This window comes from Arthrobacter sp. Soil761 (assembly GCF_001428325.1).
Classification (GTDB): Bacteria; Actinomycetota; Actinomycetes; order Actinomycetales; family Micrococcaceae; genus Arthrobacter.
This window is the reverse complement of sequence record NZ_LMSF01000028.1, coordinates 110,936-166,035: the sequence shown is the minus strand read 5'-3', so window position 1 is coordinate 166,035 and position 55,100 is coordinate 110,936. Positions and strand designations below refer to the sequence as shown.

Annotated in this window: 54 protein-coding genes and 3 tRNA genes (2 of these 57 running past the window's edge); 34 read left to right on the top strand and 23 right to left on the bottom strand. The window is 66.9% G+C overall.

Going from position 1 to position 55,100, the window contains the following annotated elements; translation table 11 throughout:
- Nucleotides 1–747: the 3' portion of an SDR family oxidoreductase gene (locus tag ASG79_RS15290; RefSeq protein ID WP_018772207.1), read on the top strand. It extends 117 nt beyond the left edge of the window; the window shows 747 of its 864 coding nt (coding positions 118–864); the start codon falls outside the window, past its left edge; its stop codon occupies nt 745–747.
- A 145-nt stretch (nt 748–892) separates the two neighbouring features.
- Here the strand turns inward: ASG79_RS15290 and ASG79_RS15285 are convergent, their stop codons facing one another.
- Entirely contained in the window at nt 893–1,528 is a 636-nt protein-coding gene (locus ASG79_RS15285) for a LysE family translocator (RefSeq protein ID WP_026266143.1), read from the bottom strand.
- 48 nt (nt 1,529–1,576) lie between these two features.
- The gene (locus ASG79_RS15280; RefSeq protein WP_056392288.1) at nt 1,577–3,064 is read right to left on the bottom strand and encodes an amino acid permease; all 1,488 of its coding nucleotides are present in this window, start codon (nt 3,062–3,064) and stop codon (nt 1,577–1,579) included.
- A 334-nt stretch (nt 3,065–3,398) separates the two neighbouring features.
- Here ASG79_RS15280 and ASG79_RS15275 point away from each other — a divergent pair, with 334 nt between their 5' ends.
- From ASG79_RS15275 to ASG79_RS15260, 4 genes are all read left to right on the top strand, one after another.
- Entirely contained in the window at nt 3,399–4,241 is an 843-nt protein-coding gene (locus ASG79_RS15275) for an IclR family transcriptional regulator (RefSeq protein WP_018771733.1), read from the top strand.
- A gap of 139 nt (nt 4,242–4,380) precedes the next feature.
- Entirely contained in the window at nt 4,381–6,078 is a 1,698-nt protein-coding gene (gene hutU, locus ASG79_RS15270) for a urocanate hydratase (protein ID WP_018771732.1), read from the top strand.
- Nucleotides 6,079–6,081: 3 nt separating this feature from the next.
- On the top strand, nt 6,082–7,674 hold the full coding sequence (gene hutH, locus ASG79_RS15265; protein WP_056392285.1) for a histidine ammonia-lyase: 1,593 nt from the start codon (nt 6,082–6,084) through the stop codon (nt 7,672–7,674).
- 162 nt (nt 7,675–7,836) lie between these two features.
- The gene (locus ASG79_RS15260; protein WP_018771730.1) at nt 7,837–8,082 is read left to right on the top strand and encodes a hypothetical protein; all 246 of its coding nucleotides are present in this window, start codon (nt 7,837–7,839) and stop codon (nt 8,080–8,082) included.
- A gap of 71 nt (nt 8,083–8,153) precedes the next feature.
- On the opposite strand, the gene ASG79_RS15255 is transcribed toward ASG79_RS15260, so the two are convergent.
- Complete coding sequence (locus tag ASG79_RS15255; RefSeq protein WP_056392283.1) at nt 8,154–8,414, bottom strand: hypothetical protein; 261 nt, start codon at nt 8,412–8,414, stop codon at nt 8,154–8,156.
- A gap of 207 nt (nt 8,415–8,621) precedes the next feature.
- Between ASG79_RS15255 and ASG79_RS15250 the strand changes: the two genes are divergently transcribed.
- Nucleotides 8,622–9,503 (top strand): fumarylacetoacetate hydrolase family protein, encoded by an 882-nt coding sequence (locus ASG79_RS15250; protein WP_056392281.1) that lies wholly within the window; start codon nt 8,622–8,624, stop codon nt 9,501–9,503.
- Between the two features lie 2 nt (nt 9,504–9,505).
- On the opposite strand, the gene ASG79_RS15245 is transcribed toward ASG79_RS15250, so the two are convergent.
- The 4 genes from ASG79_RS15245 to ASG79_RS15230 are packed head-to-tail and all read right to left on the bottom strand — an operon-like array spanning nt 9,506 to nt 13,008.
- On the bottom strand, nt 9,506–9,901 hold the full coding sequence (locus ASG79_RS15245; RefSeq protein ID WP_018771727.1) for a universal stress protein: 396 nt from the start codon (nt 9,899–9,901) through the stop codon (nt 9,506–9,508).
- A gap of 57 nt (nt 9,902–9,958) precedes the next feature.
- Nucleotides 9,959–11,497, bottom strand: a complete 1,539-nt coding sequence (locus ASG79_RS15240; RefSeq protein ID WP_018771726.1) for a tripartite tricarboxylate transporter permease — start codon at nt 11,495–11,497, stop codon at nt 9,959–9,961.
- On the bottom strand, nt 11,498–12,001 hold the full coding sequence (locus ASG79_RS15235) for a tripartite tricarboxylate transporter TctB family protein (RefSeq protein WP_018771725.1): 504 nt from the start codon (nt 11,999–12,001) through the stop codon (nt 11,498–11,500).
- On the bottom strand, nt 11,998–13,008 hold the full coding sequence (locus ASG79_RS15230; RefSeq protein WP_018771724.1) for a Bug family tripartite tricarboxylate transporter substrate binding protein: 1,011 nt from the start codon (nt 13,006–13,008) through the stop codon (nt 11,998–12,000). Before ASG79_RS15230 ends, ASG79_RS15235 begins: the two co-directional genes overlap by 4 nt.
- A 309-nt stretch (nt 13,009–13,317) precedes the next feature.
- On the opposite strand from ASG79_RS15230, the gene ASG79_RS15225 reads away from it, so the two are divergent.
- On the top strand, nt 13,318–14,898 hold the full coding sequence (locus ASG79_RS15225; RefSeq protein ID WP_056392279.1) for a sensor histidine kinase: 1,581 nt from the start codon (nt 13,318–13,320) through the stop codon (nt 14,896–14,898).
- Nucleotides 14,895–15,563 (top strand): response regulator, encoded by a 669-nt coding sequence (locus ASG79_RS15220; RefSeq protein WP_018771722.1) that lies wholly within the window; start codon nt 14,895–14,897, stop codon nt 15,561–15,563. Before ASG79_RS15225 ends, ASG79_RS15220 begins: the two co-directional genes overlap by 4 nt.
- A 19-nt stretch (nt 15,564–15,582) precedes the next feature.
- Here the strand turns inward: ASG79_RS15220 and hutG are convergent, their stop codons facing one another.
- A complete protein-coding gene (gene hutG / locus ASG79_RS15215) occupies nt 15,583–16,572 on the bottom strand; it encodes a formimidoylglutamase (protein ID WP_056392278.1) in 990 nt (329 codons plus the stop codon).
- 228 nt (nt 16,573–16,800) lie between these two features.
- Here hutG and ASG79_RS15210 point away from each other — a divergent pair, with 228 nt between their 5' ends.
- Entirely contained in the window at nt 16,801–18,105 is a 1,305-nt protein-coding gene (locus ASG79_RS15210; protein ID WP_056392276.1) for a cation:proton antiporter, read from the top strand.
- Nucleotides 18,106–18,137: 32 nt separating this feature from the next.
- Here ASG79_RS15210 and ASG79_RS15205 read toward each other — a convergent pair whose 3' ends face one another.
- Nucleotides 18,138–19,577: an NCS2 family permease gene (locus ASG79_RS15205; protein ID WP_056392274.1), complete on the bottom strand. Its 1,440-nt coding sequence runs from the start codon at nt 19,575–19,577 to the stop codon at nt 18,138–18,140.
- Nucleotides 19,578–19,688: 111 nt separating this feature from the next.
- Between ASG79_RS15205 and ASG79_RS15200 the strand changes: the two genes are divergently transcribed.
- Nucleotides 19,689–20,342 (top strand): copper resistance protein CopC, encoded by a 654-nt coding sequence (locus tag ASG79_RS15200; RefSeq protein WP_082581780.1) that lies wholly within the window; start codon nt 19,689–19,691, stop codon nt 20,340–20,342.
- Nucleotides 20,343–20,391: 49 nt separating this feature from the next.
- Here ASG79_RS15200 and ASG79_RS15195 read toward each other — a convergent pair whose 3' ends face one another.
- Nucleotides 20,392–21,030 (bottom strand): NAD(P)-binding protein, encoded by a 639-nt coding sequence (locus ASG79_RS15195; RefSeq protein WP_018771717.1) that lies wholly within the window; start codon nt 21,028–21,030, stop codon nt 20,392–20,394.
- A 428-nt stretch (nt 21,031–21,458) separates the two neighbouring features.
- Here ASG79_RS15195 and ASG79_RS15190 point away from each other — a divergent pair, with 428 nt between their 5' ends.
- The 5 genes from ASG79_RS15190 to ASG79_RS15170 all read left to right on the top strand — a co-directional run bounded on the left by ASG79_RS15190 (nt 21,459) and on the right by ASG79_RS15170 (nt 28,572).
- Complete coding sequence (locus ASG79_RS15190; protein WP_056392273.1) at nt 21,459–22,499, top strand: universal stress protein; 1,041 nt, start codon at nt 21,459–21,461, stop codon at nt 22,497–22,499.
- 63 nt (nt 22,500–22,562) lie between these two features.
- Nucleotides 22,563–25,406, top strand: coding sequence for a PEP/pyruvate-binding domain-containing protein (locus ASG79_RS15185; RefSeq protein ID WP_056392270.1), 2,844 nt, complete (start codon nt 22,563–22,565; stop codon nt 25,404–25,406).
- A gap of 60 nt (nt 25,407–25,466) precedes the next feature.
- Complete coding sequence (locus ASG79_RS15180) at nt 25,467–26,582, top strand: LolA family protein (RefSeq protein WP_018771714.1); 1,116 nt, start codon at nt 25,467–25,469, stop codon at nt 26,580–26,582.
- Nucleotides 26,583–26,627: 45 nt separating this feature from the next.
- Nucleotides 26,628–27,698, top strand: a complete 1,071-nt coding sequence (locus ASG79_RS15175) for an ABC transporter ATP-binding protein (RefSeq protein WP_235509821.1) — start codon at nt 26,628–26,630, stop codon at nt 27,696–27,698.
- The gene (locus tag ASG79_RS15170; RefSeq protein ID WP_056392266.1) at nt 27,688–28,572 is read left to right on the top strand and encodes an ABC transporter permease; all 885 of its coding nucleotides are present in this window, start codon (nt 27,688–27,690) and stop codon (nt 28,570–28,572) included. Before ASG79_RS15175 ends, ASG79_RS15170 begins: the two co-directional genes overlap by 11 nt.
- Nucleotides 28,573–28,638: 66 nt before the next feature.
- On the opposite strand, the gene ASG79_RS15165 is transcribed toward ASG79_RS15170, so the two are convergent.
- The 5 genes from ASG79_RS15165 to ASG79_RS15145 form a co-directional block, all read right to left on the bottom strand.
- Nucleotides 28,639–30,108 (bottom strand): C40 family peptidase, encoded by a 1,470-nt coding sequence (locus tag ASG79_RS15165; protein WP_056392264.1) that lies wholly within the window; start codon nt 30,106–30,108, stop codon nt 28,639–28,641.
- A 193-nt stretch (nt 30,109–30,301) separates the two neighbouring features.
- Nucleotides 30,302–31,222, bottom strand: coding sequence for a cation diffusion facilitator family transporter (locus ASG79_RS15160; RefSeq protein WP_056392262.1), 921 nt, complete (start codon nt 31,220–31,222; stop codon nt 30,302–30,304).
- A gap of 10 nt (nt 31,223–31,232) precedes the next feature.
- Nucleotides 31,233–31,661 carry a metallopeptidase family protein gene (locus tag ASG79_RS15155; protein ID WP_018771709.1) on the bottom strand — a complete coding sequence of 143 codons (429 nt, stop codon included), beginning with the start codon at nt 31,659–31,661 and terminating at the stop codon, nt 31,233–31,235.
- A gap of 9 nt (nt 31,662–31,670) precedes the next feature.
- On the bottom strand, nt 31,671–32,645 hold the full coding sequence (locus tag ASG79_RS15150) for a DMT family transporter (protein WP_056392260.1): 975 nt from the start codon (nt 32,643–32,645) through the stop codon (nt 31,671–31,673).
- 89 nt (nt 32,646–32,734) lie between these two features.
- A complete protein-coding gene (locus tag ASG79_RS15145) occupies nt 32,735–33,751 on the bottom strand; it encodes a PHP domain-containing protein (RefSeq protein ID WP_018771707.1) in 1,017 nt (338 codons plus the stop codon).
- Between the two features lie 164 nt (nt 33,752–33,915).
- On the opposite strand from ASG79_RS15145, the gene ASG79_RS15140 reads away from it, so the two are divergent.
- The 9 genes from ASG79_RS15140 to ASG79_RS15100 all read left to right on the top strand — a co-directional run bounded on the left by ASG79_RS15140 (nt 33,916) and on the right by ASG79_RS15100 (nt 39,021).
- Nucleotides 33,916–33,988: transfer RNA gene (locus tag ASG79_RS15140), tRNA-Glu, on the top strand.
- A 91-nt stretch (nt 33,989–34,079) separates the two neighbouring features.
- A tRNA-Asp gene (locus ASG79_RS15135) sits at nt 34,080–34,153 on the top strand.
- Between the two features lie 48 nt (nt 34,154–34,201).
- A tRNA-Phe gene (locus ASG79_RS15130) sits at nt 34,202–34,277 on the top strand.
- Nucleotides 34,278–34,969: 692 nt separating this feature from the next.
- Nucleotides 34,970–36,565 (top strand): glycoside hydrolase family 68 protein, encoded by a 1,596-nt coding sequence (locus tag ASG79_RS15125; protein ID WP_018771706.1) that lies wholly within the window; start codon nt 34,970–34,972, stop codon nt 36,563–36,565.
- A gap of 198 nt (nt 36,566–36,763) precedes the next feature.
- Nucleotides 36,764–37,213 carry an Asp23/Gls24 family envelope stress response protein gene (locus tag ASG79_RS15120; protein ID WP_026266136.1) on the top strand — a complete coding sequence of 150 codons (450 nt, stop codon included), beginning with the start codon at nt 36,764–36,766 and terminating at the stop codon, nt 37,211–37,213.
- On the top strand, nt 37,210–37,401 hold the full coding sequence (locus tag ASG79_RS15115) for a membrane protein (protein ID WP_018771704.1): 192 nt from the start codon (nt 37,210–37,212) through the stop codon (nt 37,399–37,401). The genes ASG79_RS15120 and ASG79_RS15115 overlap by 4 nt, the downstream gene beginning before the upstream one ends.
- Nucleotides 37,398–37,778: a hypothetical protein gene (locus ASG79_RS15110; RefSeq protein ID WP_018771703.1), complete on the top strand. Its 381-nt coding sequence runs from the start codon at nt 37,398–37,400 to the stop codon at nt 37,776–37,778. Before ASG79_RS15115 ends, ASG79_RS15110 begins: the two co-directional genes overlap by 4 nt.
- Nucleotides 37,775–38,413, top strand: coding sequence for a hypothetical protein (locus tag ASG79_RS15105; RefSeq protein ID WP_056392258.1), 639 nt, complete (start codon nt 37,775–37,777; stop codon nt 38,411–38,413). The genes ASG79_RS15110 and ASG79_RS15105 overlap by 4 nt, the downstream gene beginning before the upstream one ends.
- Complete coding sequence (locus ASG79_RS15100) at nt 38,410–39,021, top strand: hypothetical protein (protein ID WP_018771701.1); 612 nt, start codon at nt 38,410–38,412, stop codon at nt 39,019–39,021. Before ASG79_RS15105 ends, ASG79_RS15100 begins: the two co-directional genes overlap by 4 nt.
- Nucleotides 39,022–39,106: 85 nt before the next feature.
- Here the strand turns inward: ASG79_RS15100 and ASG79_RS15095 are convergent, their stop codons facing one another.
- Nucleotides 39,107–40,909 (bottom strand): glycoside hydrolase family 13 protein, encoded by a 1,803-nt coding sequence (locus ASG79_RS15095; protein WP_056392256.1) that lies wholly within the window; start codon nt 40,907–40,909, stop codon nt 39,107–39,109.
- A 140-nt stretch (nt 40,910–41,049) separates the two neighbouring features.
- Between ASG79_RS15095 and ASG79_RS15090 the strand changes: the two genes are divergently transcribed.
- From ASG79_RS15090 to ASG79_RS15070, 5 genes are all read left to right on the top strand, one after another.
- On the top strand, nt 41,050–42,342 hold the full coding sequence (locus tag ASG79_RS15090) for an ABC transporter substrate-binding protein (protein ID WP_018771699.1): 1,293 nt from the start codon (nt 41,050–41,052) through the stop codon (nt 42,340–42,342).
- A gap of 7 nt (nt 42,343–42,349) precedes the next feature.
- Nucleotides 42,350–43,387: a carbohydrate ABC transporter permease gene (locus tag ASG79_RS15085; protein ID WP_026266134.1), complete on the top strand. Its 1,038-nt coding sequence runs from the start codon at nt 42,350–42,352 to the stop codon at nt 43,385–43,387.
- Nucleotides 43,384–44,283 carry a carbohydrate ABC transporter permease gene (locus ASG79_RS15080; protein ID WP_018771697.1) on the top strand — a complete coding sequence of 300 codons (900 nt, stop codon included), beginning with the start codon at nt 43,384–43,386 and terminating at the stop codon, nt 44,281–44,283. Before ASG79_RS15085 ends, ASG79_RS15080 begins: the two co-directional genes overlap by 4 nt.
- Nucleotides 44,280–44,528, top strand: coding sequence for a hypothetical protein (locus ASG79_RS15075; protein WP_026266133.1), 249 nt, complete (start codon nt 44,280–44,282; stop codon nt 44,526–44,528). Before ASG79_RS15080 ends, ASG79_RS15075 begins: the two co-directional genes overlap by 4 nt.
- Before the next feature lie 125 nt (nt 44,529–44,653).
- A complete protein-coding gene (locus ASG79_RS15070; protein ID WP_018771695.1) occupies nt 44,654–45,706 on the top strand; it encodes a LacI family DNA-binding transcriptional regulator in 1,053 nt (350 codons plus the stop codon).
- A gap of 4 nt (nt 45,707–45,710) precedes the next feature.
- Here the strand turns inward: ASG79_RS15070 and ASG79_RS15065 are convergent, their stop codons facing one another.
- Nucleotides 45,711–46,601 (bottom strand): hypothetical protein, encoded by an 891-nt coding sequence (locus ASG79_RS15065; RefSeq protein ID WP_018771694.1) that lies wholly within the window; start codon nt 46,599–46,601, stop codon nt 45,711–45,713.
- 34 nt (nt 46,602–46,635) lie between these two features.
- Nucleotides 46,636–47,442, bottom strand: coding sequence for an exodeoxyribonuclease III (locus ASG79_RS15060; protein ID WP_026266132.1), 807 nt, complete (start codon nt 47,440–47,442; stop codon nt 46,636–46,638).
- Between the two features lie 161 nt (nt 47,443–47,603).
- Between ASG79_RS15060 and ASG79_RS15055 the strand changes: the two genes are divergently transcribed.
- The 4 genes from ASG79_RS15055 to ASG79_RS15040 are packed head-to-tail and all read left to right on the top strand — an operon-like array spanning nt 47,604 to nt 51,257.
- A complete protein-coding gene (locus tag ASG79_RS15055; RefSeq protein WP_056392254.1) occupies nt 47,604–48,764 on the top strand; it encodes an enoyl-CoA hydratase/isomerase family protein in 1,161 nt (386 codons plus the stop codon).
- Nucleotides 48,757–49,773: a 3-hydroxyisobutyrate dehydrogenase gene (gene mmsB / locus ASG79_RS15050; protein WP_056392252.1), complete on the top strand. Its 1,017-nt coding sequence runs from the start codon at nt 48,757–48,759 to the stop codon at nt 49,771–49,773. The genes ASG79_RS15055 and mmsB overlap by 8 nt, the downstream gene beginning before the upstream one ends.
- Nucleotides 49,770–50,546 carry an enoyl-CoA hydratase gene (locus ASG79_RS15045; RefSeq protein WP_056392250.1) on the top strand — a complete coding sequence of 259 codons (777 nt, stop codon included), beginning with the start codon at nt 49,770–49,772 and terminating at the stop codon, nt 50,544–50,546. Before mmsB ends, ASG79_RS15045 begins: the two co-directional genes overlap by 4 nt.
- Before the next feature lie 27 nt (nt 50,547–50,573).
- Complete coding sequence (locus tag ASG79_RS15040; RefSeq protein WP_056392248.1) at nt 50,574–51,257, top strand: DedA family protein; 684 nt, start codon at nt 50,574–50,576, stop codon at nt 51,255–51,257.
- A gap of 19 nt (nt 51,258–51,276) precedes the next feature.
- On the opposite strand, the gene ASG79_RS15035 is transcribed toward ASG79_RS15040, so the two are convergent.
- The 5 genes from ASG79_RS15035 to ASG79_RS15015 form a co-directional block, all read right to left on the bottom strand.
- Nucleotides 51,277–52,059: a MerR family transcriptional regulator gene (locus ASG79_RS15035; protein ID WP_056392246.1), complete on the bottom strand. Its 783-nt coding sequence runs from the start codon at nt 52,057–52,059 to the stop codon at nt 51,277–51,279.
- Nucleotides 52,060–52,114: 55 nt separating this feature from the next.
- Nucleotides 52,115–52,444: a hypothetical protein gene (locus ASG79_RS15030; protein ID WP_018771687.1), complete on the bottom strand. Its 330-nt coding sequence runs from the start codon at nt 52,442–52,444 to the stop codon at nt 52,115–52,117.
- A 149-nt stretch (nt 52,445–52,593) separates the two neighbouring features.
- Nucleotides 52,594–52,797 (bottom strand): cold-shock protein, encoded by a 204-nt coding sequence (locus ASG79_RS15025; RefSeq protein WP_009357211.1) that lies wholly within the window; start codon nt 52,795–52,797, stop codon nt 52,594–52,596.
- A gap of 132 nt (nt 52,798–52,929) precedes the next feature.
- A complete protein-coding gene (locus tag ASG79_RS15020) occupies nt 52,930–53,556 on the bottom strand; it encodes a response regulator (protein ID WP_056392244.1) in 627 nt (208 codons plus the stop codon).
- Nucleotides 53,553–54,782: a sensor histidine kinase gene (locus tag ASG79_RS15015; RefSeq protein ID WP_186447832.1), complete on the bottom strand. Its 1,230-nt coding sequence runs from the start codon at nt 54,780–54,782 to the stop codon at nt 53,553–53,555. The genes ASG79_RS15020 and ASG79_RS15015 overlap by 4 nt, the downstream gene beginning before the upstream one ends.
- 197 nt (nt 54,783–54,979) lie before the next feature.
- Here ASG79_RS15015 and ASG79_RS15010 point away from each other — a divergent pair, with 197 nt between their 5' ends.
- Nucleotides 54,980–55,100, top strand: partial view of a GlcG/HbpS family heme-binding protein gene (locus tag ASG79_RS15010; protein ID WP_056392243.1) — the 5' portion only. It continues 458 nt past the right edge of the window; the window shows 121 of its 579 coding nt (coding positions 1–121); it begins with the start codon at nt 54,980–54,982; the stop codon falls past the right edge of the window.

The window sequence follows — 55,100 nt, the reverse complement described above, 5'->3', positions numbered from 1 at the left end:
CTCGCAGACTTTTCCGCGCGCGGGGTACGCGTGCAGCACATGGACTATGCCGACCCTGGTTCCGTGGCCGAAGCACTCAAGGGCGCCCGGCGGGTGCTGCTGATTTCCGGCAGCGAAGTGGGCCGGCGGGTGGAACAGCACCGCACCGTGATCAACGCCGCAAAGGCCGAAGGCGTGGAGCTGCTGGCCTACACCAGCATCGCCAATGCGGACACCACGGGCATGCTGCTGGCGGATGAGCACAAGGCCACGGAGGCGCTGCTGCGCGAATCCGGCGTCCCCTTCGTCCTGCTGCGCAACGGCTGGTACCTGGAGAACTACACGGAACAGCTGCCGGGCACCCTGGCCCAGGGAGCGCTCGCGGGCAGTGCCGGAGAGGGCAAGGTCAGCGGGGCCGCACGGGCCGACTACGCCCACGCCGCAGCAGCGGTCCTGGTGGCCGATGGCCAGGCCGGCAAGGTCTACGAGCTGGGCGGCGACGAGGCCTTCAGCATGGCGGACCTGGCGTCCGAGATCACCGCAGCCACGGGAAAACCTGTCCGCTACAACAACCTGCCCACCGAGGATTACGTTGGCCTGCTCACCGGTGTGGGTGTTCCCGAGGCTTTTGCCGGGATCCTGGCTGATTCGGACCTGGGCATTGCGCGCGGCGATCTCCTGGTCAGCACCGGCGACCTGCGCAGGCTGATCGGGCGCCCGACGACGTCCCTCGGCCAGGCGGTACGGGCCGCCGCTGCTGCGGGCTAGGGGAGCGCAGGCCTGACGGGGCAGTGGGCTGACAGGGCAGTGGCCTGACAGGCGCCGGTCTTACAGAGCAGAACATGGAAGTGCCCGGTCCGTTCGGGGACCGGGCACTTCTTGCTTCAGTACTGCTGCCAGGGCAGGTGCAGTCCTAGGTTTTGGATCCGGTTAGGGCCAGCGTTCCGCCGAGGCCGATCATCATTGCCCCGCCGACCGCCTCCACCGCGGGGACGCGCCGCGGTGAGCGGACGAACCACAGCCGCGCCCACCCCGCCGCGATCGCCCACACGCTGTCCGAGACCAACGCGATCAGCAGGAAGACAGCACCCAGCAGTGCAAGCTGGAACGGAATGTTGCCGGCAGGGTAGTCCACGAACTGGGGCAGGATCGCCACGAAGAACACCACCGACTTCGGGTTCGTGGCGCCCACCACCGCCCCCTGGCGCACCAACGTCCACGGAGTGGAGGCCGGCGGCGGCGCAAGCCGCCGGGAACCGTGCCCCCGGCGGACAATGGTCCGGATCCCCAGGAAAACCAGGTAAGCGGCACCTGCCAGCTTCACGATGCTGAAAAGAAGCACGGACTCGGCCACCACCACACCCACGCCAAGGGCCACGGCGATGACCTGGACCAACTGGCCCGTGGCATTTCCCAGGACGGTAAGGACGCCGCCGCGCCACCCCAGCGCGAGGGAACGTCCAATGACGAACAGCACGCTGGGGCCCGGGACGGCGATCAGGATTACGGACGCCAGGGCGAATGCCACCAGGTTGGACATTGGAACCATGGCTGATTGTAGCTCCGGTACGGGCGTCCGCAGCCGGCTGTTTCCGGCTTAGCTGCCCGTGCCTGCCCCGACCACCGGCAGCGGCGAGGTCTCGTCCTCAAGGTGGGCCCGGCGTCGGCCGACACCCTTGATCCACAGGCGGTAGGCCATCACCAGCAGTCCCAGCCATGCCGCGCCCACGTACAGGGCGATCCGGGTGTCCTCGAACGCGCCCAGGATGGCGATCACCAGCACCATGAAAGCGATGGTCAGGACGGAGGCGGCGGGCCACCACGGCGACGGGAATTCCGACGCCGGCAGGCCCCCGCGGGCGATTTCCCGCTTCATTGCAACATGGGACGCGAGGATCATCACCCAGACCCAAACGGTGGCGAAGGTGGCAATCGAGGCAATCACCAGGAACACATCCTCCGGAATAACGGCATTGAGGACCACTCCCACCAGGAGGATTCCCGCCATCATGACCACGGTCATCCACGGGACGCCGTGCCGGGAGACCTTGCCGAAGGCGGCCGGTGCATGGCCCTGGCTGGAAAGCCCGAAAAGGATGCGTCCGGCGCCGAAGATATCGCTGTTGATGGCTGAAAGCGCGGCCGTGATCACCACGGCGTTCAGGATGTGCGGTGCCGCCGGGATGCCCAGGCCGCTGAAGATCTGCACGAACGGGCTGCCACTGGTGCCCACCTGGTCCCACGGGAAGAGGCTCATCAGGACTCCGAGCGTGAGGACGTAGAACAGCAGCACGCGCACGGGCACAGTGTTCACGGCCTTTGGGATGACCTTTTTGGGGTCAGCCGCCTCGCCGGCCGTGATGCCCAGGGTCTCGATGCCGCCGAACGCGAACATCACCACGGCGAACGATGCCAGGAGGCCTTCGAAGCCGTTGGGGAACAATCCGCCATGGTCAACGAGGTTGCCCAGTCCCGGAGCCACGGCAGTGCCGTCGCCCTGGAAGCCGAACACGATCAGTGCAGCGCCGCCCGCGATCATGGCGATGATGGCCGCCACCTTGATCAGCGAGAACCAGAACTCAAGTTCTCCGAAGACCTTGACGCTGAGCAGGTTCAGCGCGGCGAGGAAGCAGATGACGGCCAGGATCCAGATCCAGCGGTCCACCTGCGGGAACCAGAAGCCCATATAGATGCTGAAGGCCGTGACGTCGGCGATCGCCACGATGGCCATCTCGAAAACGTACGTCCAGCCGGTCACGAAGCCGGCGAGGGGGCCGAGGTACCGGCTCGCGTACTGGCTGAAGGAACCCGATACCGGGTGCCGCACGGCCATTTCGCCCAAGGCGCGCATCACCATGAACGCGGCTGCGCCGCCGATGATGTAGGCCAGCAGAACTGCCGGCCCGGCTTTCTGGATGGCGGAGGCTGAGCCATAGAAGAGGCCGGTGCCGATCGCCGAGCCCAGCGCCATGAAGCGGATGTGCCGGACGTTCAGCCCGCGGTTGAGGACATGCCCCACGCCGGCAGTTGGCTTGTGCGTTTCCGCCGCGATTTCGGTCCGGGTTGGGGTTGGAGCTGGTTGCATGCAAATACCTTCTCGTCATTGGGAGGGGAGCCGCTAACCAGCAGACCATTTTCGCAGGCACCGTGATGAGGCTCACGGCGGGTTGCTGTCTTTCATTTCAGACTGTTCGCGGCGCCCTTTCGCTGCGGATATCATTTGGCGCTGCGCATCTTACTTTTCGCGCCGGATATTTAGGGCGCGAAAAGGGATATGCGTGTCGATAAGGCGTACGACGGAGCGAATGTCCGGTATTCCAGACACGGTGAGTCCGAACGGGGTTCAAACGACATCTCAAGGGGCGCAAGCTTAAGTACGGGATACCGGACAGAGCTAGCCAGAAAGACCCTTCCAGCCGATGAGCACTGCACTAAGCGCCGAAACAGGAGGCGCCGGGAACCAGGCGCCCCGGGCATCCGTCAAGGCAACGTCAAAAGTTCCTGCCGCAGAAAACACCCTGCGCATCCTCAAGCTGTTGGCTTCGCGGCGTGGCCCCATGGCGGCGTCGCAGATCGCGTCCAGCCTGGACCTGCCCCGCTCCAGCGTCTACCACCTGCTGGGGGTGATGGAGGCCAATGGCTTCGTCCTCCATTTGCACGAGGAACAGCGCTACGGGCTGGGCATCAGCGCTTTCGAGCTCAGCTCCGCGTACTCGCGCCAAGAGCCGCTGTCCCGGTTGGGCCGCCCACTGCTTGCCTCGCTGGTGGACGCGATTGGCGAGAGCGCCCACCTCGCCGTCCTGCACGGCCGCGACGTCCTGTACATCGTGGAGGAGCGGGCCAAGAACCGCCCGTCCCTGGTCACCGACGTCGGTGTCAGGCTTCCCAGCCACCTCACTGCCAGCGGCCGGGCCATCCTTGCCGCCCTGCCTAAATCCCAGGTGCGCGCCCTGTACCCCAACGCTGCTGCCTTCACTGCGCGGCACGAGGTGGAGGGGGCCATCATGAAGTACTCTGCCCTGTCCTCGCACCTGGACCAGGTCCGCCAGCGGGGCTACGCCACCGAACACGGCGAGGTGACCCCTGGCTTCGGCTCCATTGCCGCCGCGGTCACCGACCATTTGGGGTGGCCTACCGCGGCCGTCGCGGTCACCTTCCTGGAGGACAAACTGCCTGCTGACGAGTGGCCGGTACTGGCGGCCCGGGTGCAGAAAGTAGCCGACGAACTCTCGGTCCGCATCCACGGCCGCCCGGTCAAATGAGCGCAGCCAAACAACTGACGGCGCTGGTCTGAAATACCGGACAGCACCCCGCTAAAACCGCTGTGAAGCCCGTCCTCAAAGGGCTTTAGTTGATACAGAACTTCTTCGAAACCTCAGACACCAAGAAAAGGAGCCCATCATGGCACCCGCCGATTTCACCACCGGGGCCCGCCCGGTCAAAGCAGCCCGCGGCACCGAGCTCACCGCCAAGTCCTGGCAGACCGAAGCGCCGCTGCGCATGCTGATGAACAACCTGGATCCCGAGGTCGCCGAGCGCCCGGACGACCTGGTGGTCTACGGCGGCACTGGCCGCGCCGTCCGCTCCTGGGCAGCGTTCGATGCCATCACCCGCACCCTGGAGACCATGGAAAAGGACGAGACCCTGCTGGTCCAGTCCGGTAAGCCGGTGGGCGTCTTCCGTACCAACGAGTGGGCCCCACGCGTGCTGCTGGCCAACTCCAACCTCGTCGGCGACTGGGCAACCTGGCCCGAATTCCGCCGGCTCGAGGCCGAGGGCCTGATGATGTACGGCCAGATGACGGCCGGTTCATGGATCTACATCGGCACCCAGGGCATCCTGCAGGGCACCTTTGAAACCTTTGCCGCGATCGCCCGCAAGCTCACCGGGGACGAAAACGGCACGCTCGCCGGCACGCTGACCCTCACCGGCGGCTGCGGCGGCATGGGCGGCGCCCAGCCGCTCGCCGTCACCCTGAACGAAGGCGCCTGCCTGATTGTCGACGTCGACGAAACCCGCCTGCGCAGGCGGGCCGGCAAACGCTACCTGGACGAGGTGGAAACCGACCTCGACGCCGCCATCGCCAAGGTGCTCAAGGCCAAGGAGGAACGCCGCGGCTGGTCCGTGGGCTACGTGGGCAACGCCGCCGAAGTCTTCCCCGAGATCCTGCGCCGCCACAAGGCCGGCGAGCTGACGGTGGACATCGTCACCGACCAGACCTCCGCCCACGATCCCCTGTCCTACCTGCCCGAAGGCATTTCCGTGGACGAGTGGCACCGCGAGGCAGAGGCTGATCCTGAAGGGTTCACCAAGAAGGCCCAGGCATCCATGGCCCGGCACGTCCAGGCCATGGTGGAATTCCAGGACGCCGGCGCCGAGGTGTTCGACTACGGCAACTCCATCCGCGACGAAGCCCGCAAGGGTGGTTACGCCCGGGCCTTCGAGTTCCCCGGCTTCGTCCCCGCCTACATCCGGCCCCTGTTCTGCGAAGGGCTTGGCCCGTTCCGCTGGGTTGCCCTGTCCGGTGACCCGGAAGACATCCGGGTGACGGACGAAGCCATCAAGGAGCTCTTCCCGGAGAACAAGCACCTGCACCGCTGGATTGACGCCGCCCAGGAACGGGTCGAGTTCGAGGGCCTGCCGGCGCGCATCTGCTGGCTCGGCTACGGTGAACGCGCCAAGGCCGGCCTGCTCTTCAACCAGCTCGTCAAGGACGGCAGGGTCAAGGCTCCCATCGTGATCGGCCGCGACCACCTGGATTCGGGCTCCGTCGCCTCCCCGTACCGCGAGACCGAGGCCATGGCGGACGGCTCCGATGCCATCGCCGACTGGCCAATGCTGAACGCCCTGCTCAACACTGCCTCCGGCGCCACCTGGGTGTCCCTGCACCACGGCGGCGGTGTGGGCATCGGCCGCTCCATCCACGCCGGCCAGGTTTCCGTCGCCGACGGCACCGACCTCGCAGCGCAGAAACTCGAGCGCCTCCTCACCAACGACCCCGGCATGGGCGTCATCCGCCACGCCGACGCCGGCTACGAACGCGCCCTCGACGTCGCCAGGGAACGCGGCGTCCGCATCCCCATGAATGAAGGCAAGTAGAAAATGACTGTTACGACACACGAACCGCTGACCGTCACCCTCGGGTCCGTCGGCGTCACGCCCGGGGATCTGCTCGCCGTCGCACGCCACGGCGCGAAGGTGACCATCGCGCCGGACGCCCTGGAAACCGTCGCCAAGGTGCGCGCCCACATCGATGACCTCGCCGCCAGCGACGTCCCCGCCTACGGCATCTCCACCGGGTTCGGTGCCCTGGCCAACCGCCACATCCCGAATGAACTGCGCACCCAGCTGCAGAAGTCCCTCATCCGGAGCCACGCTGCGGGCATGGGGCCGGCCGTGGAGCGGGAGGTGGTCCGCGGCATCATGTTCCTGCGCGCCAAGACCCTTGCCTCCGGCCGCACCGGCGTCCGCCCCGTGGTCCTGCAGACCATGGTGGACGTCCTCAACGCCGGCATCACCCCCGTGGTCCGCGAGTTCGGCTCGCTGGGCTGCTCCGGTGACCTGGCGCCACTGTCCCACTGCGCCCTGGTCCTGATGGGCGAAGGGGAAGCGGAAGGGCCCGACGGCGTGACTTACGGCGGGCGGGGAGAGCGGCCTGTCGCTGAGCTGCTGGCAGAACACGGCATCGAGCCCGTCACCCTCGCCGAAAAGGAGGGCCTGGCCCTGGTCAACGGCACCGAGGGCATGCTGGGCATGCTCCTGATGGCCATCGCCGATCTTCGCCAACTGCTGTCGACGGCGGACATCACCGCCGCCCTCAGCGTCGAGGCGCTGCTGGGCACCGACCAGGTATTCCTGCCCGAACTGCACGCTGCGCTGCGGCCCCACCCGGGCCAGGCGGCAAGCGCGGACAACATGCTCCGCGTGCTGTCGGACTCTCCCATCGTGGCGTCGCACCGGGTGGGGGACTCCCGGGTGCAGGACGCCTACTCGCTGCGCTGCGCCCCCCAGGTTGCCGGTGCCGTCCGGGACACCGTTGACCACGCCGAATTGGTGGCCACCCGGGAGCTGGCGGCAGCCATCGACAACCCCGTGGTCCTTCCCGACGGGCGTGTGAGCTCCAACGGCAACTTCCACGGCGCGCCCGTGGCATACGTCCTGGACTACCTGGCCATCGCCGTCGCCGACCTCAGCTCCATCGCTGAACGCCGGACCGACCGCATGCTGGATCCTGCCCGGTCGCATGGCCTGCCCGCCTTCCTCGCCGCTGACCCCGGCGTGGACTCAGGGCTGATGATCGCCCAGTACACCCAGGCCGGCCTGGTTTCGGACAACAAGCGGCTTGCCGTTCCGGCCTCCGTGGACTCGATTCCGAGCTCCGCCATGCAGGAGGACCATGTCTCCATGGGCTGGCATGCGGCACGCAAGCTGCGCAAGGCGGTGGAAAACCTCCGCCGCGTCCTGGCCATCGAACTGGTGACCTCGGCCCGGGCGCTGGACATCCGCTCGCAGCTCTCGGGCGGGGTCCTGACGCCGGGGCCCGCGGGTACCGCTGTCGTGGCCGCGCTCCGCGGGGTGGTGGAGGGGCCGGGGACGGACCGGTTCCTGTCGCCGGAACTGGAAGCGGCTGACCGCCTGGTCGCCTCAGGTGACGTGCTCCGGGCAGCCGAATCCGCCGTCGGGCCGCTCGCCTGATACCGAAGAGTCTTCAGCGCCTACTGACCGTCCGTCCGAAAGGTGGAATTTCCGGCGCCACGGCCCACCGTGGCGCCGGGAGTGTAGTAGAACTGAAGATGTAGTGAAAGTCACATCAAAGAAGCTGTGGCAGCAGAACGATACAAAGGGGTAGAAGTTCAAATGAAAGCACGTGGGGCAGTCCTGTCCAGGCGCAATGCCCATTCCGCCGCGGTATCCAACTGGAAGGCCCTCAAGGCCGGGGACCGCGTCGAGATCATCAAGCATGCGCATGTGGTGGCAGCCGGGGAGGTGGAAGAGGTGTCCCAAAGCGGCAACGTCCTTTGGCTGGTTCCGGCCGGTCCGTCAGGCCCCGCGGAGAAGCAGCTTTTCCTGAAGTCCGACGGCGTGGAGGTCCGCCGCGGCTAGCAGTCCCGCAAGCAGCAACAAAAAAATCCCCGCACTGCCGTATGGCGTGCGGGGATTTTTTGTAGGCGTGGTCAGGCCGCGAAGGACTCGTACGTTTCGCCGAAAGGTACTGATGCGTCCAGGGCTACCGTGTAGCTTCCCGGGTGCAGCCTGGTGACGCGGATGCCGCACTCGGCATCCTTCGCTGCCACCCCAATCAGTTCGGCCACCGCCTCTTCCAGTCCTGCGTGGACCTCGCTGGCGCTGGAGAACTCCAGGCTGATGGACCGCAAAGCAGGTCCTTCGGTGGGCTTGGCGGCGGCGGGGATCCGCTCCAATGTGGCTGTAGTCATGTACTGCACTTTCTGTGTTTCGTGCCAAGATGGCTCAACCATTCTACCGACTGCTCCGGTTAGATGTCAGATGACTGTCCTTTCAGGCGCTGGATGTGCAGTCACAAAGGCTTATGTTCGCGGGATCGCAGCGAATCAACGACCATGGATCTCGGGGCCCGGGGGCCCTGGAAGCACCCGATCGATACGGCTTGAGGAGAATTCGGTATGAAGATCATGCGCCTGGGCGAAAGCGGCAGCGAGCAGCCTGCGGTCCTGGTTTCCCCGGCGGACGGCATCGACCGGTATTTCAGCCTGTTGCCCCTTACCGCCGACGTGGACGGGGAGTTCCTTGCCGGGGGCGGACTGGACAGGGTGCGGGATGCACTGGAGGCCGGGGAACTGCCGGTTTTGGCGGGCGCCGCTGCGCTTCGGGTTGGTTCCCCCGTGGCCCGGCCCGGTTCGGTGGTGGGCATCGGGATGAACTACGCCGCCCATGCCGCCGAATCGGGTGCCGAACCGCCAACGGTTCCCGTCGTCTTCCTCAAGCCCAGCAACACCGTCACCGGACCCTGCGACCCCGCCCCGCTTCCGCCGCACTCCACCCAATATGACTGGGAAGTGGAACTGGGCATCGTGATCGGCAGCGAAGCCAGCTACCTCGGGTCCGTCGACGAGGCGTCCAAGTGCATTGCCGGCTATGTGACCGCCAACGACTTCTCCGAGCGGGAATACCAGTTGCCGGGAGCGGCGGGGCAATGGACCAAGGGGAAATCCCTTCCCGGGTCCACGCCCCTGGGCCCCTGGCTGGTTCCGGCGGGGGAGATCGACGGCGGCAACCTGCGGCTGCGCAGCTGGGTGAATGGTGAGCCGCGCCAGGATTCGTCGTCATCGGAGCTCATCTTTGATGCGCCCTCACTGGTCCACCACTGCAGCCAGTACATGCGGCTTGAACCGGGTGACGTGATCCTGACCGGGACGCCGCAGGGTGTGGCCCTCAGCGGCCGTTTCCCCTACCTCCAGCCGGGCGACGTGGTGGAGGTAGAGGTGGACGGCCTGGGCCGCCAGCGCCAGGAGTTGTTCCGGGCACGGGCGGCCGTCAGAGCCTAGGGTTACTGGCCCGCTTTTACCGCCAGGACCGGGCAGTCCGCCTCCAGCAGGATGCGCTGGGACGTGCTGCCCATGATCAGCTTGCCCACCGGGGTGCGGCGGCGCAGGCCGATCACGATCAGTTCGGCGTTGTGCTCCTCCGCGGCGTCCAGCACCTCGGCCGCGGCATCATGGCCGCGGACGGGCCGCTTGATCAGGTACTCGATGCCCTGGCCGGCCAGCCGCTTCTCGATGTCCTGGATGTCGCCGTCCTGCGCAAAGCGGTTGTCCACCGGTGCTTCGCCCTTTGAGGAGTTGATCAGCACCAGGGTGCTGTTGCTCTTCCTGGCCTCGGTGATGGCCTGGGTGAGGGCGGCTTCGCCCTCGGGGGTGGGGACGTATCCCACAACGACGGTCATGGAGTCTCCTTTTCTGCTCGATGCGGGTAGTGGGATCTGGCGACGGGGCGGGCCTGCTCAGTCGCTGTAGTCAGCTGCGCCCGAATTGGCGGGAACCAGCGGCCTGCGGTCCGGACGGCTGCGCCGGTACAGCTTGTAGGCAAAGGGCCAGAGCAGGATGAGGCCAATGATGACATAGATCCCGACGGCGATCGGCTCGCTGAAGAGCCCTGCCGGGTCACCCGCGCTCAGCTGCAGGGTCTTGCGGAGCTGCCCTTCGATCCGCGGACCCAGGATCACGCCAAGGATCAGCGGCAGGACGGGAAGCCCGAAGCGCCGCATCATGAAGCCCAGTGCGCCCAGGACCAGCAGGATCACCAGGTCGAACGCCTGCAGGTTCACCGAGTAGGCGCCCAGCGTGGCGAAGAACAGGATGCCGGCATACAGGTAGGGGCGGGGCAGCTGCAGGAGTTTCGCCCACATCGGTGCCAGCGGGAGGTTAATCAGCAGGAGCAGCAGGTTGCCAATGAAGAGGCTGGCGATCAGCGCCCACACAAGGGGCCCTTGGCTTTCGAAAAGCTGCGGACCCGGCTGGATGCCGTAGCTGGTGAAGGCGGCGAGCATGACGGCGGCGGTGGCGTTGGTGGGCAGGCCCAGTGCCAGCATGGGAGTCAGGGTGCCGGCGGCCGCCGCGTTGTTGGCCGCTTCCGGACCGGCAACGCCCTCGATGGCACCCTTGCCGAACTCTTCGGGGTGTTTGCTGAGGCGCTTTTCCGTGACATAGGAGAGGAAGGTTGGGATCTCGGCGCCGCCTGCCGGCAGTGCACCGAACGGGAAGCCAAAGGCGGTCCCGCGCAGCCAGGGCTTCCAGGAGCGCTTCCAGTCGGACTTGCCCATCCAGGGCTGGCCCACGGGAATGGCATGCAGGGGGGTACGGCGCAGGTGCGCGGCCACCCAGAGGGCCTCTCCCACGGCGAAGATGGCCACGGCCACCACCACGATGTCCAGGCCGTCCGCCAGGAGCGGCTGGCCGAAGGTGAGGCGGCGCTGGCCGGTCACGGAGTCCATGCCCACAAGACCAATGGCCAGGCCCAGGCCCAGGGAAGCAAAGCCGCGCAAGCGCGACGAACCGAGTACGGCCGTGACCGCCAACAGCGCCAAGACCATGATGGCGAAGTAGCTGGGTGCACCAAGGCTCACTGCGAACTTCACCACGATCGGCGCGCAGACGGCCAGCAGCGCCGTGCCGATGGTGCCGGCGACGAACGAGCCGATGGCCGCCGTCGCAAGCGCCTGCGCCGCCCTGCCCGCCTTGGCCATCTTGTTGCCCTCGATGGCGGTGACCACGGAGGACGATTCGCCGGGAGTGTTGAGGAGGATCGAGGTGGTGGAACCGCCGTACATGCCGCCGTAGTAGATGCCGGCGAACATGATGAAGGCGCTGGTGGGTTCCAGGGCATAGGTGACGGGGAGCAGCAGGGCAACGGTCATGGCCGGGCCCAGGCCGGGGAGGACACCGACGGCGGTGCCCAGGACGACGCCGATGACGGCGTACAGGAAATTCATGGGGGTCAGGGCGGTGGCGAAGCCGTCCATCAGGGAGGACCAGACGTCCATTTAGAGGATTCCTTCCAGGAGGCCGGCCGGCAGCGCGATGCCCAGGCCGAGGTAGAAGCCGTAGAAGGTCAACAGGGACAGGGCCACGGAGATCGCGCCGTCCCGGACGTAGCGGCGGCTGCCGAGGGCCAGGACGCTGCCCCAGAACAGGACGGTTCCGGAGATCACCCAGCCGGCCCAGTCGATCAGCAGGATGTTCAGGATGAACGCGCCGGCCAGCGGCAGGACGGTCTTCCAGTCGGCGGGGTGCGTGAGGTCGACGTCCTCGCCGCCCTCAGCCTCGCCCTTGCCGCCGCGCAGGACGTTGACGGCCAGCAGCACGGCGCAGACCACCAGCATTCCGGCCACGATGAACGGAACGGTTTTGGGACCCACCGGGTCGGACTTCGAATACGGGGTTACCAGGCCGTTGGCATCCAGGAAGACCAGGACGCCGGCCGCCCCGAGCAGGAGTGCAACTCCCAGCTCGGAGCGGCCTTTGAGGCCTGTGGTCAGGGAGGTCACGCCAACCCAAGCTTGGTGAGGACGTCCGCCACCCGCTTGTCCTGCTCGGTGAGGAAGGTCTTGAACTGGTCACCGGTGATGAAGGCATCGGTCCAGCTGTGGGTCTTCAGCGCTTCCTTCCAGCCGGCCGTGCCGTGCATCTTTTCCAGGGCTGCGATCAGGGATGCCTTGTCCTTGTCGCTGATTCCCGGAGGGGCCACGACGCCGCGCCAGTTGGTGAACACCAGGTCGATGTTGGATTCCTTGAGCGTGGGTGCGTCCACGCCGTCCAGGCGCTTCTCGCCGCTGGTGGCCAGGACCCGGACCTCGCCGGATTCGATCTGCTTCAGGTACTCGCCGGCGCCGGAAGCGGCGAAGCCCAGCTTGTTGCCCAGGATTGCGGGCAGGAGGTCGCCGCCGCCGTCGTAGGCAACGTAGTTGACCTTGGTGGCGTCGATGCCCACGGCCCCGGCCAGCTGCATGGGCAGCAGGTGGTCCGGGCCGCCGGGGGAGGAGCCGCCGCCCACGGCGATGGAACCGGGATCGGCTTTCCAGGCCTTCACCAGGTCATCGATGGTCTTGTACGGGGAGTCCTTGCTGACCATGATGGCGCCGGGCTCTTCGATCAGCCGGGCCAGCGGGGTGGTGTCGGTCAGCTTGGACTCGGACTTGTTGGTGTAGCTGGCGCCGACAACGCCCAGGCCCATGAGCATGGCAAGATCGCCGTTGCCCTTCTCGTTGACCACGCGGGCCAGGCCCACCGTGCCGCCGGCCCCTGCGAGGTTGAAGACCTCGGTGTTAGTGGAGATCTTCTCGTCGTCGAGAACCTTCGCGGCGGCGCGGGCGGTGGTGTCGTAACCGCCGCCGGGGGTGTTGGGGACCATGATCTGCAGGCCGGTGATGGGTCCGGCGGCGGCGCCGGAGCTTTCCGAACCGGTGGAGCTCTTGCTGGTGGCACCGCAACCGGTGGCCATCAGGGCGATGCCGGCGGCAACGGCGGCAATTCGCAATGCGCGGATCTGGCGCATGTGTTCCTCTTCTCTCGAACAAATCTGACCGGCATCGGCTGCCTTGCGGTTCCGATGCCTTGTGGTTCCGATGCTAGGGGCGGCCGTGACGCCGATCACTCTTGTGTACGCAGAGAAAGTTGTGTTCATTGCGTTCACGTTTCCAAACCCCCACAACGGCCCGGCCGCGGGCTTTGGGATATAGTTCCCGGTACCAACCCCGGCCCTGGGCCCGCGCTGCTGCGCGCATAAGGGGCCAGCCAAACCCGCCGGACAACTCCCGGCCCAACCAGCAACTCCAGGAAGACCATTGTGACTCGACGACGAGGAATGTCCCTCGCGGGGCAGTACCTTCTGCTGCAGTTGCTCATTGTCCTGGCCGTCCTGGTGGGCGTGGTGGCCATCTCCCTGGCCCAGTCCGCGGCCGCCTTCGAACGGATCGAAGGCAGGCGTGCCCTGTCGGCCGCGGAAGCCCTGGGCGGCAACCCCGTGGTGCGCGAACTCCTCCCGGACGCCGAACCGCGCGGCGGGGCCGTCCTGCCGTCGGTGGCGGAATCCGTCCGGATCGTCTCGGGCTCCTCCCGGGTCGCGCTCGCGAAACTGGACCGCACCGTGGTGGCGTCCTCGGACCCCAGCCTGCTGGGCGAGCCGCTGGAGCTCGGCGCCAGCCGGGTGATGGAAGGCAGGGCCTGGACCGGAGTGGTGGGCGGCACGCCCGCCCCGCTCCTCTCCGCCCACGTCCCGGTCCTGGACGATACCGGCCGCATGATCGGGATCGCCTCCATCAGCCGCAACTATCCCACCGTGCTCGAGCGGCTGGGCGACGCCGTCCCCAACCTCCTCACGTACCTGGGCGTCGCCAGCGTCCTGGGCATTGCAGGCTCCTTGCTGCTCTCGCGGCGGGTCAAACGGCAGACTCTCGGCATGGAACCCAGCGAAATCACCAGCCTGGTGGAGAACCGCGAAGCCATGCTGCACGGCCTCAAGGAGGGTGTGGTTGCGCTGGACCTGCACGATCGGATCACGGTGGCCAACCACAGCGCCCGCGCCCTGCTCGGACTCCCGCCCGACTGCGTGGGCAAACGCGTGGCGGGCCTCGCCGTCGAACCCGCCCTCAAGGAAGTCCTCACCCGGGACCAGCCCGGGTCGGACCAGCTGGTGCTGGTGGGGGACCGGCTGGTGGTGATGAACCGGGTGCCCATCCAGTCCCGCGGCCGGGTCATCGGCTCGGTCACAACCCTTCGCGACCGCACGGAACTCTCCGAACTGGAGCAGGAACTCGGCACCACCCGCACTGCCACGGACACCCTGCGGGCCCAGGCGCACGAGTTCGCCAACCAGCTGCACGTCATTTCCGGCCTGATCCAGATCGGCGAGTACGACTCCGTGGTCCAGTTCGTCAACGGTGCCACCGTGGACCGGACCCGGCTCAATGACGAAGTGACCGGCCGGATCAAGGATCCCGCGCTCGCTGCCCTCCTGATCGCCAAGTCCAGCCTCGCCACCGAACGGGGCGTGGCCCTGCAGCTGCACCCCGACTCCGTGCTGGACCCCGTTGATGACGAGTTGTCCCGGGACCTCACCACCGTGGTGGGGAACCTGGTGGACAACGCGTTCGACGCCGTCACCGGGCTTCCGCAGGGAGTCGTCACGGTGCGGGTGGAGGGCAAGGCAGGGAAAGACGTCGTGGTGACGGTGCGGGACAATGGTCCCGGCGTTCCCGGCAGCTCCACGGACCACATCTTCCGCCAGGGCTTCACCACCAAGGAACCGGGCCCGGCCGGCAGCCGCGGTTTCGGGCTGGCGCTGTCCCGGGTGGTGTGCCGCCGCAGTGGCGGGAACCTGGCGGTGGCCAACGATAATGGGGCTGTCTTTACCGCCGTGCTGAAACGAGGGAGTACCCAGCCATGATCAAGGTCCTGATCGTCGATGACGACTTCATGGTCGCCAAGGTGCATGCCGGCTTCATCCAGCGCACGCCGGGCTTCGCCGTGGTGGGTGCGGCACACACCGGGGCCCAGGCCGTGGCGGAAACCGAACGGCTCCAGCCGGACCTGGTGCTGCTGGACATCCACCTTCCGGACATCAACGGCCTTGACCTGATGCAGCGCCTGCGAGCGGTGGCACCGGAGCTGGACGTGCTGGTCATCAGTGCCGCACGGGAGGTGGAGACCGTGCGGAAGGCGCTCCGGGGCGGCATTGTCCATTACCTGATCAAGCCTTTTTCGCAGACGGACCTGCAGGAGCGGCTGGAGCACTACCGCAATGCCTACCAAGGCCTTGACGCGTCCAAGGACGTGGCCGAGCAGTCGGACGTCAACCGGGTGTTCGGCCTGGACCGCGCCGAACGTCCGCTCCCCAAGGGCTGCAGCATCGAGACCCTGAAGCTGGTGGAGGCGGCACTGAACGCTGCCGCCGGTGACGTGTCAGCCGCAGAAGTGGCCCAGGAACTGGGCACTTCCCGCGTCAGCGCCCGCCGCTACCTGGAATACCTGCACGACGAAGGCACCCTGGAGGTGCGGCTCAAGTACGGCGTGGGACGGCCGGAGCGCCGGTACGTCCTGAAGGGAGCCTGATTCCGGGCTGCGGCGTCTTTCAGCGCAGCAGCGTGTCCACCAGCCGCGCTGCGGTTTTGGCGGTCCGGCCGTCGATGTCGAAGGCCGGGTTCAGCTCCGCAACGTCCAGGTGCAGGAGCTTCCCGCTCCGCGCCACCTGCCGGCACACGGCGGAAATAACAGGCAGCGGCACGCCGTAGGCCGCGGGCGCGCTCACCCCGGGCGCCACGGCCGCGGGCAGCACATCCAGGTCGATGGTCAGGTACAGCACGTCAATGTCCGCCAGGAAGGCGTCCACGAAGTCCCGCACCCTCTCTGCGTCGCAGTCCTCGTCCAGCAGGTACCGAACGCCCAGCGTCCGGGCGGTGTCGAACAGGACCCGGGTGTTGTTCGGCTCCGAGATGCCCACGACGGCGTAGCGGAATTCCCGCCCGGCGTCCGCTTCCGCATGGGCCATCTGCAGGAACGGGGTCCCGGAACTGGGCACCGGCTCGTCGCGGAGGTCGAAGTGGGCGTCAAGGTTCAGGACACCAAGCCGCTGCCCGTTGCGGACCGCCGACGAGGCGCTGACGCCGAGGTAGCTCGCGTAGGCGGTTTCGTGGCCGCCGCCCAGGACAACGGTCTGGTGGCCGGCGTCCAGCAGGGCCGCCACTGCGCGGCCAAGCCGTTCCTGCCCGGCTTCCAGGTCTTCCCCCGGCACCGCCACGTCGCCGAGGTCAGCCACCGTCCGGTCGAGGTGGAAAGCGAGCGGGCCCAGCGCCTTCCGCAAGGCTGCGGGGGCGGCGGACGCTCCGGTGCGCCCCTTGTTCCGGCGCACGCCCTCGTCGCTGGCGAAGCCCAGCAGGGCCACGGGCCTGCCGGTCGCTGTACCCCCCGTACCCGGCGCACCCATCCCGTCCCCCGCACCCGCCGTGGTGCTGTCCAGCGTGTCAACTGCCTGCCACCATCGGCGGTGGCCGGGAGCGTCGCCGTCGAACCTCCCGGTCCAGGGCTGGGGCGGGACATCGACGGCGGGGAGCTGGAGGGACATGACTCAAGCTCACCGCATGCGGGGCACGAAAACCAGCAACGCCGCCGTCGTCCTGTCCGGGATCCAAGAACCCCTAACTCCAGGACCCGGCTTCCAGGTACCCGGACTTCTTACTGCGCCGGGGATATGCCGGGTGCAGGGGTTATGGTGAGAGCAGTCCGCCCCATCGAAGCGTGGCGTGTCCGCTTCCGGATCCACGCAACCATTCCAGGCTGGAGAGCCTTCCCCATGTTCGAAGCCCCAGACATCCTCTTTGCCGCGGCAGGCATCGCCGTCTTCATCGCCGCGGTCCTGCCCAAGCTGCTGCGCGACATGCCGCTGTCCATGCCCATGGTTTTCCTTGGTGCCGGGATGGGGGCGTTCGCGCTGATTCCATCGCTGCCGGACCCTAACCCGGTGGAGCACGGCGATTTTGTCATGCACCTTGCGGAGGTCTGCGTGATCATTTCGCTGATGGGCGCCGGACTGGCCCTGGACCGGCCGGTGGGACGCAAGCGCTGGTCCACCACGTGGCGGCTCCTGGGCATCGCCATGCCGTTGTGCATCCTGGGGTTGACGCTGCTGGGCATGTGGTTCCTGGGCCTGGGGCTGGGCGCGGCCCTGCTGGTGGCCGCCAGCCTCGCCCCCACGGACCCGGTCCTCGCGTCCGAAGTCCAGGTGGGCGAGCCCGCCGACCAGGATGGCCATACCGACAAGGAGGATGAGGTCCGGTTCGGACTCACCTCGGAAGCCGGGCTGAACGACGGGCTGGCTTTCCCGTTCGTGTACCTGGCCATTGCCATCAGCGTCGCCGGGGCAAGCCCAACTGCCTGGTTTGGCGAATGGTTCGGGCTGGACGTGCTGTGGCGGCTGGCCATCGGGCTGCTGGTGGGCTTCCTCACCGGCAAGCTGCTGGCAAGGGTCTTCTTCTCCGCCCATGCGGAGAGCTTCAGGCTGTCCAACCACTCCGAGGGGTTCGTGGCCCTGGCGGCGACGTTCCTGGCCTATGGGCTGACGCAGATGGTGGCGGGCTACGGATTCATCGCGGTCTTCGTCTGCGCCGTGACCATCCGCGCAGCTGAACGCACCCACGGCTACCACCGGGTGCTGCACTCCTACGTGGAGCAGCTGGAACGGCTCCTGACGGTGGTGATCCTGGTCCTGCTCGGCGGTGCAATCGCCCGTGGGCTGCTTGAAGGGATTGGCTTGGGGGAAGTGCTGGTGGCGTTGGCATTCCTGCTGGTGGTCCGGCCGCTTGCCGGCTGGCTGGGCCTGCTGGGCGGCAAGACCGGGCCGCGGGAACGCGTGGCGCTCTCCTTCTTTGGTATCCGCGGCATCGGGTCGGTGTACTACCTGGCCTTTGCGCTGGGCGAAGGCCACTTCACGGACCAGGCACACTGGCTCTGGTCCTTCATCGGGCTGGTGGTGGCGCTGTCCATCGTGATCCATGGCGCCACCACCTCGCCCCTCATGAACCGGCTGGACCGGCTGCGCGAAAGGAAGGCGCTGGCGGTGTCCGGCGACGAGGGACTCGCGCCGAACACCCCTGTATAGCTGCATGCCTGTGCAGCTATACAGGGGTCTAGCTACATGCCCAGTGCGGCCTCGATGGGCCCGATGGCGAAGAACAGTGCGAACGCCGCGGCCACGGCCCACATCAGCGGGTGGATGTCCTTGACCCGTCCCTGGACGGTGCGAATCAGGACGTACGCGATGAAGCCTGCGCCCAGGCCGTTGGCGATGGAGTAGGTGAACGGCATAAGGGTGAACGTCAGGAACGCCGGGATGGCGATGCCCCAGTCCTGCCAGTCGATCTTGCCCACCTGGGACACCATCATGAAGCCCACCACTACCAGCGCCGGGGCCACTGCCTCGAACGGCACCAGGTTGATCAGCGGGGTGAAGAACATGGCCACCAGAAACAGCAGGCCGGTGACCACCGAGGCGATACCGGTGCGGGCGCCTTCGCCGATGCCGGCGCCGGCCTCGACATAGATCTGGTTGGAGGAGACGGAAGCGCCGCCGCCGATGATGGCGCCGAGTGCGTCCACCTGGAGCACGCGGTCGACGTCGGGAATGTTGCCGTGCTCGTCCACCGTCCCGGCCTCGTTGGCCAGGCCCACCATGGTGCCCATGGCGTCGAAGAAGATGCTGAGCAGGATTACGAAGGCCAGCAGGGTGGCGGCCACGAAGCCGAGGTGTTCGAAGGCGCCGAAGGGATTGGCCTTGCCGATCAGGGACAGGTCAGGGGCGGCCCAGCCGGAGAACGCCGGCGCCACCAGGGACCAGCCCTGGGGGTTGAAGTTCTTGCCGTCGAAGCTGGGTCCGATGTGCAGGGTTGTCTCAAGGATCACGGACAGCACGGTGGAGGTGATGATGCCGATCAGGATGGCGCCCTTGATCTTGCGCACCACAAGGGCGATGGTCAGGATCAGGCCGAAAACGAACACGGCCGTGGGCCAGCCCAGCAGCTTGCCTTCGAAGCCAAGGCCAACGGGCACCGTGGTGCCTGCAACGTCCGGAATGCGCCGCACGAATCCGGCGTTGACCAGCCCGATCAGGGCGATGAACAGGCCGATGCCCACCACGATTGCCGTCTTGAGGCCGTCCGGCACGGCCTTGAAGACGGCGGTCCGGAAGCCGGTGAGGACCAGGATCAGCATGGTGACGCCGGAGAGGACCACCAGGCCCATCATGTCCGGCCAGCTGAGTTCCGGGTTTGTGGCCACGGTGACGGCCACGAAGGCATTCACGCCGAGGCCGGTGGCCAGCGCGAAGGGATGCCGGCCCCAGGCGCCCATCAGGATGGTCAGGATGCCTGCCACGAACGCGGTCACGGCGGCCACGGCGGTGAAGCCCAGTGTGGTGCCGTTCGAGTCCGGACCGGACAGGATCAGCGGGTTCAGCACCACGATGTAGCTCATGGCGAAGAAGGTGGCGAACCCGCCGCGGATCTCGCGGGAAAGGTTGGAACCGCGCTCGGTGACCCTGAAATACCGGTCCAGGGCAGAGCCTTGCTTAAGCATTAGTCCTCCGGGGAAGTGTGTGGGGATACCTGCATCCTAAGGGGGCGGCAGGGAATGGGCCGGCAAATGCGCCTAGTCTGTAAGGAAGCCAACACAAGGAGCAGCCCAAACATGCGCCACGTCCGCCGCCGACTGCTGGGCTTTGTGCCCGGTTTCTTCGTCCTCTCCTTTGTCCTCGCCGCCGCGATGCTGGGCCTGGCGGGCCCGGCCAGCGCCCACGATGCCGCAGAGTCCACCAGCCCGGCCCAGGGTGCGGCGCTGCCGGCGCCGCCCGGCGAGGTTTCGGTGACCTTCAGCAACAAGCCGCTGGGCATCGGCTCGTCGTTCTCGGTCAAGGACGCCGGCGGTACCGAATGGGCTGACGGGTCCGTGCAGATCGTGGACAACGTGGCCACCCAAAAGCTTCGGCCAGGCGGCCCCGCGGGGAAGTACACCGTGGCATGGCGCGTGGTCAGTTCGGACTCGCACCCCATTGAGGGCACATTCACTTTCACCGCGGCCACAGGCGACCCGTCCGCAACGGCGGGCCCGGCCAGTCCGACGGCGGCGGGTGCAGTTCCGGGAATGGGTACAGCACAGCCCGGGGTTACGGAGGAGCCGTCCGTGCCTGCCAATGCCGGCGAGCCCTTCCAGTGGAGCATCGTGATTTTTGCGGCCGTTGCCGTGGGGCTGCTGGTGGCCCTCGGCGTCCTGGCCCGGCGCCGGCTCACAGGCGACGGGGATGACGGGGACGGCATGGATGCCGGGGAGGACGGCCGGGGGTAGCCCGGCCCGGGGGTGCCGGCCGGCTCCGGCCTGGCGGCGGGCAGGGCTGTCAGCAGGTCAGCACCGCAAAGCTGCCCGTTGCCGGGAAGGCGCCGCCGGATGGGTGGCCACTGCCCGGATTGACCTTGGCGGAGATGGCCTGGCCCACCGTCTTGGCCTGGCGCAGTACTTCCTTGGGCGACGGCGTGATCAGCTCACCCACTCCCACCAGGTAGATGCCAATGGCCCGCATGGCCGCTGCCACGTTCCGGCCTACGGCGATCCCGAAGTCGTTGAGCATGCGTCGCAGCTGGCTGTGGGCGCACCTGGTCAGGACGATGTGGTCGGCCACCAGGATGCCGGTGGGGGTGTGCACCTGCCATTGCGGAGCGGCGCCGTGCCCGGGTCCCTGGAGCATGGTCAGCTGGACCGCGCGGGTTGTGTTCCGGACGTCCACGCTGTGGCTTGTGGCGTAATTGCGCAGATGGCGCAGGATCTCGTTGCGCTCCCGGAGGGTGTCGCTGTCCGCCGCGTCGCAGCGCTGCAGCGATGACGTGTTTGCGGGTTGCCCGGCGCCGAGGATGTCCAGCCCGTCCACCACAATGGAGGCCACGCGGTGGCGGCGCAGTTCTGCGGCCACGGCAAGCCCGGACAGGCCCGTGCCAATGATGACAGTGGTGGTCTGTTCGGTCTGGGCATCCCCAGGCATGCTTGACACTACAGTTTCCCTCCTTCGAAGCTTTCGGCAGGTGCCGGCGTCCTCGCCGGCTCGCGTCCCGTTACCCCCAAGTACGGCCGCAGCGCATGGCCCGGGACAGTGCGCGCAGGAAGTTGCGGTTGGCGTCCCGGACCAACAATGTCCTGAAGACTACAGAACAAATGCGGCCGTGGATAGCCCAATGAGGAAAACGTTTCTGATGACATGAAGGCGCTTTCCCAGCCGCTCCGGAGGGCCTGTGGATAACCCGGCCTACCCGCCCCTGAACAGGCTTGCTAAGCCCTGGGAGACGGAGAATAGTGGGAATCGGGAACGGCCCTTTTCCTGCCGGTGCCGCTGGGGGCCGGGATGCACGGGGAGTGGTCCGTTTTCTGGCAGAATAGCCGCAACATCAGGCGTATCGCGAGGAGGCGGCCCCCATGGGCTCACGAGAGTTGCACCCGGACCAGGCCCGGGACGGTGGTGGTGCGTCACCCGCTCCCCACGGCATCGTGGTGGGCGTGGACGGTTCGGACCATGGCCAGTGCGCCTTGGTGTGGGCCGCGCGGGAAGCCCAGCGCCGCCGTCGTCCGCTCCATATCGTCACCGCCTATTCCGTGCCGATCTTCGCCGCGTCCGGACTGGACGGAGGCTATGCCACGGTGGACGATTCCGTCATCCGTGAAGGTGCCGAGGCCATCGCCAAGCAGGCTGTTGAAAAGGTTTCCGCTTACGACATTGATGTCAGTTCCTCCGTAGAGAACGGCGACGCAGCAGGAGTCCTGCTGGAAATCTCCGAAACCGCGGAACTCCTGGTGGTGGGCACCCGCGGCCGCGGCGGCTTCGTGGGCCGCCTCCTGGGATCGGTCAGCAGTGCCCTGCCTGCCCATGCAAAATGCCCCACCGTGACGGTCCCCTTATTCTGTTCGGACCGGCTCGGTGAAACCACCGAGGACCGCCGCGTCAAGGCGGAGCAGGCCAAGTCCGGCCACCGGCTGGTGGAGAACGTGGTGGTGGTCGGCGTCGATGGCTCCGAGCAGGCACGCGTTGCCGTCCTCGAAGCAGCCGACCAGGCCGAACGGCTGGGTGCCTCGCTCCGCGTGATCTGTGCCGTCCCCCAGTACAGCGGTTCCCTGGCCTGGGTTCCCGCACCCATGGACCGGAAGGCATTGTTTGACGATATCCGGGTCACCCTGGAGGCCGGCATGGCGTGGCTCCGCAGCCACTACCCGCACCTGCGGGCTGACTACGAGCTGAAGGACGGTTCGCCGGTGGACGTGCTCGTGGAGGAAAGCCGGCACGTGGAACTGGTGGTGGTGGGTACCCGCGGCCGCGGGGGCTTCACCGGAATGCTTCTGGGCTCAACGTCCGATGGTGTCCTGCACCATGCAAAGGGCCCGGTCATGGTGGTCCCGGACCGGGAAGACCCCCGCCTGGCGGACCGTGCGCGGTTCGGTCCGATCCTCGGCGACGCCGCCTAGCCGGCACCGGACAAACAGCAAGGCATCCCCGGAATACCGCCGCTCGGATAAGGCATCTGGGACATGGAGCAGCCAGGGCTGTCAAAAGTCGGCACCAGCACGGACGCCGGGCTGGTGCTGGACCTGCGCCGGCTCGACGCCGGAATGCTGGGCTTGGCGGGTGGCAAGGCAGCCAACCTTGGAGCGCTGTTGTCCGCAGGGTTGCCGGTCCCGGAAGGTTTCTGCCTCACTACCGCTGCATACCGGCAGGCAACCGGCGCCCCCGACTCCCTGCCTCCCGCGCTGGCCGGGGTTTATGCCACCCTGGGGGACGCCGCCCGGTCCGGCGTTACGGAACCGCATGACGTGGCAGGGCTGGCTGAAACAGCCCGTGCCGCGATCCTGGCACTTCCGCTTCCGGCGGCGGTTTCCCGCGAGGTGGAACAGGCGTACGCGGCCCTGGGACCCGATGTTCCGGTAGCGGTCAGGTCCTCGGCCACCGCAGAAGACCTGCCATTCGCCAGCTTCGCCGGGCAGCAGGACACCTACCTCAACGTCGTCGGAGTGCCTGCCCTGCTTGAGGCCGTCCGCAACTGCTGGGCGTCGCTGTGGACGGACCGGGCAACCGCATACCGGGCAAGCCTGGGGATCGATCCGGCCGGCGTTGCGCTCGCGGTGGTGGTCCAGCGGATGGTGGACGCGGACGCCGCCGGCGTCATGTTCACGGCGAACCCCCTGACCGGCCGCAGGCGGCAGATCGTTATCGATGCCAGTCCCGGCCTGGGCGAGGCCGTCGTCTCAGGCGCCGTCAATCCGGACCACTTCGTGGTGGACGCCCTGACCGGAAGGGTCCTGGAACGGAAACTGGGAGATAAGGGCGTGGCGGTACGCCCCCTTCCCGGTGGCGGGACGCAGACCCTGAAGGTTCCCGCAACCAGCAATGCTGCCTGCCTGACGGACAGCCAACTGGCTGGACTGGCGCGCCTTGGCCTGGAGGCCGAGGATCATTTCGGCACCCCGCAGGACACCGAGTGGGCCATCGACCGTACCGGGGGCCTGTGGCTCACCCAGTCCAGGCCGATCACCACCCTCTACCCCGTCCCGGAGAGCAACGGTGCCGCGGGCAGGGTCCCCCAGTGCAGCCCCGCCGCAAGCGGTACCAGGGCGTATCTCTGTTTCAGCCTGGCCCAGGGGCTTACCCGCCCGTTGACGCCCATGGGCCTTGCGGCGCTGCGGCTCGTCGCCTCCTCCATCGCCCAGGCTGCAGGCTTCCCTGTTCCGGACCCCCGTGGCGGACCGTCGCCCTATGCCGAGGCCGGGCAGCGGATCTACGTCGACTTCACCACTCCCATCCGCAGTACCGTGGGCCGGCGCCTCGTTCCCCGAGTCTTCGACATCATGGAGGCCCGGACAGCAACGGTCATGCGGCAACTGTTCGACGATCCCGCCTTTTCGGTGACCACGAGGACGCCTTTCGGGCTGCTGCATCACATCGTTCCCGTCGCAGCCCGCGCCAAGGTTCCTGCCACGCTTCTCCGGGCGCTGGTCCGGCCCCGGGCAGCGCTCCGGCGGCTGGACCGCTTCACGTGCGACTTCGAGGCATCCCTGGGCTCCGAAGACGGTGCCGGCGCGCCGGCACGCCTTGACCACGCCGAATCCCTCCTTGGGCAGCGCCTGTTCCCGATTGTTCCGGCAATTCTTCCCCTTCCCGCCCTGGGGTTCGCCATGCTCGGCGTTGCGGGAAGACTGCTGGGTGGCAATGCCTGGGCTGAGCTGCAGCCCGTGATCCGTGGCCTGCCCAACAACATCACCACCGAAATGGACCTGGAGCTGTGGCACCTTGCCAAGGAAATCCGGGAAGACGTTCAATCACGAACCGAACTCATGGCCGGCGATCCCACCGTCCTGGCAGCCGCGTTCCAGGCCGGACAGCTGCCCGCACGCCTCGATGCGGGCCTCACCCGGTTCCTGGACGAGTACGGCCACCGGGCAGTGGGCGAAATCGACGTTGGCCTGCCGCGATGGTCCGAAGAGCCGGCACACATCCTGGGCATCCTCGCCAATTACCTCAGGCTCGAGGACCCGGCCCTGGCGCCTGACGCACAGTTCAGCAAGGCCGTGGAGGACGCGGAAACGCAGGTGGACCGGCTCGTTGCCCGCGCCGCCGCCCGCGGCAGGATCCGGGGAAGGCTGGTGCGTGCCGCGCTGCACAGGGCACGGCTGTTCGCCGGCCTGCGCGAGCTGCCAAAGTACCAGCTGGTGACCGGCCTCGGGGAAGTCCGCCGGCAACTGCTGCTGGTGGGCGGGGAGCTGGCCCGGGCGGGCGTCATCGAACAGCAGGACGACGTGTTCTTCCTGGACCTGGTTGAAACCAGGCAGGCCTTGTCCGTGGACGCCGACGGCGGAGCGCCCGTCCAGGACTTTCGCGCACTCGTGGCCGGCCGCCGCGAGGATTACGCCCAGGAGCTCAGGCGCCGCCATATTCCCCGGGTTCTGCTCTCGGATGGAACCGAACCCGAAGCGGTGCGCACCGCCGTCGGCGTCACCATGGAAGGAATGCTGACAGGCAGCGCAGCCTCGGCAGGAACAGTGACCGCTGCCGCGCGCGTCATCCTGGATCCCGTGGGAGCCCGGCTTGAGCCGGGCGAAATCCTGGTTGCCCCTTCCACGGACCCCGGCTGGACGCCGCTGTTCCTCACTGCGGGCGGGCTGGTGATGGAAATGGGCGGAGCCAATTCCCACGGCGCAGTTGTGGCCAGGGAGTACGGGATACCTGCGGTGGTCGGAGTCGCGGACGCTACCGGGCTGATCAGGACCGGCCAACAAATAACGGTCGACGGCGGTGCGGGCACCGTAGTGCCGGAACGGCCCGGCCGGCAGCAGGATGGGGGCGCTGCGGGTGACACCGATCCACCTGCACCGGCGTAGTCTTTACCTATGGGCTCCAACACGCTGGATTCCAGCGGACCGTCGCAACGAAACAGCACAATGAACCGCCGGGCATGGCTGCGGTGGCTGCCCGCCGTCGCGGCTCCGCTGGCGATCGCTGCGGGCGCCTTGGCCGGCTCCCTTCCGGCCGGTGCCAGCAACCCACTTCCGGCCAAGACGCCGGCGCAGGTCCTGGAGTTGGCGGCAAGCCACCAGGTGCACACGTTCTCAGGGACAGTGGAGCAGTCCGCCGACCTGGGGCTTCCGGAGCTGCCCGCCACCGGGAAACCATCCGGTCCCGCGGCCGCGGGGAGTGCCGCATCCGTGATTGAGCTGCTGTCCGGCAAGCACACCGCGCGCGTCTACCTGGACGGCAAGGACAACGCCCGCGTGCAGGTGATGGACCAACTGGCTGAACGTGACGTGGTCCGCCACGGCAGCGACGTCTGGTTCTATTCGTCGAAGGACAACACAGCCGCACACTTGACCCTGCCGGAGCATGCCCAGGATCCATCCCGGGCGAAGGACCATCAGTGGGCAGGTGGGATGCCGACGCCAGGCGACCTGGCACAACGCTTCCTGTCCAAGGTTGAACCGACCACGGCCGTTTCGGTGGGGCCGGACGTTTCCGTCGCAGGACGGGCTGCCTACAACCTGCTGATTGAGCCGCGCACCGACGCGACCCTGGTGGGTAAGGTGGCCATCGCCGTCGACGGTGAAAACGGCATGCCCCTGTCCGTGCAGGTGACCGCACGCGGAGCGGACACCCCGGCGTTCCGTTCCGGGTTCACCAGCCTTTCGCTGGAGGCTCCTGACCAGTCCGTCTTCACCTTTACCCCGCCTCCGGGCAGCACGGTCAAGGAACTTCCCGTTCCGGACAAGCCCCATGAGCCCGCAGACATGCACAGCCCCGACGGCATGCATCCCGGTGCCACTAAAGACGTTTCCGTAACCGGCGCCGGATGGGAGACCGTGGTGGGCACGGCGCGTGGGTCTGCTGCCGCTGCCGAGTCGCTGCTGCAGGACCCGCTGCTGTCCCAGGCCGCCGTTGCCGTCCCCGGCGGCCGGCTGCTCTCCACCGCCCTGCTCAACGTCCTGGTCACGGACGACGGCCGGATCTTCGCAGGAATGGTGCCGCCGGAGCGGCTGCAGGCCGCAGCAGCAGCGGCCCAATAAGTGTTGGGTGGACGGGGGAGTGTTGGCCGGACGGGGGCCGGCCCGGTGAGCGCGGGGTTGGCGATCGAGACCCGGGGACTCAGCAAGCACTTTGGCCGGCAGGCCGCCGTCGACAGCGTGGACCTGGCCGTCCCGCACGGGAGTGTCTTCGGCTTCCTGGGGCCCAACGGCTCCGGCAAGACCACCACCATCCGGATGCTGCTCGGCCTGGCGGCCGCATCCGCGGGGACGGTTCACCTGCTGGGCCAGGAGATGCCCGGCAAGCTCCATGATGTGTTGCCGCGCGTGGGCGCCCTGGTGGAAGGCCCCGCCTTCTACCCTTTTCTGTCCGGCGCCGCCAACCTGCACCGGCTCGACGCCGCGGGCCCGCACACCGTGCCCGCCACACGCAAAGCGAGGGTGCAGCGGGCGCTGGAGCGCGTGGGCCTGGAGCACGCCGCCGGCAAACGGGTGCACGCGTACTCCCTGGGCATGAAGCAGCGGCTGGGCATCGCCAACGCCTTGCTGTCGCCACGGGACCTGCTGGTACTGGACGAACCCACCAACGGGCTGGACCCGCAGGGCACCCGGGAAGTCCGGAACCTGGTGCGGTCGCTGGCGCATGAGGGCACCACCGTTTTCGTGTCCAGCCACCTGCTGGCCGAGGTGGACCAGATGTGCACCCACGCTGCCGTCATGAGCGCAGGAAAGCTCGTGGCACAGGGGCCCCTGGCTGAGTTGCGGCAGGCCGGCAGCACCCGGCTCCGGCTGGTAACGCCCGACGGCGGTGCGGCCCGGCAGGTCCTGGCGCGGCTGGGGCTGGTACCGGAACCTGGACACGCTGAACCCCGACAAGCTGAACCCCGACAAGCTGAACCCGGACCCACTGAACCCGGACCCACTGAACCCGGACCCACTGAACCCCGACCCGCTCAACCCGCGCGGGCGCGGCCGGACGGCGAGACGATCGTTGCGGCCATGGTGGACGGTGCCCAGCCGCCCGCGGTGCTTCCCGAGGACGTCGTGGCGCACCTGGTCCAGGCCGGCGTCCGGGTCCGGGGATTCGCCGTCGAGCGTGAAAGCCTTGAGGACCGCTTTGTTGCCCTCACGGGGGAAGGATTCGACGTTGCCCAGTAGTGTTCCCGCGGATCTTCCGGAGGCTGCCGGAACAGCCCGGCCGGCCGCAGTGCCGCGCAGTTCCGGGCTGTCCCTGTTGGGGTCGGAGCTCAAGGTCCTGTTCGGGCGCCGGCGGACCTGGGCGCTGCTCCTGGCGCTCGCTGCCATTCCGGTCCTGATTGCCGTTGCCGTGAAGGTCTCTTCCGCGGTCCCGCCCGGGCGGGGACCCGCCTTCCTTGACCGGATCACCCAGAACGGCCTGTTTGTGGCCTTCACCGCCATGCTGGTTTCCGTGCCGCTGTTCATGCCGCTCGCGGTAGGTGTGGTGGCGGGGGATACGATCGCCGGGGAGGCGAACCTGGGCACCCTCCGGTACCTGTTGGTGGCACCGGCCGGGCGGGTCAGGCTCCTCCTGGTCAAGTACGCGGGCGCGCTGGCCTTCTGTATCGTGGCCCCGTTGACCGTCGGTCTTGCCGGCGCTGCCATTGGCGCGGCACTTTTCCCGGTGGGTCCCGTGACACTGTTGTCCGGCGGGGTGGTCCAGCCGTCCGAAGCTGCCCTGCGCATCGTGCTGATCGCTGCCTACCTGGCGGTGTCACTCGCCGGCCTTTCGGCGATCGGGCTTTTCCTGTCCACGCTGACCGTGGTGCCGGTGGGAGCGATGGCCGCCACCGTGGTGGTCTCGGTGGTCTCGCAGGTCCTTGACCAGCTTCCGCAGCTGGAGTGGCTGCACCCCTGGCTCTTTAGCCACTACTGGCTTGGTTTCGGTGACATGTTGCGTCAGCCGTTGGTGTGGGATTCCTTTGCCAGCAATGCGCTCCTGCAGGCCGGGTATATGGCAGTGTTCGGGGCGCTCGCCTATGGCCGGTTCGTCACCAAGGACATCCTGAGCTGAGGCAGTCAAGCAATCTATCCGTGGAAGTCAACCGCACCGTTCAACCGCACAATTCATCCGTGCCGCCTAGTAGCGGGCCGCGTAGGGGTAGAGGTCCATGCCCACCATGGAGCTGATGGTGGACACGGTGATGCCTTCCTGCGGGTTGAGTGCCTGCACCACCTGGCCGTTCCCGAGGTAGATGGCCACGTGGTAGAAGTTCGGTGCCGAACCCCAGACCAGCAGGTCGCCGCGGCGGGCCTGCGAAATGGGGACGTGGACCGGCGCGGCGGCATATTGCTGTGAAGCTGTGCGGGGGAGGTACTTGCCGGCTGCGGCGAAGGCGTTCTGCACCAGCCCGGAGCAGTCAAAGCCGTAGGGACCGGTACCGCCCCACTGGTAGAAGTACGGCGCGCCCACCTTTCCCAAAGCGACGGTGATGGCTGCCTCGTAGGTGCCCGAGCCGGTGGCAGGGGCAGGCGCCGGTGCAGGTGCCGGCGCAGCGGGTGCGGGTGCCGGTGCAGCGGGTGCTGGTGCGGCAGGGGCGGGTGCGGGGGCAACCGGAGCAGGAACGGGGGCGGGTGCAGCCGGGGCAGGCGCAGGGGCGGCGGGGGCGGGAGCAGCCGGGGCAGGCGCTGCCGGAGCCGCCGGGGCCAGTTCCTGCCCGCGGCTGTTCTGGTTCGCTGCCTGGTTCTGTGCTGCCTGGTTTTGGGCGGTGTTTTGCGCAGCTTTTTCCTGGGCGGCCTTGTCTGCGGCGGCGGACAGGGCGGCAAGCCGCGCCTCTTCACGCTGCCGTTCCAGGGCATCCACGCGGGCCGATTCAAGGGCCACAGTGGTGTTGCGGAGCTGCGCCAACTGGTCCACCAGGATGGTCCGCTGCGCTTTCGCGTCGGCCACGGCCTTGGCCTGCGCGGCATTGGCCTGTTCCGCCTGGGACTTCCGTTGTTCAGCGGTCTTCGCTGCGTCGTCTGCGGCTTTGGTGGCGTCGTCGGCAGCTGCCGTCAGGGACCGGTAGGCGGTGGCCGCGGTGTCCGCCGCTTCGAAGGCCCGGCTGCGGCTGGCCGAGAGGGCCTCGAGCGTGGCTGCCTGCTGCAGGCTCTCGCTGCCGCTGGCAATGGTTCCGAGGGTCGGGTTCAGGCCGCCGTTGCGGTACAGGTCCCCGGCAAGCTGCCCAACCTGCTTCCGGGTCTTGTCCTGCTGTTCACGGGCGGACGAGGCTTTGGCTGATGCAACGGATGCCGCTTCGTTCCTTTGCTGCAGCTCCACCAGTGCCTCGCTGTACGAGTTGTTGGCCTGCATGGCCACGGCAAAGGCTGCCTGCTGGGCTGCGGACGCGTCGGCAAGGATGCGCTCGATGGCGCCGACCTGGTCCGCCGTGGCGGCCTCACTGGCCTTAGCCGCGGCAATGTCCTCCGGCGAAGGGATGTCAGGCGACGCCGGAACGGCCAGTGGAGCGGACGGCGCCGGTACAGCGGCTGCCGGCGTTGCCACGGATGCAAAAAGGACGACGGCGGCGCACAGCACGGCCGTCCTGCGGCCGGATCCGGATAAAGCCATCTGCAGAGACCTCGCAAACGTTAAGGCCGGGAGTGAGGTTCTGGATGCGGCACGACGATGCCCCTCAGCTGTCCCCAGCAATCCGAGGTTACGTGACCCCCTGCACATTAGCAACAGCAGTCACATCAATAACATAAACCACAACAGTGTCATTAGGGGCGGTTTTTGTCCGGTGTGTCGTGGTCGGCCGGGGTCAGGCGTGCTGGTGCGCCTCATGCTCGGAGTGGCTGGCAGGTTCCAGCTGGAAGGTGCAGTGGTCGGTATCGAAGTGGGAGCCCAGGCAGGTGATGAGCTTGTCCAGCAACTGGTCGGCGCCGCGGGCATTGAGCACTCCGTCCTCCACCACGACGTGGGCAGAGAAGACGGGGACGCCGGACGTGATGGTCCAAATGTGGATGTCATGCACATCCGTCACACCGGCCACCGAAAGGATGTGCTCGCGGATCATCTGCACCTCCACCCCTTTGGGACTGGCTTCCAGGAGGACGTCCACCACATCGCGCAGCAGGCTCCACGCCCGCGGCAGGATCATCAGTGCGATCAGGACGGAGCCAATGGTGTCCGCCGCCTGGAAGCCGGTCAGCATGATCACTGCGGCCGCGATGATGACGGCCACGGAACCAAGGAGGTCGCCAAGGACTTCCAGGTAGGCGCCGCGGATGTTCAGGCTCTCATCCTGTGCCGTGCGCAGGATCACGAGCGACACCAGGTTGGCCACCGCACCGAGGACGGCGGCAAACAGCATGATGTCCGTCTGCACTTCCGGCGGCGCACCGAACCGGCGGACCGCCTCCGTGAAGATGACCACGGAGATCACGATCAGGATCAGCGCATTGGCGAGGGCGGCCAGGACCTCAGCGCGCTGGTAGCCGTACGTCCGCTGGTTGCTCGCCGGGCGGCCCGCAATCCAGGAGGCCAGGAGCGCGATGGTGACACCTGCCGCGTCCGAGAGCATATGTCCCGCATCGGCGAGCAGGGACAGCGATCCGGACAGCACAGCCCCGATGATCTGGATGACCACCACGCCAAGCGTGATTCCCAGGACGGCCACAAGGCGTTTCCGGTGCCGCCCCGTGGCGGTGATCCCATGGCTGTGGCTGTGGTCGTGTCCCATGCTTACAAGGCTAGCCCCAGCCCAGCTCATGCAGCCGGTCATCGGAAATCCCGAAGTGGTGGGCGATCTCATGCACCACCGTTACGGCCACCTCGTGGATCACATCGTCCCTGGAACCGCAGATCTCCAGGATGGGTTCGCGGAAAATGGTGATCCGGTCCGGCAGCGAACCGGCGTCCCACCAGGAATCGCGTTCCGTCAGCGGAACCCCTTCGTACAGTCCCAGCAGCACGGTGTCCGGATCTTCCCCCGGCCCCGGCACGTAGTCGTCGTCGATGAAGACGGCCACGTTGTCCATGGCCCGGGCCAGCCTGTCCGGAATGCTGTCCAGGGCATCCTGGACGGCTGCCTCGAACTCGTCAGGGGACATGGTGAATTCCGGCGGTTCGTGCGGGCCGTCGGGAATGATGGGCAGTCCCGGCGGAAGGCTGGCTGGCATACCCCGACTCTAGCGCCGAAGCGGCCGCGGGCCGCCGTGGACCCGGCTCCGCCGCCGGGTGAGCCCCACCCCCACCAGGCATACCAGCCCACCCACCAGTCCCAACGCCGAGGGGATTTCACCAAGCAGCAGCCAGGAGATGAAGACCGTGGTGCCGGGGACCAGGTATGTGGTGGCGGCCAGCTTCCCGGCGTCCACCAGTGACAATGCGTACGCCCAGGTGGTGAAGGCGATGGCGGTGGGGAACACCCCCAGATACACCAGCCCCAGCGTGGCCTGCGGCGGAGCCGCCTGCACCTCGGACACCAACTGCCCGGCGAACGGCAGGCAGCACACTGCCCCCACCACGATGCCAAACCAGGTTGCCTGCGCCGCCGGGAACTTCCGCACCACCGGCTTCTGGATGATGACGCTGACTGCGGCGAGCACCGCGGCAAGGAGGCAAGCCGCCACCCCGGCCAGTTCCGCCGTCGAACTTTCCCCCGTCCGTGGCTGTCCGGAGCCGAGGGCGATCAATGCGACGCCGGCGAAAGCCACGGTGCTGCCGATGAGCAGCCAGCGCGGGAAGCCTTCCTTGAGGAAGATGCCGGCCATGATGGCCACCAGGATGGGGTTGACGTTGATCAGCAGGGCGCTGGTGCCGGCATCAAGGATGTGCTCGGCGGCGTTCAGCGCCACGTTGTAGCCACCAAACCACATCACGCCATAGGCGAGGATGGGCAGCCATTCCCGTCCCCGCGGCAGCATCCGGCTCCTGAGCAGTTGCGGCACCACCAGGAAGGCCAGCACGACGGCGGCAATCGCCAGCCTGCCCAGGGTCAGCGGGCCGGGGGAGAAGTGGGGGCCGATGGCCCGGATGCCCACGAACGCTGAGGCCCACAGGACCACCGTGACCACCATGGCCGCCACGCCGAGGGCCTTCACGGGCTTTCCTGCTGCAGTGGCGGACGCCAGGGGTTCATGGGCGGGGCTGGTTGGCGGCATGGGACAAATGTACGGCCGGAACGGACGCCGGGCTGGCGGAAATCGGCCATGTCGGCAGCGGTGGTAACCGTGCCTGTGCCTTCCAGGGCCTACTTCGAACCGGCCCAGGCCAGCAGTTTGTCCGCCGGCCAGGTGGTGATGATCCGCTCGGCAGGCACGTTGTTGCGGGCGGCCCGCTCGGCACCGTACTGCAGGAAATCCAGCTGCCCTGGTGCGTGCGCGTCGCTGTCGATCGAGAACAGGCAGCCTGCATCCAGCGCCAACTGGATCAGCGCATCGGGCGGGTCCTGCCGTTCCGGGCGGGAATTGATCTCGACGGCCACGTTGTGCTCCGCGCACGCGGCGAACACTTCCGCGGCGTCGAATTCCGACGGCGGCCGGGTTCCGCGGGTGCCCTCCACCAGCCGCCCGGTGCAGTGGCCCAGGACGTTGGTGTGCGGGTCCTGGATGCCGCCGAGCATCCGGGCGGTCATGGTCTTCCTGTCCGCGCGCAGCTTCGAATGAACGCTCGCCACCACAATGTCCAGGCGGTCCAGCAGCCCAGGCTCCTGGTCCAGCTGGCCGGACTCCAGGATGTCCACTTCGATCCCGGTCAGCAGCCGGGTGTTCCCGCCGTTGCTGTTGATCGCTGCCACCACGTCCAGCTGGTCCAGCAGGCGCCCGGCCGACAGCCCGTTGGCGATGGTGAGGTTGGGGGAGTGGTCGGTCAATGCCAGGTACTCCCGGCCCAGCACCTCCGCTGCCGCCACCATCAGCTCAATGGGGGAGCCGCCGTCGGACCATTCGCTGTGGCTGTGCAGGTCGCCCCTCAATGCCCCACGGATTTCCGTCCCACCGGAGGCCAGCGGCTGGGCGCCCTTCTCCCGGAGGTCGGCCAGGTAGTCGGGAACCTCGCCGTCCACCGCCTGCCGGATCACCGCGTAGGTCCGGTCGCCGATGCCCTTCATGGACTTGAGCCGGCCGGTCCGGGCCCGCGTGGCTACTTCCTCAGGGCCAAGGGGGCTGATGGCCGCCGCCGCTTTGCGGAAGGCCTGGACCTTGAAGGTGGCGGCGCGTCCGCGCTCCAGCCAGAAAGCAATCTCATTGAGCGCTGCGACGGCATCCATCCGTCCATCTTGACCCGTGCGGCGGCCCAACGGCGCGGTTTTTCGCCGATTTTGGATAATTCCTGCGGAGGCCCTATAGTTTTAGAGTCCAGTTCGGAGAAACGCAAAGGACAAAGACGGAAAGCCTCGCTTGACGCCTTTTATTTTGTTCCGAACGGGTTCTGGCCCCCATCGTCTAGCGGCCTAGGACACCGCCCTTTCACGGCGGCGGCACGGGTTCGAATCCCGTTGGGGGTACGCAAGGAACTGGTCAAACAGGCTAAAAAAGTCTGGTAGGCTGGAAGCCTTGAAAAAAGCGGTAGAGATACTGCGAAAGCAAGAAACGCAAGGCCCTGTAGCGCAGTTGGTTAGCGCGCCGCCCTGTCACGGCGGAGGTCGCGGGTTCAAGTCCCGTCAGGGTCGCTCTGATTGTTGGAAGAAATTCCGGCTGTCATGGTGACTAGTCACCTAGGCTCTGTAGCTCAGTTGGTAGAGCGTTCGACTGAAAATCGAAAGGTCACCGGATCGACGCCGGTCGGAGCCACCACTGGGAAGCATCAGTTCTTCGGAACTGGTGCTTTTCTTCATTTAACCGCCATTGGCCAGCCGCTCTTCAAGTGCGTTCCGTGCCCTTGTCCAGGTGGATGGCCCCGGAGCAACTGTCCGGCGCCCGCCTCACCTCCGGCGCACCAACCGCGGCATTGGCACGCAAAATCGAAACCGACACCCTTGGTCGCCTGCGCAGCCCACATTTGCGTATCGATACGGAATATGGGCGGCGCCGGCGAATGTGCGCGTCATGCTCAGGTGGGCCGCCCTTTAGGGATCGTGCGTGCCCGGCGCCACCAGGACGAGCGGCCTGCGGCGGCGTGGCCTGCGCAACAAATCGCTTGTCTTGCCAGGAAAAAATCGCGCCGCCCTGCAACATTTGATTATTGCCAAACCGATGTGGCACGCGCGCGCATTGGCTTGCGTAAGCGCTTGCACCCTACTCGGCGGTAGCCGTTTTTGGGCTGTGAAACAGGGTTTGAACTGCATCCGGCGCCCGTTCTAGCGTGGAGCGCGGCGGAGGGAAAGCATGCTTTCCATCGGCCGCAGGGCCCCACCCAGGTCCTGATCCCCCCAGCACAACGGCGTCCCCGGCGACGCCTAGGTGTTACCGGGCCGCGGTTGTTTTCGGGGTTATGGGCACATGCCCGTCTTCCACGAACAGTCACAACTCCGCGAGAAGAGCAAGAAATGCACAAGCACCCCCAACACCGGCTGCTGCGGTGGCGCCCTGCCGCCGCAGCACTGGCCGCAGCCGTTGCTGCCTCGGCCTTCCTGGCCGTCCCCTCTGCCCAAGCCAACGAGCCGTCGGACCCGCCGACGGTCGGGCAGCTGCCGGCCCCCACTCCCGGTTTCGCCCTCCCCACCGAGCACACGCAGGAGGCCTTCGACCCGGCGTCGGACTTCACCTCCAAGTGGACCCGCGCAGACGCCAAGCAGATCATGGCGCAGAGCGATCCCACGGTGGCTCCCGGCCAGAACTCCATGAGTCCCGACGTCACCATGCCGGAGATCCCCCAGGATTTCCCCGCCATGAATGACGACGTCTGGGTCTGGGACACCTGGTCCCTGACGGATGAAAACGCCAACCAGATCAGCTACAAGGGCTGGGACGTCATCTTCTCCCTTGTTGCCGACCGCCACGCCGGCTACGGCTTCGACCAGCGCCACTGGAACGCCCGGATCGGCTACTTCTTCCGCAAAACCAACGCCGACCCCGCCAAGGACAAGTGGAACTACGGTGGCCACCTCTTCCTGGACAACACCTCCATCGGCAACACCGAATGGTCCGGCTCCACCCGCCTCATGCAGGGCGACCACGTCAACGTCTTCTACACCGCCACCACCTTCCACGACGTGGCCGAGCGGAACGCAGGCGGCGGCGGGATCGCTCCTGACGCTGCCATCGCCAAGGCCCTGGGCAACATCCACGCTGACAAGAACGGCGTCAGCTTCGACGGCTTCGAGCACACCAAGCTGCTGGAACCGGACGGAAAGATGTACCAGACCAAGGCGCAGAACCCGGGCTTCGCGTTCCGGGACCCGTACACGTTCGCCGACCCCGCCCACCCGGGAAAGACCTTCATGGTCTTCGAAGGCAACACCGCCGGCACCCGCGGCGATTACCAGTGCAAGGGTGAGGACCTCGGCTACCAGCCGGGCGACCCCCAGGCAGAAAGCGTTGGCGACGTCCAGAACAGCGGCGCAAACTACCAGACCGCCAATGTGGGCCTGGCTGTAGCCGACAACAAGGACCTCACCAAGTGGTCCTTCCTGCCGCCGATCCTTTCGGCCAACTGCGTCAACGACCAGACGGAACGTCCGCAGATCTTCATCCAGAATGAAAACGGCAAGAACAAGTACTACCTGTACACGATCAGCCACCAGTTCACCTACGCCGCCGGCATGCGCGGCCCCGACGGCGTCTACGGCTTTGTTGGTGACGGCGTGCGCTCGGACTACCAGCCGGTGAACAACAGCGGCCTGGCCCTCGGTTCACCCACCGACCTCAACCTGCCGGCCAACAACCCAAGCGGTACCATCTCCGGGCAGCAGAACGGTCGCCAGTTCCAGGCATACTCGCACTACGTGCAGCCTGGCGGACTCGTGCAGTCGTTCATCGACAACGTCAACGGCGTGCGTGGCGGATCGCTGTCACCCACTGTCAAGATCAACTTCAGGAACGGCGTGACCCAGGTGGACCGCAGCTTCGGCCAGAACGGCCTCGGCCCGTTCGGCTACCTGCCCACCAACGTCAGGGTCGGCGGCGAAGGCCTCTACAAGTAGGACAGCCTGCACACCTGAATAGACCGCGGCTTCTGCCGCACCGCCGCTGACACAGGCGGCACCGCTCAGGCGGGAATGTCCTTGGGGGCGTTCCCGCCTGGGTCCTTTAAGTCCAGGCCGGTCGGCGGGCCGCAGAGTTTCCAGCGCATGTGCCGCACCCTGGGGATAGGGTGGAAACAACAGAAGGGGGAGTGCCTGATGGAATACCAGAACCCACAACCCGTGGTGCCAAACCGTCCTTCCGGAAGCCCGGCTCCGGGGCCGGGCCGGACGATAATTTCCGAGACTGCCGTGGCAAAGGTGGCGGGAATCGCCGCGCGGGCGGTTCCCGGGGTCTACTCCCTGGGTTCGGGCCCGTCCCGTGCCTTGGGCGCGATCCGCGACGCCGTCGGAAGTTCTGACCACGCTGCGGGCGTCCACGCGGAAGTGGGCGAAACGCAGGTAGCTGTTGATATCACCCTGGTGGCGAGCTACGGCACACCGCTGCATGCATTGGCCAATAATGTCCGCGCCGCCGTGTACCGCGCAGTTGAGGAACTGGTGGGGCTGCAGGTCATCGAGGTGAACGTCGAGATCGCGGATGTCTACGTTCCGCCGCCGGTCAAAACAACCGCGCCGTCTGCTCCCGAACGGGAGGCGCTGCTGTGAGCCTCACGATTGCAGGCACCGCCATTGGCGCCTTCGTGGCGTTTATGTCCCTGCAGTTCGGACTGTGGGGTTTCCTCGTCTCCCTGCTCTTCATGGCAATCGGAGCGCTCCTGGGCCGTGCCGCCGAAGGGAAGCTGGACCTGCGCGGGGTGTTCGATGCCATCACCGGCCGGCGCTCGTCCTCATGAGCTCGCCCGCGCCCGTTGTGCGTGGGCAGGCGCTCAGCGGCCATAACCGGATCAGCACCCAGGCCTTGACCAGCCTCGCCAAGGCGGCCGCGGCCCAGGCGTTGGGCGTCGACGCCCAGGACGTGCGGGCGGACTGGACGGACGACGACGGCCTGCTGGCTTTGTCCCTCGTCACCCCTATCGGCGTCCCGCCGTTGCAGTCCGTGGTGGCCAACCCTGCACGGGTGGACGCACTCGGCGGGTCCATCTGGGACCGCGCCGTCAGGGCCAAGGAAAGCATCCTGGCAACGGTCTCGGAATTGAGCGGTTCCCGGCTGAGCCGCGTGGACATCCGGATCAGCGGGGCAAGGATCAGTACAGAAGGGCGGGTACGGTGAGCAGCAGTGTGGAAAGCCGCCCGGTGAACAGCGGACCGCGCAGAAGCAACGGACCGGATATGCGCAGGGTGGTGTACCGCGAGACCCATTCCCCGCGGGCGGTGGTGTCGGTTGTTGCCGCCGCCCTTGTGCTGGTGCTGGCCGCTTACGGCGTCCTCGAATCGGGAGTGCACGCCGTGGGCCAGCCCGCGTGGCTGATTGAGCCCCAGGTGGCGGCGCAGCGCATCGTGGATCTTCCCGCCGGAACCTCGCCGCTGCTGCTTGCCGCGATCGGCGGCGTGCTCGCCATGGTGGGGCTGATCTTCCTTCTCAGCGGCATCCTCCCGGGAAGGCGCGCCCGCCATCTGCTGGCCGGCGGACGGGAGGAAGGGCTTCCGGCGGTGGTGGTGGACGACGAAGTCATCGCCTCCTCCCTCGCCCGCCGGGCACGGCTGGCCGCCAACGTCACGCCTGAACAGGTCATGGTGATTGTCTCCCAGCGGCAAGTTCTGGTGAACGTGCGGCCCACGTCCGGTGTACCTGTGGACCCGGACAGGGTGCTTGAAGCCGTCCGCGACGAGCTGGACCAGATGCTGCTGGAACCGGCGCCTGTTCCCCGCGTCAATGTCACTCCTTCGGGGGTGATCGGAGCGTGAACAGCACACCGGCGCTGCTCAACCGCATCCTGCTCACCCTGCTGGGCCTGATCCTCCTGGGGGCGGGCGTCCTGCTGTTGCTCCTGGCGGCCGTTCCTCCGGTTGCCTCCTGGTGGCACTCCTGGTCCGCCGGGGTGTGGAGCGGCATCAACCGGCTCTTTGACGCCACCCGGTTCCCCGGCCGGCCGGAAAGCTGGCTGTGGATTGTGGTGGCACTGGCGCTGCTGGCATTGATGGGCCTCATGGTTGCCTGGATTGCCCAGCAAGGAAAGGGCCGGTCAAACCTTCTGGCCGCCGAATACGATCCCGGCGACACGCCCGGCGACGTCCGGATCGGCGGCGGGGTGGCGGAACAAGCGCTGAGGCACGCCCTCGAGGGACGGCCGGACCTGGCCGGTGCCACCGTCACCACCTACGACGTCAAGGGCTCTCCCGCGTTGAAGGTGCGTCTCCTGCCGCGCCAGGGCGTGGCACCGCACCTGCTGGCAGTGGAGGTCGCCGGGCTGCTTGACGCGATGGAAGCTGTGGTGGGCAAGGAAATTCCTGTCCTTATCCACATCGGGGCGGGCGCGCGGACCCGCTTCAGCCGGGCCGAGCGGGTCCGCTGATCCCATTGCCAACCGTAGGCTGCCGCGCCCGCGGTGCCGCTGCGCCAGTTGCGCAGCGGCACCTGCCCCGCTTCATCCTTTGCAGCTATATCCGTTGCAGGTACACGGTGCAGTCCACAGGAACCTCTGTCATCCCGGTCCAGTCGTCGGCCGGTTCGGGACCGCTGGAGAGCACTACGGCATAGCCTTCGGGCACGGGGGCCGAGGCGAAGCCCATGTTGGACAGGACCACCACCTCCCCGTTCCGGAACGCCAACAGTCCACTGTCCGGTGCGTGTTCGTCCGTCCACTCCACGCTGCCGCTGCCCAGGTGCCGGGCTGACCTGAATGCAAGGGCGGCACGGTAAAGCTCCAGCGTTGAGCCCTCCTCGCCGTCCTGCTGATCGGCGGCCAGGGGGCCGAAGCTTTCCGGCTGGGGGAGCCAGGGCTCGGGAGCTTCCCCTGACAGTGCTCCGGAGAAACCGAAGCCGGGTTGATCCCCTGCCCACGGCAGCGGGACGCGGCAGCCGTCCCGGCCGATCTCGGCACCGTCGGTCCGGAAGAAGGTAGGGTCCTGCCTGGCCGAGTCGGGAAGGGCGGTGTGCTCCGGGAGGCCCAGCTCCTCGCCCTGGTAGAGGTATGCCGAGCCCGGAAGCGCCAGCGCGACCAGTGAGGCGGCCCGGGCCCGGGCAAGTCCCAGGGCTGCGTCGGGCTGTTCGTCCGCGGCGCCGATGCCCTTGGGGAAAGTAGTGGGATCTTTGAGCCCAAACCGGGTGCTGTGCCGCACGGTGTCGTGGTTGCTGAGGACCCACGTGCACGGAGCACCCACGGATGCTGCCGCTGCCAGGGATGCGTCGATGGCGTCGGCCATGCGTTCGGCGTCCCAGCCGGCCAACAGGAAATCGAAGTTGAAGGCCTGCTGCATCTCATCGGGCCGGACATACCGTGCCAGGCGCTCGGCAGGTTCCACCCAGGCCTCGGCCACCATCATCCGGTCACCGCCGTATTCGGCCAGGACCCGGTTCCAGTCCCGGTAGATGGCATGGACCCCGTCCTGGTCGAAGAACGGCGACGGCGGGTACATCGGGGAGACGGCCCGGTGCGGTTCCTCGGCATCGGTGTGGGCATGCGGGGCGTCGCCCGGCAGGTGGCTTTCCAGGCGCGGAGCGGAGGTTCCTTCCACCATCGCCGCCACCCCATCCCAGTCCGGAAGACCCGCTTCCTTTACCAGGCCGTGTGCAACATCCACCCGGAAGCCGTCCGCGCCGCGGTCCAGCCAGAAACGCAGCACCGAACGCATTTCCTCCTGCACTTCCGGGTTCTCCCAGTTCAGGTCCGGCTGCTTGGCGTCGAAGAGGTGCAGGTACCACTGTCCGGGTGACCCGTCGGCTTCGGCCACGCGGCTCCAGGCCGGGCCGCCGAAGACGGACTTCCAGTTGTTGGGCGCCCGTCCGCCATCCCCGGACCCCGGCACCTCATCCTTGCCGTCCCGAAAGATGTACCGGTCCCTTTCCGGGCTTCCCGGCTCCGCCGCCAGCGCTTCCCGAAACCACGCATGCTCATCGGAGGTGTGGTTGGGAACCAGGTCCACGATCACCTTCAGTCCGCGGCGGTGAGCTTCCTGCAACATGGCGTCGAAGTCGGCCAGCGACCCGAAAAGCGGGTCGACTTGCCGGTAGTCCGCTACGTCATAACCGCCGTCGGCCTGCGGCGACTTGTAGAACGGGGACAGCCAGATGGCGTCCACTCCCAGCCCTTCAAGATAAGGGAGCCGGTCCAGGACACCGCGAAGGTCGCCCATCCCGTCGCCGTTGCCGTCGGCAAACGACCGGGGATAGATCTGGTAGACAACGGCGTCTGTCCACCAGGAGGGCATTTGGCGGGGCGCCGGAACGGTTGGGTCGGGCATTTGGTTCCCCTCTGATAACTTTTTGATGTAAACGCTTGCATTCCCGACAGTCACCTTACTAGTGTGATGGTCACCACATCAACCTCACCTAGCAAGCGCACTGTCGACTTACTTGTCACTCAGCGAGGAGCTTCAAGCTAATGAAAACCCCGAGATTCCTGCTTCCGGCGGCCACTGCCGGCATCCTGGCCCTTACGTTGTCCGCCTGCGGCGGCGGAGGTGGAGGGGGTACCACGGGCGGCGGTGGAGGCAGTGACGCTGACGCCAACCTCGATGCCCGCGGCCCGATCACCTTCGTCCAGGGCAAGGACAACAACAATGTGATCCGTCCCCTCATCGATAAGTGGAATGCGGCCCACAAGGATGAGCAGGTCACCTTCAAGGAACAGACCGACCAGGCAGACCAGCAGCACGACGACCTCGTCCAGCACTTCCAGGCCAAGCAGTCCGACTACGACGTCACCGACGTGGACGTCGTCTGGACGGCAGAGTTTGCCGCCAAGGGCTGGCTGCAGCCGCTGAAGGACAAGATGGCGGTTGACACGAGTGCCATGCTTCCGGCCACCGTGAACAGTGCCACGTACAAGGGCACTCTTTACGCTGCACCGCGCACTTCCGACGGCGGCATCCTCTTCTACCGCAAGGACCTGGTACCCAATCCGCCCAAGACCTGGGACGAGATGATGGGCATGTGCTCCATCGCCAAGCAGAACAACATCGGCTGCTACGCGGGACAGTTCAGCAAGTATGAAGGCCTCACGGTCAACGCGGCCGAAGCCATCAACTCCGCCGGCGGCTCAGTCCTGGACAAGGACGGCAAGCCCAGCCTGAACACCGCTGAAGCCAAGGCCGGCCTGGGGAACCTCGCCAAGGCCTACGCGGACGGCAACATCCCCAAGGAAGCAATCACCTATAAGGAAGAGGACAGCCGCCAGGCGTTCCAGAGCGGCAAGCTCCTGTTCCTGCGCAACTGGCCCTACGTTTACAGCCTCATGAGCACTGAAGGCTCGTCGGCTGTGAAGGACAAGTTCGGCATGGCTGCCCTTCCGGGCAAGAGCGGCCCCGGTGCATCATCACTGGGTGGCCACAACACCGCAATCAGCGTGTACTCCAAGCACAAGGCCACTGCACTGGACTTCGTGAAGTTCCTGACCTCGGCCGAGAGCGAGAAGTTCTACGCTACGCAGGGCTCGCTGGCTCCGGTCCTTGGATCGCTGTACACCGACCAGGAACTTGTAGCCAAGCTGCCCTACCTGCCGGTCCTGAAGACGTCCATCGAGAACGCCGTGCCGCGTCCCGTGACGCCGTTCTACCCGGCCGTGACAAAGGCAATCCAAGACAACGCATACTCCGCAATTAAGGGAGAAAAGCCCGTGGAAACCGCACTTTCTGACATGCAGAAGTCCATCGAATCCGCCGGTGCGGGATCGTAGTTCTGCCATGGCAACCGAACTAGGCCCGACGCCGGTCAAAGCACCGGCGTCGGGCGGTACCCCCGTCCATCACGCGCCCAAGGGTGTGGGGGAGGACAACAGGATCGCCAGCCAAGGACGCTGGGCATCCTGGCTGCTCGCTCCCACCATCATTGCCTTGGGCATTGTCATTGTTTACCCCATCATCAGCGCCATCGTCATGTCCTTCCAGAAGGACGCCGGCCTTGACCCAGCCACCGGCCTGTTCACCGCGGGTGGCCCGGCAGGCATCCAGAACTATGTGAACTGGCTCGCGCAGCAGTGTTCGGCGCCGACAGGCGGAACAGTCGCCTGCCCGCCTGGCACCCTGGGCGGCCAGTTCTGGTCCGCCACCGCCACAACATTTTTCTTCACCGTCGTCACGGTCGCGTTCGAAACGGTGCTTGGTTTCTGGATGGCCATGATCATGGCCCGCGAATTCCGCGGCCGCAGCCTGGTCCGCGCAGCTGTCCTGGTGCCGTGGGCCATCCCCACCGCCGTGACGGCCAAGCTCTGGTTCTTCATCTTCGCGTTCGAGGGCATCGCCAACAAGCTGTTCAACACCACCATCCTGTGGACGGGCAGCGAGTGGCCGGCCAAGTGGGCTGTGGTCATCGCTGACGTCTGGAAGACCACGCCGTTCATGGCTTTGCTGATCCTGGCAGGCCTGCAGATGATCCCGGCTGAAGTGTATGAGGCCGCCAAGGTGGATGGAACCACTGCATGGCAGCGGTTCCGGCTGATCACCCTGCCGCTGGTTAAGCCGGCGCTCATGGTGGCGATCCTGTTCCGTACCCTGGATGCACTGCGCATGTTTGACCTGCCCTACATCCTCACCGGCGGCGCCAACAACACCACCACCTTGTCCATCCTGGTCATTAACCAGATCAGGCAAGGCTTCAACTCGGCAGCCGCACTGTCCACCATCACCTTCATCATCATCTTCCTTGTGGCCTTCATCTTTGTCCGCTTCCTCGGGGCAAACGTCGTTGAACAGAGCGGCGCCACAGGAAAGGGGAAGAAATGACCACGGCAACGGCAGACGCCTCGGCGCTGCGGGCAAGGCAGGACAAGGGCCGCAAGGCTGCGCAAAACCGGGAAAAGTGGGCGCAGGGCAGGACTTACATCAGCGCGGCCATCGTGCTGCTCTGGTGCCTGGCGCCGGCCTACTGGATGGTGGTGACCGCCTTCCGCGAGGTCGGGTTTACCTACGACACGTCGATCCTTCCCACGCACGTGACCCTGGACAACTTCAGGACCGCCTTTGATACGTCATTCGGCAACAGGTTCGGCCAGGCGCTGCTCAACAGTGTGTTCATTGGTGGCGTGGTGACGCTCGTGTCCCTGCTCATCGGCGTGTTCGCCGCCTACGCGCTGGCCCGGTTGAACTTCCGGGGCAAGTTCCTGGTGCTCGGCTTCATCCTGGGAGCTTCCATGTTCCCCGGTGTTGCCCTGATCACCCCGCTCTTCCAGCTGTTCACCAACATTGGCTGGATGGGCACGTACCAGGCGCTGATCATCCCGAACATCTCCTTCGTGCTCCCGCTGACGGTCTACACCATGACCTCGTTCTTCCGGGAAATGCCCTGGGAGTTGGAAGAATCGGCGCGCGTTGACGGCTGTACCCAGGGACAGGCCTTCCGCAAGGTCATCATGCCCCTGGCGGCGCCGGCAATCTTCACCACGGCGATCCTGGCCTTCATTTCCTCGTGGAATGAGTTCCTGATCGCCAGCCAGCTGTCCAGCGACGCAACCCAGCCGGTGACGGTGGCCATTGCCAACTTCGCCGGTGCACAGCCCAACCAGATCCCGTACACGGCCATCATGGCCGCGGGCACCATCGTCACCATCCCGCTGGTGATCCTGGTGCTGGTGTTCCAGCGCAAGATCGTCGCCGGCCTTACGGCTGGTGCGGTCAAGTGACGCCCAACGGTTCCCGCCCCCGCACTCCGGGGGCGGGAAACCGCAGCCGTATGGTCCGTTCGGGCGAAGACTTCGACATCATTATCGGCTTCCTCGCATTTTGGGCCCTTGTCCTCCTGGTGGTAACCGTGTGGATGGAAGTCACAGCCCAACCGGCCCTCGGCTGGGCCCTGGGCCTGCTGGCAACACTGCTGGCGCTGTATGGAATGGTTCGCCTGCGCCGAAAGCTGCCGGCCCGCAGGTAAGGGAGCCCATGCGTCGGTTCCCCGCCATAGTTATCAATGCCTCGCCGTGGAATGCGAAAATACAGGGCGGGCGTAACGCAGGGCCTTTCGGCCCTACGCCGAAAAGGAGTTAAAGAGGGGACACGGTGGCACGGACAACGGAAAGGTCCCAGCGGGGCGGCCATAACGGCGTCAGCATCGAGGACGTGGCGGCAGCCGCCGGAGTCTCAACAGCAACTGTCTCCCGGGCTGTACGCGGCCTGCCCCGGGTCTCGCCGGCCACCCGGGAAAAAATCCTGGAGGTGGCCGGAAACCTGGGCTACGTTGCATCGTCCTCCGCCTCCGGCCTGGCCACGGGCCGGACCAAGACCATCGGTGTCCTGGCCCCGTTCGTCAGCCGCTGGTTCTTCTCCAAAGCAATTGAGGGCGCGGACCGCGAGCTGCATGCCCGGCACTACAACCTCTCCCTGTTCAACCTCGGCGGCCACGGCAGCAACCGTGAGCGGCTCTTCAGCAAGACCATGGTCTACAAGCAGATCGACGCCCTGCTGGTTCTATGTATGGCGCTCAGCCACGAAGAGATCGAGCACCTGCAGAAGATCGACATTCCGCTGGTAGTGGTGGGTGGCCACGTGGAGGAATGCCCCTACATCGGCATCGACGACTACGCCGCCGCCTCAACAGCGGTCCGGCACCTGATCGACCTGGGCCACCGGGATATTGCCCTGCTGCATGGCGACGACGAAACCGACCTGAACTTCGACGTCCCCCGGGTGCGTATCCTGGCCTTCAAGGACGTGATGGCCGCGGCCGGCCTGCCCACCCGGCCGGAATGGGACGAATGGGGGGACTTCACGGTCCGCAGCGGACAGGAAGCCTTCCGCCGCCTGTGGTCCCGTCCCGGACAGAAGCCCACGGCCATTTTCTGCGCCTCGGACGAGATGGCCATGGGAGTCATCTTCGAGGCCAACCGCCTGGGCGTCAACGTCCCCGGCGAACTGTCGGTGGTGGGCATCGACAACCATGATTTCGCCGATGCCATGGGCCTGACCACGGTTGGGCAGCGCCCCGACGAGCAGGCCGAGCTGGCCACCAAGATGCTCCTGGACGAACTGGACGGCGAGATCGGATCCGTCCACTCAGCCGTCGCGCCCCATGAACTCATCATCCGGCGCACCACAGCGCCCCCCAGGAACTGACGCGTCAGGACGCGCGGGCCAGCTGCCGGATGGGGATCCAGCGGGACGCGAGCCTGCGGTAGGCGGCCGCAGCCCCGGTCATGTCACCCTCCGCCAGGCACTCGATGCCCAGCCTGATATCCATGGGGGATTCGTCCGGGTAGACCTTGTCTGCCACGGCGCCGTAGTCCAGTTCCACCATGGAGTTGACGTGGAACAGCTCAAGCCACTCCGTCAGCTGCGCCAGGTCGTCAAGCATGTCCAGGTCCGGGGCGGCGAGGGCCAGGTTGGCCACCGCGTAGCGGGCCCGTTCCAGGGCATCGGTGATGGGCGCCCAGACCCGAACGGTGAGGATGCGCCCAGCGGCCTCCACCACATCCTTGCGGTCCGACTCCATGAACAGCGAGAACCAGCTGAACGGGATTCCCCAGGTGGACGCCCGCGTATGTACCCGGATGGATCCGTCCCGGGCCTTCACCTGGTCGATCCGTTCCTGGTGCCGGTCACGCTGCTCCTCCGGGATCAGCAGCTCGGCCAGGGGGCCATGGATTCCCTCCATCAAGGCGTTGGCCGCCAGGCCGGCGCGCAGGACAAGCTGGCTGGGGCAGTACAGGAGGACGGGTTCGGCGTCGGCGTCAGCACCGTCGTCGGGCGCTCCACCCTCCGGGGCCGGCACGGTGGTGACGCGCACCAGGTCCGTGCGCCCCGTGGGGAAGGGGTCCCCGCCGGAGCGGGTGATGCGGCCCAGCGAGGCCAGCAGTTCAGCGTTTTCGACGGCGGCACGCGGGACCGCCCGGGCCCCCGCGGCCTTGATGGCCGGACGCTGGTCCTCCGGAAAGGCTTCCAGGGGTTCGTAGACGCGCAGGGTTGAGGAAAATGGCAGGCCGGCCTGGCCCCGATAGAGGTTTCCCGTCATTACGGTCTCCTTGAATGGGTCCAGGATGCAGTCATCAGTCCGCCAGTTCCACCAGCACGGGAGCGTGGTCCGAAGCGCCCTTGCCCTTGCGTTCCTCGCGGTCGATCGAGGCCCCGGTGACGCGCGCGGCCAAGGCGGGGGAGGCCAGGATGAAGTCGATCCGCATGCCCTCCTTCTTGGGGAACCGCAGCTGGGTGTAGTCCCAGTAGGTGTAGACGCCGGGGCCCGGCGTGTAGGGGCGCACCACATCGGCGTAGCCGGCAGCTTCGAACGCGTGGAACGCCTCCCGTTCTGGCGGGCTGACGTGCGTTGCGCGGTTCCGGATGAACAGGTCGATGTCCCAGACGTCGTCATCGAAGGGCGCGATGTTCCAGTCACCCATCAGGGCCACCTGTGCCTGGGGGTTGTCCGTGACCAGGGCCTGGGCGTGCGTCTTGAGGCTTTCCAGCCACTTGAGCTTGTACGGCATGTGCTCGTCGTCCAGCGAACGGCCGTTGGGGACGTAGAGGCTCCAGACCCGGATGCCGCCGCAGGTGGCAGCCATGGCGCGGGCTTCCTGCACGGGATCTTTGCCCGCCTTGCCGAACGAGGGCTGGTCCAGGAACGTCCGCTCCACGTCTTCAAGCCCCACCCGGGAGGCGATGGCTACGCCGTTCCACTGGTTCACCCCGAAGTGGGCCACCTCGTAGCCCATCCGTTCAAAGAGCTCCCAGGGGAAGTTATCGTCCTTGCACTTGGTCTCCTGGATGGCCAGGACGTCGCAGTCGCTGCGCTGGAGCCAGGCTTCAACACGGTCGGCGCGGGCACGGAGCGAATTCACATTCCAGGTAGCTATCTTCACGGTTCCTAACTTACCTTGGCAGCCGCAGGGCGGGTAAAGCCTTGGCCGTCCCCGCGGCCGCGATCGGCCGTGGTTGGTTCCGGGCGTGAAGGGGCGGGTATATTCGCAACAGAATGACCTGGATCACTCATCCGGCCACCATGCGAAGGAGCACCCAGCCGATGACCGCAGCCAAGGACAGCACAACGGACAACGCGGCAGGGGACGGAAGCGCGGACGTACTCTTTGAGCGCCGCGGCCGGCTGGGCGTGATCACCCTCAACCGGCCCCGGGCCGTCAACGCACTTACCGCGGGAATGGTGGAGCTGCTCCTGCGACAGCTCACCGCATGGGCAGGGGACGACGGCGTGGCCACCGTCCTGGTCCAGGGCGCCGGGGAGCGGGGCCTGTGCGCGGGCGGGGACATCGTGGCCATATACCGGGACATGCTGCACGGCGGGAACGGGACGGCCCACTTCTGGCAGACCGAGTACCGCCTGAACTCGCTGATTGCCCGGTACCCCAAGCCGTACGTCGCCCTCATGGACGGCCTGGTCCTGGGCGGCGGGGTGGGCATCTCCGCGCACGGGGACGTCCGGGTGGTCACCGAGCGGACCAGGATGGGGATGCCGGAGACCACCATTGGCTTCGCGCCCGACGTCGGCGGGACCTTCCTGCTTTCACACGCACCAGGCGAGGCGGGAACCCACGCGGCGCTTACGGGAGCACACCTGGCAGCCGGGGATGCCCTGTTCCTGGGCCTTGCCGACCACTACGTTCCGTCGAACGCGCTGCCGCGCCTCGTGGCTGCGCTGGAGAAGGAAAGCCCGGAAGACGCCGTCGCCCGTTATGCCGGGCAGCCCCCTGCCTCCATGCTGGCCGGGCAGCGGGAATGGATCGACTCCTGCTACGCCCCGGACGATGCTGGAGAGATTGTCCGGCGCCTCCGGGCGTGGACCGGGCCCGGACGCGACGATGCCGCGGAAGCCGCCGCCACGATCGAAGCCAAGTCACCCACCTCGGTCACGGTCACCTTGGCGTCGCTGCGCCGCGCGGCCGGCCTGACCCTGGATGAGGCCCTGGCCCAGGAGTACCGGGCCGGGATCCGCTTCCTGGCCGCACCGGACTTCCGCGAAGGAATCCGCGCCCAGGTAGTGGACAAGGACAGGAACCCGCAGTGGAAACCTGCCACGCTGGCCGAGGTGCTTCCCGCCCAGGTGGAGGGGTTCTTCCAGCCCCTGGACGGCGGGGAACTGGACCTCCATGTCCCGCCTGAGCTGCACCCCCGGCTTGAACCGCACTCCAACCCCGACCTGCAGATGAAGGAGACGGACCATGCCTGACAAGAGCGGTGTGGCCTTCCTGGGCCTTGGACACATGGGGCGTCCCATGGCCCTGAACCTGGTCCGCGCCGGTTACCGGGTTGCTGGTTTCGACGTGGTCCCTGAAGCCCTGCAGTCGGCCCGTGCACAGGGTATTCCGGTGGCAGGGAGCGCCGTGGAGGCGCTGGCCGGTGCCGACGTTGTCCTCACCATGTTCCCCAGCGGCCGCCACGTCCTGGACGCCTACGTGGGCGGTGCAGACGGACCCGGGCTGCTGGCAGCGGCGCCGGCCGGGACGATGTTCCTGGACTGTTCCACCATCAACGTCGACGAGGCCAGGGACGCCGCCCGCCTGGCCATCGAAGCAGGCCACCGCTCCGTTGACGCCCCCGTTTCCGGTGGCGTGGTGGGGGCCGAAGCAGGCACCCTGACCTTCATGGCCGGCGGCGACGGGGCTGACTTTGAGGCGGTGCGGCCGCTCCTGGAGGTCATGGGCAAGCGGGTGGTGCACTGCGGCGGACACGGAGCCGGCCAGGCGGCCAAGATCTGCAACAACCTCATCCTGGGCGTCTCGATGATTGCGGTCAGCGAGGCCTTCGTGCTCGGCGAAAAGCTGGGCCTGACCCACCAGGCCTTGTTCGACGTCGCTTCCGCCGCGTCCGGCCAGTGCTGGGCGCTGACCACCAATTGTCCGGTGCCCGGACCGGTTCCCACCAGCCCCGCCAACAGGGACTACCAGCCGGGCTTTGCCGCAGCGCTCATGGCCAAGGACCTCAACCTCGCCGTCAACGCCCTGGACAGCACAGGGGTGGCGGGACAGATGGGAGCGCTCGCCGCCCGGATCTACGATAGGTTTGCCGCGGAAGGCGGCGCGGGCCGCGACTTCTCGGCCATCATCACCGACATCCGCGACGCCTCCGGGCAGCATGCAGCGAGGCAGCAAGAGCCGGCGGCGGGGGAGAACACCGGCACGGAAATGCCGGGCCGGCCAGGGACCACAACAGCACACGACGACGGGAGCCCCGAATGACGGAGTACGCCAACATCCTGGTGGAGCAGCAGGGCAGGGTAGGGCTGGTAACCCTCAACAGGCCGTCGGCGTTGAACGCGCTGAACAAGGCCACCATGGAGGAGTTGGTGGCCGCCGTTGCCGCCATGGATTCCGATCCCGGTGTGGGTGCCGTGGTGATCACCGGCTCGGGCAAAGCGTTCGCGGCCGGAGCCGACATCAAGGAAATGGCGGACCAGGGCTACATGGACATGTATGCCGCCGACTGGTTCCGGGGCTGGGAGGACTTTGCCCGGCTGCGGATTCCCACCATCGCTGCGGTGTCCGGGTTTGCCCTGGGCGGCGGCTGCGAACTGGCCATGATGTGCGACCTCATCATCGCCGGGGACAACGCCAGATTCGGCCAACCGGAAATCAACCTCGCCGTACTCCCCGGCATGGGCGGCTCGCAGCGGCTCACCCGGGCCGTGGGCAAGGCGAAGGCCATGGACATGATCCTCACCGGCAGGTTCATCGAGGCGGAGGAAGCCGACCGGTGCGGGCTGGTGTCCCGTGTGGTTCCGGCGGCGGACGTCGTGTCCGAGGCACTCAAGGTGGCCGGGGTGATTGCCGCCAAGTCCAAGCCCGCGGCGATGGCTGCCAAGGAAGCTGTCAATGCCGCCTTTGAAACCGGGCTGGCCCAGGGGGTGTTGTTCGAACGGCGGCTCTTCCACTCCCTGTTCGCCACGGAGGACCAAAAGGAAGGCATGGCGGCGTTCGCCGAGAAGCGCCAGCCGGAATTCAAGCACCGGTAACCCGGGCGCAGGGGACGGGACGGGCGTATGTGGACAATCTTGACCGGTGCAGCCAGCCCCACTGAGGGACTCACCGGAATCGTCGGGTTTGCGGCGAGGGCCATCGACACTTTGGGGGAGTGGGGCGTGGGGGGCTTTACGCTCGCCGAAACCGTGGTGCCTCCCATCCCCAGTGAGGTGATCCTCCCCCTGGCGGGATATCTGGCCAAGCAGGGCTCCCTGAACCTTTTCCTCGTTTTTGCCACCAGCACCCTTGGCGCTTATCTGGGGGCGCTGTTTCTCTACTGGCTCGGCGCCAAGCTGGGGCTGGAGCGGTCCATCCGGTGGTTGTCCAAACTGCCCTTGGTGGACCGCGAAGACTTCGAACACGCGGCAGGATGGTTCCGCCGCCACGGCAGGTCATCCATCTTCTTCGGCCGCCTGTTGCCCGGCGTCCGCAGCCTCATCTCCCTTCCGGCGGGGGCGGCGGCCATGCCCTTTGCCACCTTTACCCTGTTCACCCTGGCCGGCAGCGGGCTGTGGAACGGCGCCCTCATCGGCCTGGGCTACCTGCTTGGCACCCAATACAGGCTGATCGAGGAGTACTCACGCTTCCTGAACTATGCCGTCTACGCCGGATTGGCCATTGCCGTGGTGCTGCTGGTGGTCCGGCGGGCCCGGCGCGCCAAGGCTGATCGGGCGGGCGCCGGCCGCGCCAATACCGGCCGCTAGGCTGCCTTCCGCCTCTGCCCTACAGATACTTCTCCGCAAAACTGCGAAGGGCCGCCCGAACGAAGCCCGCCCCCTCAACTCCGCCGTAATTGGCGGCGAAGCGCGGGTCTTCCACGTACATGTCCGCCAGCCCCAGGACGTATCCCTTGATATTCCCGCTGTTTCCGGCGGCCGGAGTCCCGGGGATGGACCTCAGCCAGTCGACGTGCCGCGTTGCCAGTTCCCGGGCCTCGGGACCGTCCGCAGCAACGCCGGAGCGGGCGGCAGCCTTCCAGTCGTTGCCAAGGGTTTCCACCTTGGACATCCACTCCTGCTTTTCGTCCGAAGCCATGCCGCGCCACCACGCGTCGGATTTTGCGTAGGCCTCCTTGCCCCACCGTTCCTCCACCTCATCCTTGTACTGGGTGTGGTCGAAGCCGTCGAACATGTCCTCTGCCATCAGTTGGCCTCCTGCCCTTACTGTTTCAATGGTTCGCCGCACGGATTGCATTTGCCGTGCCAGCCGCTGCTGCTCCTGTCCGAGCCACTCAAGATGACGGGTGAGCGCGGTGACCGGGTCAGCCTGCTGGTGGAAGACCTCCGCGATGGCCGGCAGGCCCAGGCCCAGCTCCCGCAGCAGGAGAATGCGCTGCAGTTGGAGGAGGGCGGCGCCGTCGTAATAGCGGTAACCGTTGCTGCCCACCCTGCTGGGCTTCAGCAGGCCGATGTCATCGTAGTGGCGCAGCGTGCGGCTGGTGGTGCCGGCCATCCTGGCTACGTCCTGGATGGACCAGTCCGTGCCAGTGTCGGGGATGTCTTCCATGCTCCGAGCCTAGGGTTTGACGCTGCGTCAAGGTCAAGGTCAAGGTTTGAAATTGTCACCGCGCCTGCCGGCGGCGCCTGGCCTGGGCCACCAGCCGCGTGAAAGCGAAAACAAACACTGCCTCGATCACCAGCATGAGGCCCGCCAGCAGCCACTGCTGCCGGCTGATGAACACAATGCACCCGGTCAGGGCCAGGATGGTTCCCAGCGCCAGGGCGTAAACGGCAAAGCCGACCGCCACCCGGGCGCTGCGTACCCCGGTGCGGAAGCCGAAACCGTAGGGCTCCCCGCCGGGCTGGCCCGGCACGCGGTCCGGTGCAGCGGGCCCCAGAGCGTCAAACTCCTCCCACGGATCCTTGTCCCTGTCCTGGTCCTGTCCGGTCATGGATCAATTATCCCAAAAGGGGAAACCGGAGGACTGGCCCCGGGAACACGTGCCCCACAAAACCCCCACATAAAAGCAGCGGCCCCTCCAACCTGAGCTGGAGGGGCCGCTGGATGGGGTCCCGGCAGGTGCCGGTGGCCGCCGAAGACTTAGAGCGGGCGGATGTTCTCTGCCTGCGGGCCCTTGGGGCCTTGGGTCACATCGAATTCGACCTTCTGGTTCTCGTCCAGTGAGCGGTAGCCGCTGGTTGCGATTGCCGAGTAGTGGGCGAAAACGTCAGCGGACCCGTCATCGGGGGCAATGAAGCCAAAACCCTTTTCGGCGTTGAACCATTTAACTGTGCCTGTTGCCATGGCTGCATTCCTTCATGTGACTCTGATTCTCTCCCCGGGGAATCATCCCGGAGTGCGCGGGAGTTAGTCCCCGCAGTCCCAAACGTACGGGGCACAGGGCCCGGGTGCAAGGGTAAGGGCCATAAACCGCGGTTACCGCATGCCCTCACGGCGTATCGCGGTGGCAATAGCGGCCGCCCGCGTATCCACTCCGAGCTTTGCGTAGATGTGCGCCAGGTGGGTTTTGACGGTGGCCTCGGAGATGAAAAGCCGCCGCCCGAGTTCCCGGTTACTGAGGCCTTCAGTGAGCAAACTGAGCAATTCTGCCTCCCGGGGGGTGAGGACTTCTTCGGGGTTGCGCAGCTGCTGGAACAACCGCGAGGCCACCGGCGGGCTCATCACGCTCCTGCCCTGAACCGCGCCGCGGATGGCGGCAAAGATTTCCTCCGGGGCGGCGTCCTTCAACAGGTAGCCCATGGCGCCGGAATCGACTGCGCGGACAATATCGGCATCCGAGTCGTAGGTGGTGAAAACCAGGATTGCCTGCCCGCTGTTGAGATCCCGGATCCGCCTGATGGCCTCGATTCCATCCATGCCAGGGCCCATGGCAAGGTCCATCACCACCACAGCCGGGAGGTGCGCATGCACCAGCTGCAACGCTTCCTCTCCCGAGGATGCCTCCGCCACAACCGCCAGGTCAGGCTGGGTTCCCAGCAACGCGCGCAGCCCGCTCCTGACCACAAGGTGGTCGTCCACCAGCAGGACCGTGATGCTGCTCATGCGCCCTCCAACGGCAATTGCGCCGCCACGATGGTCCCCTCGCCAGGGGCACTTTGGATCGAGAATATGCCACCCAGCTGCTCCACCCGCTGCCGCATGGCCCGCAGGCCGTAACCTCCGGCCGTCGACGGCGGAGCTGCCGCCGCCGGATCAAAACCGGCGCCGTCGTCGTAGATGTCCAGGGTGACGGCGTCCGGCAGGAAGCCCACCGTCAGGGCAGCGACTGAAGCCGCAGCGTGCAGCGCGGTGTTGGAGGCCGCACTCTGCACCACCCGCAGCAGTGCGTGCCGGATGTCCGGTGAGACTTGCCTGGGGGCTCCTGTCACCACAAGGGTGGCTTCCGGCAGGTATTGCCGGGCAGCCAGCAGCAGCGCCTCCGGCAGCGGCGTTGATTCCAGCCCGGGGGAAGCAAGCTCGTGGACCAGGCTCCGGGTTTCCGCCAGGTTGGTGCGGAGCAGGCTGGTGGCCTGGTGGAGATCCTGCTGCGCGGCGCCACTTGGCCAACCACGCCCCGCGGCTTCGAGCAGGAGCAGGCTGCTGGCGAGCCCCTGGGTGACGGTGTCGTGGATTTCCCGGGACACCCGCTCCCGTTCGGCGATGGTGCCGGCACGGCGTTCACTGGCCGCCAGCTGGCCTTGGGCCTGGGTGACCTCCGCATGCAGGCGGCGCTGCTCCTCGGCGTCGTGCTGTATCCGGTCATAGATGAGCGTCAGCATGACGCCTACGGCCACAGGCCCCAACAGCATGGCAAGGTCCGTACCGTTGCCCAGCCGGAACAGGCCGGCCGCGGTTGCCAGGGTGATGCCGCCCGCCAGGACGTAGGACGCAGCACCGCGCAGGGCACTCCTGCACAGGAAGAAGAGGGCGAAGGAACACCAGGCGAAGCTCGGTGCTGCCACCACCAGGACCGCCCAGACAGCCACCAACGCGACCATCCACGGCGCGCTGTGCCGGTCCCGCAGCGAGAGCAGGGCCACGACGGCGTACAGCAGGCAGGCGGCGGCGGCGAGTCCCAGGACCAGGACGTTGTCGGAAGGGGAATGCCGCATGACATAGCGCACCACCGATGCCACCAGGAGCACCGCGAAGCCCAGATGGACGGCGGCCTCAATGCTGCCCAGGCGGCCCTTGGGGGTGGGCGGCACCGGACGGGACGCGCCCCCGGCGCCCCCGGCGGCAACGGCGGCCGCCAGGCCGGTGGCCGGGGTGGAATCTTTGGCAGGCATGCGGGATCCGGATCTCGTGGTGGGAAGCACTGCCTTCCATGCTAGGGCTCCACGCCTGCCGGGTTCCTCAGCCTTTTGGCTGATACGGCTGGCCTTTCGGGCCAGCAAGGGGCAGCCGAAGGCCCGATGCCACGCCAACCGCTGCCGAGAAGGATGGAAACCGGCAACAGCACACCTACCAACCCAAGGAACGCACCATGAAGAAATCCCACAAGGCACTCACAGCCGCCGCAGCCGCAGCAATCCTGGTCACGGCCGGAGCCACGGCAGCCGCCAACGCCGGCACTGGCCGCGTCAGCGGCACTGAAGCGCCCGCCG

Coding starts and splice junctions, on each gene's coding strand:
- ASG79_RS15065 (WP_018771694.1), bottom strand. CDS start 46,601: ATGACGGGAAACCTCTATCGGGGCCAGGCCGGCCTGCCATTTTCCTCA.
- ASG79_RS15035 (WP_056392246.1), bottom strand. CDS start 52,059: ATGGAAGACATCCCCGACACTGGCACGGACTGGTCCATCCAGGACGTA.
- ASG79_RS15190 (WP_056392273.1), top strand. CDS start 21,459: ATGGGCTCACGAGAGTTGCACCCGGACCAGGCCCGGGACGGTGGTGGT.
- ASG79_RS15230 (WP_018771724.1), bottom strand. CDS start 13,008: ATGCGCCAGATCCGCGCATTGCGAATTGCCGCCGTTGCCGCCGGCATC.
- ASG79_RS15015 (WP_186447832.1), bottom strand. CDS start 54,782: ATGCCTGCCAAAGATTCCACCCCGGCCACCGGCCTGGCGGCCGCCGTT.
- ASG79_RS15145 (WP_018771707.1), bottom strand. CDS start 33,751: ATGGATGCCGTCGCAGCGCTCAATGAGATTGCTTTCTGGCTGGAGCGC.
- ASG79_RS15210 (WP_056392276.1), top strand. CDS start 16,801: ATGTTCGAAGCCCCAGACATCCTCTTTGCCGCGGCAGGCATCGCCGTC.
- ASG79_RS15255 (WP_056392283.1), bottom strand. CDS start 8,414: ATGACTACAGCCACATTGGAGCGGATCCCCGCCGCCGCCAAGCCCACC.
- hutG (WP_056392278.1), bottom strand. CDS start 16,572: ATGTCCCTCCAGCTCCCCGCCGTCGATGTCCCGCCCCAGCCCTGGACC.
- ASG79_RS15205 (WP_056392274.1), bottom strand. CDS start 19,577: ATGCTTAAGCAAGGCTCTGCCCTGGACCGGTATTTCAGGGTCACCGAG.
- ASG79_RS15090 (WP_018771699.1), top strand. CDS start 41,050: ATGAAAACCCCGAGATTCCTGCTTCCGGCGGCCACTGCCGGCATCCTG.
- ASG79_RS15085 (WP_026266134.1), top strand. CDS start 42,350: ATGGCAACCGAACTAGGCCCGACGCCGGTCAAAGCACCGGCGTCGGGC.
- ASG79_RS15040 (WP_056392248.1), top strand. CDS start 50,574: ATGTGGACAATCTTGACCGGTGCAGCCAGCCCCACTGAGGGACTCACC.
- ASG79_RS15220 (WP_018771722.1), top strand. CDS start 14,895: ATGATCAAGGTCCTGATCGTCGATGACGACTTCATGGTCGCCAAGGTG.
- ASG79_RS15275 (WP_018771733.1), top strand. CDS start 3,399: ATGAGCACTGCACTAAGCGCCGAAACAGGAGGCGCCGGGAACCAGGCG.
- ASG79_RS15030 (WP_018771687.1), bottom strand. CDS start 52,444: ATGACCGGACAGGACCAGGACAGGGACAAGGATCCGTGGGAGGAGTTT.
- ASG79_RS15165 (WP_056392264.1), bottom strand. CDS start 30,108: ATGGCTTTATCCGGATCCGGCCGCAGGACGGCCGTGCTGTGCGCCGCC.
- ASG79_RS15285 (WP_026266143.1), bottom strand. CDS start 1,528: ATGGTTCCAATGTCCAACCTGGTGGCATTCGCCCTGGCGTCCGTAATC.
- ASG79_RS15025 (WP_009357211.1), bottom strand. CDS start 52,797: ATGGCAACAGGCACAGTTAAATGGTTCAACGCCGAAAAGGGTTTTGGC.
- ASG79_RS15120 (WP_026266136.1), top strand. CDS start 36,764: ATGGAATACCAGAACCCACAACCCGTGGTGCCAAACCGTCCTTCCGGA.
- ASG79_RS15110 (WP_018771703.1), top strand. CDS start 37,398: ATGAGCTCGCCCGCGCCCGTTGTGCGTGGGCAGGCGCTCAGCGGCCAT.
- ASG79_RS15095 (WP_056392256.1), bottom strand. CDS start 40,909: ATGCCCGACCCAACCGTTCCGGCGCCCCGCCAAATGCCCTCCTGGTGG.
- ASG79_RS15245 (WP_018771727.1), bottom strand. CDS start 9,901: ATGACCGTCGTTGTGGGATACGTCCCCACCCCCGAGGGCGAAGCCGCC.
- ASG79_RS15125 (WP_018771706.1), top strand. CDS start 34,970: ATGCACAAGCACCCCCAACACCGGCTGCTGCGGTGGCGCCCTGCCGCC.
- hutU (WP_018771732.1), top strand. CDS start 4,381: ATGGCACCCGCCGATTTCACCACCGGGGCCCGCCCGGTCAAAGCAGCC.
- ASG79_RS15225 (WP_056392279.1), top strand. CDS start 13,318: ATGTCCCTCGCGGGGCAGTACCTTCTGCTGCAGTTGCTCATTGTCCTG.
- ASG79_RS15185 (WP_056392270.1), top strand. CDS start 22,563: ATGGAGCAGCCAGGGCTGTCAAAAGTCGGCACCAGCACGGACGCCGGG.
- ASG79_RS15240 (WP_018771726.1), bottom strand. CDS start 11,497: ATGGACGTCTGGTCCTCCCTGATGGACGGCTTCGCCACCGCCCTGACC.
- ASG79_RS15200 (WP_082581780.1), top strand. CDS start 19,689: ATGCGCCACGTCCGCCGCCGACTGCTGGGCTTTGTGCCCGGTTTCTTC.
- ASG79_RS15080 (WP_018771697.1), top strand. CDS start 43,384: ATGACCACGGCAACGGCAGACGCCTCGGCGCTGCGGGCAAGGCAGGAC.
- ASG79_RS15045 (WP_056392250.1), top strand. CDS start 49,770: ATGACGGAGTACGCCAACATCCTGGTGGAGCAGCAGGGCAGGGTAGGG.
- mmsB (WP_056392252.1), top strand. CDS start 48,757: ATGCCTGACAAGAGCGGTGTGGCCTTCCTGGGCCTTGGACACATGGGG.
- ASG79_RS15020 (WP_056392244.1), bottom strand. CDS start 53,556: ATGAGCAGCATCACGGTCCTGCTGGTGGACGACCACCTTGTGGTCAGG.
- ASG79_RS15180 (WP_018771714.1), top strand. CDS start 25,467: ATGAACCGCCGGGCATGGCTGCGGTGGCTGCCCGCCGTCGCGGCTCCG.
- ASG79_RS15195 (WP_018771717.1), bottom strand. CDS start 21,030: ATGCCTGGGGATGCCCAGACCGAACAGACCACCACTGTCATCATTGGC.
- hutH (WP_056392285.1), top strand. CDS start 6,082: ATGACTGTTACGACACACGAACCGCTGACCGTCACCCTCGGGTCCGTC.
- ASG79_RS15150 (WP_056392260.1), bottom strand. CDS start 32,645: ATGCCGCCAACCAGCCCCGCCCATGAACCCCTGGCGTCCGCCACTGCA.
- ASG79_RS15260 (WP_018771730.1), top strand. CDS start 7,837: ATGAAAGCACGTGGGGCAGTCCTGTCCAGGCGCAATGCCCATTCCGCC.
- ASG79_RS15155 (WP_018771709.1), bottom strand. CDS start 31,661: ATGCCAGCCAGCCTTCCGCCGGGACTGCCCATCATTCCCGACGGCCCG.
- ASG79_RS15160 (WP_056392262.1), bottom strand. CDS start 31,222: ATGGGACACGACCACAGCCACAGCCATGGGATCACCGCCACGGGGCGG.
- ASG79_RS15280 (WP_056392288.1), bottom strand. CDS start 3,064: ATGCAACCAGCTCCAACCCCAACCCGGACCGAAATCGCGGCGGAAACG.
- ASG79_RS15250 (WP_056392281.1), top strand. CDS start 8,622: ATGAAGATCATGCGCCTGGGCGAAAGCGGCAGCGAGCAGCCTGCGGTC.
- ASG79_RS15055 (WP_056392254.1), top strand. CDS start 47,604: ATGACCGCAGCCAAGGACAGCACAACGGACAACGCGGCAGGGGACGGA.